We start from the raw sequence: 49,152 nt of genomic DNA on the forward strand, positions 1-49,152 counted from the left end.
CCTAAAAAACCTTCTATAAAAATACCCAATATGTTACCGAGTATTGCGATTGATTAGCTCGAACTCACGTTATTTAATCCTTTTCTTAAACTATACTACTTTTAGCTTTTTTACTTAAACATCTTCTTTATAAAAAGTAAAGTACTAAACTTCCCAAAAACACCTAGCGCATTACTTAGCATCCGAGCCGGACGCAAACTTTCTTCAAAATCATTTTTAACAATTTTAAGTTCTTCATAAGCTATTTGTCTTTCCAATGATAATTGCTTTAAATGTCTATTTATTTCTTTAAAACTTTGATATGTTTTCATAACGTATTATTTTAATTTGAATTGATTAATCAAAAAATATTTCAGACAATTTTGCAATTATTTTCCTATCAAGAATTTTTCTAAAAAAATAGAATACTAAAGAAAAAAGTAGAATCATTAATCCTACATATAAATACCCTAGTGATACATTCTGTAAGTATTTACCTAATGTAATTGCCAAAGAAATTGCAAGAAAAATAAACCCTAAAACGGCCAGGCTACCAATAATTAAAAACTTTACAATCATACTAAGCGTGATAGCAGAAACTTGAAAAACTTTTAATCTTGCATGCTCAAAACTTTTAGAAACAAACTCCTTACCGGCATCTGTTCCTTTATCTGCAGATTCTCTTAAATTATCGAATATGCTCATAAATTAGGCAGATTTTTGTAACTTTTTATTTTTCTCCTTTAGTTCTTTTAATTTTTTTTCTAAGGTTGAAATTACATCTTCTGCCTTATGACTAACATCAGAAACTACACTTTCTAATTGAGCATCTAATGTTTCTTTTTTATCAGAAACTGCAGAAGAGACTTTCTCTTTTAACTCACTTGCTGTTTCTACTACCTTATCTTTAGCAGCCAAAGCTTCATCTGAAATTCTTTGTCTTGATTTAACCCCTTTATCTGGTGCAAATAAAATTCCTAAAGTTGCTCCTATTACTGTTCCTGCTAATAATCCTACTATTGTATTGCTACTTTTACTCATCTTTTATATTTTTTTAAAATGTTAAACTAATTTTATTATTTCACTTACTCAAAGGTAATTTATTAATAACTATTAGATTAACTCTATAAATTCAAATATGAACTCAAATAAAAAACCACCTACAGTGCAGGTGGTTTTAAAATAAAATATAAATAATTTAGATTGCGCTTCTTTAAAGATAAAGCAGAAAAATAAATAAATTCTTTACGTTAAAAGGCATACCGTTGCGGACCACCTCTTCTAATTTCCTCACTGGCAAATTCTTCAAACTGCTTAAAGTTAACTCTAAACGCATTCGATAATTTAAAAGCAGTTTTATAATAGGCATCGTCATTATTCCATGTTGCTCTCGGACTTAAAACAGACGATGGCACTCCTGGACAACTTCTTGGTTGCGCTACTCCAAATACAGAATGAATATGATAATCTTCATATCTATAATCCTTCAAATCCCCTTCTAAAACAGCTGTTATCATAGCTCTTGTATATTTTAAAGCCATCCGTTTACCAACACCATATTGTCCGCCAGACCAACCTGTATTTACCAACCAAACATTTACACCAGCTTCTTTCATTTTTGCGCTTAACATTTCTGCATATTTAGTAGGATGTAAAGGCATAAAAGGAGCGCCAAAACAGGCTGAAAAACTTGGTATTGGTTCTGTAACTCCTGCTTCTGTACCTGCCACTTTTGCTGTATAACCAGAAATAAAATGATACGCCGCCTGACTTGGCGTTAATTTAGAAATTGGAGGCAAAACGCCAAATGCATCTGCAGTTAAAAAGAATATATTTTTAGGATTTTTCCCTATTGATGGTTGTTTGATATTATCTATATGATAAATAGGGTAACTAACTCTTGTATTTTGAGTGATAGAAGTATTGGCAAAGTCCACAACTCCATTTTCATCCATGATAACATTTTCTAGAATTGCTCCTTTTTTAATAGCTCCAAATATTTCTGGTTCTTGTTCTTGACATAAATTAATCACTTTTGCGTAACAACCTCCTTCAAAATTAAAAATGGTATTTTCTGCTGTCCAACCATGTTCATCATCACCAATTAAACTTCTATTTGGGTCTGTAGATAAAGTTGTTTTACCAGTACCTGATAAACCAAAAAAGATAGCAGTATCATTCTCTTTACCAACATTTGCAGAACAATGCATTGGTAAAGTATTTTTGTACACAGGAAGGATAAAGTTTAAAGCAGAAAAAATTCCTTTTTTAATTTCTCCTGTATATCCTGTTCCACCAATTAGAGCTATTTTTTTAGTGAAATTTAAGATTGCAAAATTGTGTTGTCTTGTTCCGTCAATAGCTGCATCTGCCATAAAACCTGGTGCGTTAATAACAGTCCATTCGGCAGAAAAAGTTTCTAATTCTTTTTCAGTAGGACGTAAAAACATGTTATAAGCAAACATATTACTCCAAGGATATTCCGTTACAACGCGTATATTAAGTTTGTAATTCTCATCTGCACAAGCATAACTGTCTCTTACAAAAATTTCTTTGTTAGATAAATAATCAGTTACTTTATTGTACAGTTTATCAAACTTATCTGCATCAAAAGGAATGTTAATATCGCTCCACCAAACTTTATCTTTTGTAACTTCATCTTTAACAATAAAACGATCTTGTGGCGAACGTCCGGTAAACTCTCCTGTATTTACAGAAATTGCTCCTAAAGATGATTCTGTTCCTTGTTCTTTTTGTAAAGTTTCTGCGTGCAATTCATTTGAAGTTAATTGGTAGCGAATTGTTGCATTTTTAATTCCTAACGCATCTAGCGAAATCGATTTCGTTTTTTGTTGTAGCATTTGTATAAATTTAGTTGTGTGTTATTTAATACATCGCAAAATTACACAATAATTTGATATAGCCATGTTTTTTAATAAAATATTACAGAATTTTTACCCTTTTTGCATTTTCCTTAAGAATACTACAATCATAAAAAACCACCCAAAGATTAAAAAAAGCCCTCCCAATGGTGTTACAAACCAAATAGATTTTGCGGTAATAGTGGTTAAGTGAATCAGGTAAATAGAGCCCGAAAAGAGTAAAATCCCTAAAAAAAACACATAACTAATTGCATTTTTCTGTTTTACTGAAAAACCCTCAAAACTATTCACAAAGAGCAATACAATTACATGATACATTTGATAACGAACCGCAGTTTCAAAACTTAATAATTGCGAAGTTGATAAAATTTCCTTTAAAGCATGTGTGCCAAAAGCTCCTAAAATAATAGCAAGTGCTCCTAAAAAACAAGTAATAAGTAAATTTTTAAACATTTATAGGTGTTTTTGTTAAATTTTAAACAAATAATGTATCTTCGTAAGACCACAAAAATACATCTTTCTTCTATGAAAAACATACTAATTATTGGTGCAGGTAAATCAAGTTCATCGCTTATAAAATATTTATTAGATAAATCTGGTTCAGAAAACCTACAACTTACTATTGGAGATATTTCTACTAAAAACGCGTTAAAACTTATTAATAATCATAAGAATGCTAAAGCTATTATTTTTGATGTTTTCGATAAAAATCAGCGTAAAAAACAAGTACAAAAAGCAGCGATTGTAATTTCTATGTTGCCCGCAAGTTTGCATATAGAAATTGCAAAAGATTGCATCACTTTTAATAAAAATTTAGTTACTGCTTCCTATATTTCTGATGAAATGAATGCACTTGATGAAGCCGCAAAAAAAAAGGGATTGGTTTTTATGAATGAAATTGGTGTAGATCCCGGTATAGACCACATGAGTGCCATGAAAGTCATAGATACTATTAGAGCAAAAGGTGCAAAAATGCTGCTTTTCGAATCCTTTACCGGTGGTTTGGTAGCGCCAGAAAGTGATAACAATTTATGGAATTATAAATTTACATGGAACCCTAGAAATGTGGTTTTAGCTGGTCAAGGTGGCGCAGCAATGTTTATACAAGAAGGTACTTATAAATACATTCCTTACCATAAGTTATTTAGAAGAACAGAGTTCTTAAAAATAAACGAAAATGGTATTTTTGAAGCCTACGCAAATAGAGATTCTTTAAAATATAGAAGTATTTATGGCTTAGATTCCATACCAACTATGTACCGCGGAACCATCAGAAAAATAGGCTTTTCTAGAGCTTGGAATATTTTTGTTCAATTAGGCATGACAGATGATTCTTATACCATTGAAGATTCTGAAAACTTGAGTTACAGAGATTATATAAATCTTTTTCTAGCCTATTCACCTTCAGATTCTGTAGAATTAAAACTACGTTCTTACTTAAAAATTGATCAAGATGATGTAATGTGGGCCAAATTAGAAGAATTAGACCTCTTTAATCCTAAGAAAAAAGTAGGACTCAAAAATGCAACTCCTGCCCAAATTTTACAAAAAATATTAGAAGATTCTTGGACTTTACAAGAAAATGATAAGGACATGATTGTAATGCAACATCTTTTTGGTTATGAAATTGATGCTAAAAAATACCAAATAGAAAGTAGTTTGGTTGTCTTAGGAGAAAACCAAACATACACAGCCATGGCAAAAACTGTCGGTTTACCGGTGGCTATTGCCGCTCTAAAAATTTTAAAAGGAGAAATTAAAACCCCAGGAGTTCAAAGACCTATTACAAAGGAAATATACGAACCCATTTTACAAGAATTAGAAAACTACGGAATTAAATTTACTGAAAAAGAAGTACCTTATTTAGGGTACAATCCCAATCATGTAATTGGGTAAATACCATCATGTTGAAATGAAAAACAACTTGTATTTTATCCAAAAAAAAGTTTTTTGGGCGTTTTAACGGGCTTTTCTCTATATCTTTTTACTAAAAAAGTAAAAAGGATTAAGCTTGTCTTGAGCGTAGTGGAAAAATTGCAATCCCTAACGCTAATTACAGGTCTTTAAAGACTTTGAAAAATATAAAAAATTCATCCAACAAAATTATCAAAACCTTATAAGTACTTGAGTGTAAAAACACTACAAACTAAAAAAAAGATACTTTAATTTACGCTTTAACTTTCAGTATCATCCTCCATTATTACACAAAAAGAAAATTCTTATTGCCAATAAAATTTATCAAAACGTGATAAATATCATCTTACAACTTAAAATCGTATCGTAAATTTACGATAGAGAATATGAAAAGAAACTTAGCACCCATATCATACAAAGAAAACACAGAAGCCTTAGCAAAATTTGCAAAATCGTTGGCACATCCTACTCGCATTGCCATTTTAAAACATCTAGAAAATCAATCTTGTTGTTTTACTGGCGATTTGGTTGGTGTTTTTCCCTTGGCTCAATCTACCATTTCTCAGCATTTAAAAGAATTAAAAAATGCTGGTTTAATTCAAGGCGAATTAAAACCACCAAAAATAAAGTATTGCATCAATCAAGAAAACTGGAACATGGCAAAATCATTATTTCAACAATTTTTCGATTGATATTTTTTTAATAATACAATCGTCTATTTACGATAAACAAATTAAAATAACATGAGTAAAATAATAAAAATTTTAGGAACAGGTTGCCCAAAATGTCAATCTATGACCGCTATTGTTAAAGAAGTAGTTTCTGAGAACAACATTGATGCTACCATTGAAAAAGTAGAAGATATCATGGAAATTATGAAATTTAATGTGATGACAACTCCAGTTTTGGTAATTAATAATACTATTACCATTAAAGGTAGACTTCCTTCTAAAGATGAAGTTTTGGCTCTTTTAAAATAAATAAATCTCAACTTATGAAGTATCATATTAAGGCCTCTTCCCTTTCAAATAAAGATGCAGTTATTCATATAAAAGAATCAAACATCCATTTTGGAACAACGGCACAAACTGCTGAAACCTTGCCTAATCCTGCAGAACTTTTTTTAAGTTCATTTGCAGCTTGTATGTTAAAAAATGTAGAACGTTTTTCGAAAATGATGAAATTCTCATATTCAAAAACAACGTTGGAAGTAAACGCTACACGACTCGAAAACCCGCCTAGAATGGATAACATTGTTTACAATTTAACCATTTACAGCAACGATAAAAAACTAAATACAGATTTACTAAAAAAAATATTGAAAAGTTTGGTACTATTTACAATACCGTAAAACTAGCCTGTTCCATTTCTGGTTGTATAAAAACTATAGAAAATGTTTAATTGGTTACAAAACTTTGCAGATTGGCTTATTTATTCCGTTTTTAAAATTGCTGCAGAAACGCATTTAGGAAAAGCATTAAATTTCTTTATCTATGACACCTTAAAAATTCTAATGCTACTTTTTGTCATCGTTTTTATAATGGGAATTGTAAACGCTTATTTTCCTGTAGACAAACTTAAAAACTATTTAAACAAAAAGAAACTTTACGGATTAGAGCACTTTTTTGCTGCAATTTTTGGCGCAATCACTCCTTTTTGCTCCTGCTCTTCGGTTCCATTATTTATTGGTTTTGTACAAGGTGGAATTCCGTTAGGTGTTACGTTCTCTTTCTTAATTACATCACCACTAGTAAATGAAGTTGCCATTGCCATGTTTATTGGTATGTTTGGTCTAAAAGCAACCTTAATGTATGTAGGTTCTGGCATTATTTTAGGTACCATTGGGGGTTGGTTTTTAGGCAAACTTCATCTTGAACCGTTGCTATCTGATTGGGTAAAAAAAATTATGGAGCATAAAATGCAACAAGCAAATTACCAAGAAGAAACACAAACATTTTACCAACGTTTACCAGAAATAACTCGTGGTGCTTGGTACATTGTAAAAAGTGTTCTTATCTATGTAATTATAGGAATTGCCATTGGTGCAGCAATGCATGGCTATGTTCCTGAAAACTTTTTTAGTTCCTTTTTAGGTGGCGGACAATGGTGGACAGTTCCTTTTGCTGTACTAATAGCGGTACCCATGTATGCAAATGCAGCCGGAATTGTTCCTGTAATTCAAGTTTTTGTTGCCAAAGGTGTTCCTTTAGGTACCGCTATTGCTTTTATGATGGGAACCGTAGGGTTATCTATCCCAGAAGCTACGCTCCTTAAAAAAGTAATGACCTTAAAACTAATTGCTATCTTTTTTGGCGTGGTTACACTTTGTATTATTATTTCTGGATACTTATTTAATATCATTTTATAAAAAATGGAACATACACACAACCATACGCCTAAATCTTTAGATTCTAAAGATATAAACCGTTCTTTTCTAATTGGTATCACCTTAAATGTAGCGTATGTTATTATAGAATTGAGCTATGGTTGGAAAATTGGTTCTACCGCTTTACTTTCTGATGCGGTACACAATATTGGAGATATTTCTGGATTGTTATTGGCTTTTTTAGCCTTTCGATTACTTCGTTTTAAACCCAATACAGTATTTACCTACGGATTAAAAAAAGGATCTGTTGTGGCTTCCTTTATCAACTCCATATTATTGGCTTTTGCCATTGGCGCTATTGCTTGGGAAGGAGTTAGACATATTCTTAACCCGAACAATATCAACGGAAATGTAGTAATGATTGTTGCGGCAATAGGAATTGTGATTAACTTTTCTTCTGCACTTTTATTTCGTAAAAAAAAGAAAGATGATTTAAATATAAAAGCAGCGTATTGGCATTTAATGGCAGACGCTTTGGTTTCTTTAGGTGTTGTATTATCTGGATTAATTATTAAATATACTGGTTGGAATTTTGTTGATGGAATTACCGCAATTTTAGTTGCTTTGGTTATTCTTATAAGTACTTGGCGTCTTTTTAAAGATAGTATTGTTGCCATGATGGATGGCGTACCAACAGAAATAAACACTACAGAAATTACCAAACATATAATGGAAGTTGCTGGCGTGGCAGGAGTACATCATATTCATATCTGGAGTGTGAGTACTAATGAAAATGCATTAACTTCTCATGTTATTATTGAAAATTTAAATGAAATTCCAAGAATTAAAATAGCCATAAAAAAAGAACTAAAAGCACATCATATTACACATAGTACTTTAGAATTTGAAACCTTTGAAGAAAAATGCTCCGAAAAAAATAAACTATAAATTAATAAAAAATGAAAACAATTAACTTTATTGCAATTATTACCATCAGTTTACTAGTGACAGCTTGCTCTACTAAAAGCAAAGCTAAAACAGAAAGTATACACTCATCTATTTCTAAAATTGAAGTACTAGACTTCCACTCTACTCATAGATGCATGACTTGTAAAGCCATTGAAGCCAATACTAAATATACTTTAGAGACATATTTCTCAGAAGAATTAAAAACAAACAAAATTACCTTTAAAGTAATTGATGTAGATAAAAAAGAGAACGAAAAACTTGCTGAAAAATTTGAAGCCGCTGGTACAGCTCTAATTTTAAATGTAATTAAAAATGGAAAGGAAACTAAAATAGATCTCACAGCTTTTGCTTTTATGAATGGTACAGACCAAGAAACCTTTTCTAATGAATTAAAAACTAAAATAAACACCCAATTAAAAACATTATAAATGGATTTTTTACAATCTCTTATAGAGCATTATAATTTTCCAATTTTATCAGCCTTCATACTCGGACTAATGACCGCTATTAGTCCGTGTCCTTTGGCTACAAATATTACGGCAACTGCATTTATTTCTAAAAATATTTCTAGAAAACGGACCGTTTTTTTAAGTGGCTTGTTGTATTCTTTAGGAAGAGGATTTAGCTACGCCTCTATAGGCTTAATTTTATATTTTGGCGCCAGTAAGTTTCATATTGCACGTTTTTTTAATCAAAATGGAGAAAAATATTTAGGCCCTTTATTAATTATTATTGGATTGATAATGCTAAATATTATCAAACTAAATTTTTTAGGAAAATCTAATTTTCAAGAAAAATTATCCGATAAATTTAAGAACAAAGGATTATTGGGCTCTTTTTTTATTGGTGTTATTTTTGCATTGGCATTTTGCCCTTATAGTGGCGCTTTATTTTTTGGAATGCTCATTCCCATGACCATTGCATCTGCAAACGGATTGTATTTACCCTTTGTTTTTGCATTAGGAACTGGCTTGCCAGTCATTCTTTTCACCTACTTATTAGCCTTTACAGCAGGAAAAGTAGGACTGTTTTATAATAAAATTACTAAAATTGAAAAAGGAATGCGTATGGTTACTGCTGTTGTATTTATCTTAACAGGTTTGTACTATGTGGCTATTTTTGTGGGAATAGTACAATAACTAATCCTTTTTAAAAACCTTTATACCAGCTTTTATTTCTACATCTAAATGATTTTTTCTTGGTGTTAACGGACAAGAATATTTATCATTATAAGCGCAATATGGGTTATACGTATTGTTGAAATTTAAAAGAATAGTTCCATCTTCATTTTCATCAGAAATCATAAGATCCATATAACGGCCACCTCCATAAGATTCATTTCCGCTAGTATCATCCGTAAACGGTAAAAATAAATAATCTTTGTATTTCTCACCACGCAAATCATCCTGACTTTGATATATAGTTAGCGAACAATCTTTGCCTTCTAGGGTAAAAGTTGCAATACCATATTCTTTATACAGCGGTTTTCTATCTGTGGTTGTTGGCATTTTAAAAATAGGTGCATTTTCTGTTTTTACTAAAACTGCGGTAACTATAAAAGTAGCATCAACAGGAAAAAAATCTAACCCTTTAAACGTTTTCAAATCTTTCTTTTTTAAGGGCGATTTAGACGCGTCTTTATAACTAGCGTTAAGCTGTTGTTGGTATTCTGTATCTCCCAATATGGGGCGTTTTCCTTGTGAATTACATGAAAGTATTAAAAACAAAGAAAGTATAGGTAAAATTATTTTCATAATTAATTTAAGTTAAAATTGGACGTTCTTTCAAGAATCAAAAACTTGTCATCCATTACATTTCCGGCAAAAATAAGGTTTCCAAAAGTAGCAGCCACTGAAGAAGCTGACATTTTAAAACCATCATCCATAAAAATTTTCTCAATAGTGTAATGGCCTTTTTCTTTATAGTTTATTTTAATAATCTCTGAAGGAGCCGTCTCTTTATCTCCTTTTGCATAAGAAGCAAAATGTAATAAATTAGGGTGAGAACCAACCCATAAATTACCATCTGTGTCAATTTCAATATTATCTACACCTGTTTTACAATCAATATTCTCCAAAAAAGAAAGGCTATTGTCTTTGTTTTTATAATACACTTTTATCAAGAATTTTCTTGGTGAAGCCACAAAAATTAAATTTCTTTTTTTATCAAAATTGATACCATTTGCATGGGCAATGCCATCTGTGACTTGGGCATATTTTTTTCCATCAAAAAAGACAACATTAGAAAGCGACAGTCCAAAATAATCTTCGCTTAAACGTAATATTCCAGATTTATACCCGTGATCATTTGTAAAATATAAGCTGTTTTCATCTAATAAAACAAGATCATTAGGGCTAAAAATCATTTCATTCCTTAAGGTCTTTTTATGCGTTAATTCTTGATGTATCAATTGAAAAACCTCAATAGATTCTCCTTCTATTGTATGATTTATTGCAGCTAATATATAGCCATTTTCTTTTTTAAAAATAGAAATTCCATGAGGAGCAAAAGGTTTCTTAAAATTATTAGTTAGAAGAACTGGTTTGTATGCTTTATCCTTTAAATCTATAAAATACAAACCACCAACCGCTTGTTTTGTGTTCGGAAACTTATTTCTTTGGGTAGATGAAACAATGGCAAAACTATCTATTTGACTAATGGTTATGTCTTCTGCACCAGGCAATTTTATTTCTTTTAAAATCTTTCCTTCAAAACTATTTTCTATCTTCCTAAAAAAACCCGTACTTATAAAAATGTTAGCAATATAAAGTAGCAATAGAATTACTACAGCATACAAAACTCTTTTTTTTAAATTCATTTTTATAATTATTTACACATCAAAAATACAATATTCAACTATTTTATGTAGGTTTGTAGAATTAAAAACAAAAAAATGAGAACTGTCTTTATTTATAAAACCTATTTATCGTGTAAAAAACACGCAAGTTGGTATGTTTATAAGTTTTGATATAATTTAAATAAAATTGAAAAATTCATAAAAAAGTCCGGCTGAAAAGTTGGACTTTTTGCATTTATAAAAATAACATGAAAAAATTACTACACAATTACATTAATACTTTTAAGGGTCTTTCTGAAGAAGTTTGGTGGTTATCTCTTATTACATTAATTAACAGATCTGGAACCATGGTAATTCCTTTTTTGTCTATCTATCTTTCAGAAAGTTTGCATTTTAGCTTACCAGATGTAGGATGGATAATGACTTTCTTTGGTTTGGGTTCTGTTGTTGGTACTTGGTTAGGAGGAAAATTAACCGATAAAATTGGCTATTATAAAGTTATGTTGGTTAGTCTTTTTGCTACTGGAGTATTGTTTGTTTTGCTTCAATTTGCTCAAACTTTTGAGGCATTTTGTTTTGGAATATTTTTAGTAATGTTAGTTGCAGATGCCTTTAGGCCTGCAATGTTTGTGGCTTTAAGTGCTTATAGCAAACCAGAAAACAAAACACGTTCTGTTACTTTAATACGTTTGGCAATTAATTTAGGCTTTTCTGCAGGTCCGGCAATTGGTGGTTTAATTATTACATTAGTAGGTTACCTAGGTTTATTTTGGGTAGATGGTGTTACTTGTGTCTTAGCGGCTGTTTTGTTGCTTAAAGTATTGCATCCAAAGAAAGCAAAAATACAGGACAAAGTAAAAGTAGAAAACCCTGTTTCTGCTTATAAAGACAAAGCTTTTTGGGTCTTTTTTGTAGCCATGTTTATCTTTGGATTTGTGTTTTTACAATACTTTTCTACCATGCCTTTGTATTATAAAAATGTGAGTCACTTAACTGTTTTAGAAGTAGGTTTGTTAATGGGGTTTAACGGATTTTTTATTTTTCTATTCGAAATGCCCTTGATAAAATGGTTAGAAAATCCGAAAAATTCTAAAATAAAATTAGTAGCAATAGGACTTTTTTTAGTGGCCATTAGTTTTATAATTTTAAACCTAACTTCTTGGGTAGGTATTTTAATTATTGGAATGTTATTTATGACCGTAGGAGAAATGATTGCCTTTCCTTTTTCGAATGCATTTGCTGTAGAAAGAGCGAAAAAAGGAAACCAAGGAGAGTATATGGCGTTGTATAGTATTGCTTTTTCTTTATCGCATATCTTTAGTCATAATTCTGGAATGCAAATGGTAGCAAAATTTGGTTTTGAATTTACCATAAATATGATCACAATTTTTGCTCTTTTTGGAGTTTTTGTTTTATTTATATTGATGCGTATTCTAAAGAAAGAACAACTAAAAGTAGAAAAAAAACATCTTTTTTAAGGTGATGAACTGCTAAAAGTAGAAAAAAAAAAGCAATCTATTGAATTTTAATATATTCAACAGATTGCTTTATACTTTGTAATAACGTTACTTTTTTATTTCAACATTAACAAGTTGTTCAACTCCTGGTTTGTGAGTTCTCTCCATCTTCCTCTCGGTAGATTTTTCTTTGTTAATTCTGCAAAAATAACTCTATCAAGTTTATTTACTTTATAACCAAGGTGTTCAAATATTTTACGCACAATTCTGTTTCTACCAGAATGAATTTCGATACCAACTTCAGATTTTGGTTGCCCATCTACATAAGAAACAGCATCAATAAATACTTTTCTACCTTCTATAATTACTTCTCCGCGTAGTTTTTCTAAATCTCTTAAATCTAGTTTTCTATCTAAAGAAGCATGATATAATTTAATCACATTGTGTTTTGGATGCGTTAATTTCTTTGCCAAATCTCCATCATTGGTAAACAATAGCAAACCTGTTGTGTTCCTATCCAACCTACCCACTGGGTAAATTCTTTCTTTAGAAGCGTTAGAAATTAATTCCATAACCGTTTTTCTACCACGGTCATCTTCCATTGTAGTAATATAATTTTTAGGTTTATTTAATAAAATATACCTTTTTTGTTCTGGTGAAATAGACGTTCCATCAAAACGAACAACATCTGTAGGTTGTACTTTATAACCCATTTCTGTTACCAACTTACCATTAACCTCTACACTACCATGTTCTATATAGGTATCTGCTTCTCTACGAGAACACACACCAGAATTGGCAATATATTTGTTTAAACGAATACCTGTAGATTCATCAGCTTTTGGAGTTGCTTTGATTTTAGTAAACGATTTTTGAACGCTCTTTTTAGCTACGGGTTTCCTTTTTCTACTTAGAGGAGTACTTTTTTTACCTTCTTGTCGTCCTCTCGACGAGTTTTTATTTGAATTCATTATTAAAATTTTTGCAAAGATACTTATAAAAGATGGAAAAGTAATGTATAATAAAGTAGTTGAAATAGGAAGATTATTTTCTTAACAATGTTAATTTAAACTATCTATAACTTTTTCTACAATTAAAGAAGTATCAATTAAAACCAAAGAGAAAACACCTATTAATAACAGTAATTTTAAAAGATTATGTAACCGTCTATATTCATTTATTTTTGTTGATTTCCAAAGGTAAAAACCTACAAAAATTAGTGTAACCAAAGCAAAGTAAAAATAATATCTCATATAACTTAATGCAGGATAACTAAACAAAATAATGACAGGAAACAAGGTTAAAATCAATATAAAAATTGATAATTTTTTTGTTTTTTTTTCGCCATAAGCCACCGGAAAAGTGGTGTAATTATTTGCTATTGCTCCTTTTATATTTTCTAAATCTTTAATTAATTCTCGCACCATAATTACTAAAAACAAAAATACAGCATGTACAAAAATAATTTTTGAGAAATTTTGAAAATATACAAAAACGGCAAAAAACGGTAAAATGGTAAGTATAGTTGCTGATATTAAACCTGTAAATGCATACTTTTTTAATTTATGAGAATAAAACCAAATAGCAAAAATATACACGGCAAAAAATAAAGCGGCTCTCCAAGAAATTAGCAATCCAAAAATAAAACCCAAGAAATTTAAGAAAAAATAAAGCGATAATTTTGTTTCTTGTTTCACATAATTATCTAAACCGGTTTTTACAGGTCTGTTAATGGCATCAACCTTTACATCATAAAAATTATTAATAATATAACCCGATGCAACAACACAGACAGAAGCTAAAACTATGTAAAATAAAGGCCAATCGAAAAGTACAGTTCTAACGGATTTATCTGGAGAAAAAATAAAAATAGACGCTAAATATTGCGCCGCAATTAACACCAGAATATTATAACCTCTAATTACAGATAATAAACTAAGTACTTTAAAAAGTATTCTTTTTACTCTAAATGAAATCATAAAGATTTTTTTAGAATCTATATACTAATTCTAATTTATAGTCTTTTAAACTTAGCTGTGCTTTTTGGTAATCTTCAGTAAAACCTAAAATGTAACCTCCACCACCAGAGCCACATAACTTTAAATAATAGTCGTTTGTTTTAATGCCTTTTTCCCAAACTTTATGAAAAGCAATAGGAATCATCGGTTTAAAGTTTTTTAGCACAACTTTAGACAAGCTTTTTACATTGCCAAATAAAGATTTTACATTTCCTTGTAAAAAATCATCAATACAGGCATCTGTATGAATTGCAAATTCTTCGCTTATCATTTTTCTAAAACCATCGTTTTTCATCTTATTCATAAAGATGTTTACCATAGGTTCAGTTTCACCAATTTGTTCAGAATCTAATAAGAAAACTGCTCCTTTACCTTGTTTTTGCGAAGGAATTCCGGCAGGTTCTATATTTGTTTTAGAATTGATTAAAATTGGCAAACTTAAATAAGAGTTCAAAGGATCTAAACCAGAACTTTTTCCGTGAAAAAAAGATTCCATCAAAGAAAATATTTCTTTTAGTTTTAATAACTTTTCTCTGGTTAAATTCTCTAAAACAGTAATTTTATCTGTGGCATATTTATCATAAATTGATGCCACTAAAGCGCCAGAACTACCAACACCATACCCTTGTGGTATAGAAGAATCAAAATACATTCCATTATGAATGTCTGTTTTAAATTGCGTCAAATTAAAAACAACAATACTTGTTTCTAATTGAGATAAATATTGATAAAGTCTTTCTAAATTTTCATTAGATTTTTTAGCTTCACCCGTTAATTTTTTTGCAGTTTTTAAAGCACCTCTATAGGTGTTATACGGTATTGCCAAGCCTTTAGAGTCTTTTATAATTCCGTATTCTCCAAAAAGCAGAATTTTAGCATAAAATAATGGTCCTTTCATTTTCTTTTAAATAGTACCGCAAAAATACAAAAACTTTTAATACGATGTATTATTCTTTATTATTGTAAAAAGTTTTCCAAGTTCCAACTTTTTTACCTTTGCTATATTTTCCTTTTTCTTGTATTTTACCAGACTTGTAAAAGGCTTTCCAGTTTCCTTCTCTCAATCCATTTTCATAATTACCAGACCTTTTAAGTTCACCTGAATCATGAAATTCTGAAAATTTACCTTCTGGTTTTCCTTCTAAATAGTAAACTTCTTGAAAAATTGCTCCGTTTTCATAAAAATAATTTACAAATCCTACAAACTTTTCTTTATTTGGTTCAAGCACTGTACTTAAACCTTCCATTTGTTTTTTACCTGAAATATAATAATCTACAATCCAATAACCATTGTCTTTTTTTTGTGGCGATGGTCTATAATAAGCAGCTTTTTTTTTGGTAGTGATTTTCCAATTAGAATCAAACCAAACAGTTTCTTGGGCCGTTAATGAGGAAGTTAAAAACCCAACAACTAATACGAGTAGTACGGTTGAAGTTTTCATAAGATAAGTGTTTTTGGTTGCTGAAAATTTCACAGCTTCGTTGCTCCAAAACTGACAGTATCACAAATATAGTGATTTTTTTGACAGTATTTAGCCAATTGATTCTCAATAAATTGGCACACATTTTCCTTCTCTTCTTCCGGAAATAAAACATGCACATTTGCACCAGCATCTAAAGTAAAACAAATGTTACTATTATTTTCTAAGCGATATTCCCAAATTTTATTGATGATTTCTAAGGTGTTTGGTTTCATCAAAATAAAATAAGGATTGCTAGTTAACATCATTGCATGCAAGGTTAAGGCTTCGCTTTCTACCAAATTAACAAATGCTTTTAGATTTCCATTTTGAAGAATTTTTGAAAGCTTAGTCACATTTTCATTGGCTTGTTTAAAACGGGTTTCTGCATACGGATGGTTGTGCATTAAGTTATGCCCAACAGTACTAGAAACTTGTTTTTCACCTTTATCAACCAACAAAATTACATCTTGATATTTGTTAAAAACTGAATGTATTTTATAAGGAAATGGTACGCCAAATAAATCTGAACTTCCTTCAATTTCTGAATGTTTTCCCCAAACAACCAAAGGTCCTTCTATACTTCTGCTTGCGCTTCCTGAGCCTAAACGTGCCAAAAAGGAGGCTTTTTTATTGATAAATTCTTGTGATAATTCTGAATTTAATTTGAACTCTAAACTCATTAAACACATAGCAATAGCGCTTAATCCGCTTGCAGAAGAAGCAATTCCACTAGAATGTGGAAAAGAGTTTTCTGAATGAATTGTCATTTTATAACCAAAAACAAAAGGACAATATTCTTGTATTCTTGTAAAAAATTCTGCAATTTTTGGTTTAAATTCTTCTTTTCGTTTTCCTTCAAAAAACAAATCGAAATCTACTAATTTACCAGTTTCTGAAACACGGTCAGCATTCGATTTTCTCTGAAAATCGATAGTTGTAATGGTATGACAATTATTTAACGTAAAGCTTATAGAAGCGTTTTTTGGAATTTGAGGATTGCTCTTTCCCCAATATTTAACCAACGCAATATTACTTGGAGTTTGCCATGTAAAACTTGCTTTTTCTATTGATTTAATACTTGATTTCGAAATAAATTGTGCTGTATCCAAATTCTAAAATTTGCTTCAAAGATAAAACTATTTCAAAGAATTTTCAGTTAACTTTCTAAGTACATTTTCTTTGTACGTTCTACTTATAGGAATTGCATTTTTTTCAATTTCTACAAACTCATTTGTATAAGAATCTGTTTTATTTAAATTTACAATATAAGATCTATGAATTCTTAAAAATTGTTGAAAAGGCAATTTCATTTCTAAGTTACTAATCGTTTCTCTTGTTACTAAAATCTTATCTTTTGTATGAATTTTGATATAATCAGATAAACTCTCAACATATAAAATTTCATCAAAAATTATCTTTACCATTTTACGTTCTGAGCGCACAAAAATATAATCGTTTTTTACCGTAACTTCCTCAACATCAACTTGTTTAAAAACAACAGTTTGTGTTTCAAAAAATTTATTGACTGCTTGTAAAAAACGATCAAAAGCTATTGGTTTTAGCAAATAATCTACAGCTTGTAAATTAAATCCATCAAGAGCATATTCTCTGTAAGCAGTTGTAAAAATAATTTTAGATTTCTTGTTGATTGTTTTAGCTAATGACAAACCAGAAATGTCTGGCATATTAATATCTAAAAAGAATAAATCTATATTCTGAGAATTTGTTATTTCGAAAGCTTCCATTGCATTTTTGCAACTTTTTACCAAATTTAAATTCGGAATTTTAGCCACAAAAGTTTCTAAAATATTTCTAGCAACTGGCTCATCATCAACAATAACACAATTAATTGTATTCATTTTTATACCGTATTTGATTAAATAACATGTGATTTCTCATCATTCGTACCTCATTCTATCGAAATGACAAACTGGGTGAAAAAAAAGCGAGTAATAATAAATTAAAATACCCAAAAACCAAAAGAATTGTCACTTCGAACAGCGTGAGAAGTCGCATAACAGTGATAACAAAACGTTGAGCAGCCTTATGCGATTTCTCACGAAAAGGTCGAAATGACAAAATTACACCTTCTCTTTTCACTTTTATTTTACTCTAAAACATTGAATTACGTTAATTAAATTCAATTTTTAAAGATACTTTAAATACATCCTTTTTATCAATTATTTCTAGTTGATGTTTCTCAGGATATAACATTTCTAAACGTTTTTTAATATTCTGAAGTCCGATTCCTGTACTCGCTTCTTCTTTTCTTTTTGATGAGTTTTCAATCTCAAAAAACAAACAATTATTTGCTGTTTTTAAATGAATATCAACCTTTATAGATCCGTCAATAATTACACCATGTTTAAAACTATTTTCTACAAAAGGAATTAATAACATTGGCGGAATTTGAATAGCATCATTCAAATTATCTTTACTGAAATTCACTTTTAAAGTATCATGAAAACGCATTTTCTCTAAAGAAATATAATCTTCTAAGTGATTTACTTCTTCTATTAAAAGGACTTTAGGTTTTTCTACTTGATATAAAATATAATCTAACAAATTAGATAATTTTAAAATCATTTCTGGCGTTTCATCCGCTTTAGCGATTGCAAAACCATAAATAGTATTTAAAGAATTAAATAAAAAATGTGGATGAATTTGCATCTTCAAAAACTTCAATTCTTGCTCTTTTAGCTGAAGTTGTGTTTTTAAAAATTTATTTTTTAAATCTTCATTTTTAATTTGAGACAAGTAATTATAAACCACCAAACCCATAACAATTACAAACAAAATTACCATATAAACCCCTAAGACAATAAAAGGCAAACTTTTAGTTAACGGAATAACTGATTGATTTTCTGCGTTTTCTAACAAAACAAAACCATATAATATTGATAGAATTAAAAAACAAGTAGCAATTATAAATGTATAAATACTGTACAAAATAAAGTAGGCGTATTTCTTTTTTTGAAGATAATTAGGAATTAAATAATACAAAAACAAGTAACAAACAATAATTGAAGTTGGCATTAAAAAAGCCGAAAACTCATTTACATATTCTATATTATTACTACCATAACCTAAAAAATATGTATAAAAAAAATACACACCAACCCAAAAAAAAGTATGGAATACTGTTTTTAAAATAATCTTAATAAAAGGATGTGCATTTTTCATTAGCGTACAATATCTTATTTTTTATCAAAACTGGTTTATATTTGCGGTGAAATTCTAAAAAAAGTAGTCATTCTACCAAAATAAGTCGTTTTTGCAGAAAACAGTAATTATTTTGTAGTTTAGGGTTCTATTTTCTAACAACATCGTTTTTTTTAAAATTATGAGTAACTTTAAAATACTTTTGATGTATATAAACATTAAAAAATAACTCATTATGAAATTATTACCTTTAAATCTATTCAATGATGGTGGTCCATTATTTATGTACACAACCTTAATTGCGCTTCTTATTTGTATCACCTTAATTGTAAAAGCACTTTTAAAAGGAGATGAAAATGGAAAAGTTATAAAACTGATAAAATCTGTAAGTTTATTTGCACTAGTTTGGGGTTTTTTAGGAATGATGATTGGTTTAATTAGTGCTTTTGATGCCATTTCTTTGAACGATGGAATTTCTCATGGAGTTTTAGCTGGTGGTTTAAAAATTGCTTTATTAGCTCCTACTTTTGGCATGTTCACTTTTATAATTGCTAGATTAGGAATTATCGGACTTATTTTAAAAGAAAAATAAATACTGTTTTTAACAGATTTAAAATACCCATTTCATTAATTAAGAAATGGGTATTTTTGCATCCATGAATAAAGGAAATGTATTTTTACTTTTAAATGGAGAATCTCCAGAAAAACTTCCAGATTTTTCTAACTACGAAGTTATTTGTGCTACAGATGGCGCTTATCAATTTTTAGAAAAAAATAAAGTGAAACCCAATTTTATTAGTGGTGATTTTGATTCCATAGAAAACCTTCCAAAAGGTATTGAAGTAATTCATACACCAAATCAAGATTTTACAGATTTTGATAAAATTTTACAAATTCTTTTTGAAAAAGGATTTAAAAACATTGATGTTTATGGAGCAAGTGGCAAAGAACAAGATCATTTTTTAGGAAACTTGCACACAACAATTCAATGGAAAAACAAATTAAACCTAACTTTTTTTGACAATCATAGTCGTTATTTTCTTATTGATACATCCATAAAAATAGCAAATTGTAAAAACAACATTATTTCCTTAATTCCTTTTCCTACAGCAACAAACATTAGTACAAAAGGCTTACAATATCCTTTACATAAAGAAGATTTAACTTTTGGTAAAAGAATTGGCACAAGAAATATGGCTATCGAAAATCACATAGAAATTAGTTTTGAATCGGGTGAATTATTTATTTTCATCAACCATTAAAAAAAATAAAAATGTCTAAAAAAATAAAATTATTGTGGGATTTTAGAGGTCCAGATGCTAAAGAAACAGCAAAACACCATACCATTCATTTAAAAGAATTTGCAACTTTAGAAAACTTATCTTTTCTTAAAATTGATATTGAAGAAAAAAATTCAATGCTGTGTAGTGCATTTATTGTGGTTGATGAAAAAGATATGAAAACGTATAGAGATGCATTAAAACCGCATAGAGGAACCCTTTATACTATTTAGTTAACAAATGTTGCCCTATAGAGATAATGTTGTTTTTTAATCCATTTAATTCTTTTAAAACAGCTACTTCTGTTTTAAACTTTTTGGCAATAGAATACAAGGTATCTCCCTTTTGAACTTGGTAATATTTTGCAATAGTGTACGGCGGTTTTACTATTTTCTCTGTATCTTTTTGTGGCACATTATTATCTGTACTCCATGTATCAAATTCATGTAATTCATAGTTTTCTATAATGCCAATTAGTTTATCTGGGTATTTTCTATCTGTAGCATAACCGGCTTTCCTTAAACCTTTTGCCCATTTTTTAAAGTTTCTAGATCCATAATAAAACAAAAAAGCATAGCGTTTTCTTTCGGTTAAAAAGGCCGAATGATCTTTAAAAGACGTCTCTGCGTATTGGTATTTTCTAAAACACTCTCCTTTCTCATCATCATCATGATACACCCGTTCTCCTTGCCAATCTGTATGGCATTTAATACCAAAATGATTGTTAGATTTTAAGGCCAATTCACTTCTTCCACTTCCAGATTCTAAGACACCTTGGGCCAAGGTTATGCTTGCTGGTATTTTATGAAGATGCATTTCTCTAACTGCAATTGGTGCGTATTTTTTTATGTAATTTAAAGTGTATCTATTTAATTTTTTACCACTTTTCTCTAGCCTTTTTATATGCTTATCTTCTTCTACAGAAGGTAATTTTATGGGATTTGGCTCTACCAAAACAACACCAGCATCTTTAGATCTTATGGTTTTCTTTTTAGAACCACAACTAGCTAAAATTACTAAACAAAGACAATAAAGTGCAATTTTTAATTTCATAAAACATTAATTAACTCCAGATTTTTCTTTTCTAATTTTTGGTTAATTCCATGAATCCCTTGAATTCCTCCTGTATGAATTGCCAAAATTTTTGTTCCTTCAGGAAAGCTGTCTTTTTTTATTAAATCTAGTATTCCAAACATCATTTTTCCGGTATAAACGGGGTCTAATAATACGCCCGTTTTTTCTGTAAAATCATTAATAAAACTAATTAACTCTTCATTATATTTTGCATAACCACCAAAATTATAATTTTTATCTAACCTCCAATTGCCAGATTTGGTTGTAAATTGTTTTATTTCTTGTGCTAAAAAATTTCCTTTTAAAGCAGGAAAACCAATCACTTTCTGTTTCTTCTTTTTAAGGGAATTTATCAATCCGGCAAGAGTACCTCCTGTACCTACAGACGCACAAACATAATCGAAATTAGCATCTTCTGCAGATAAAATCTCTTCACAACCTTTTATAGCGAATTCATTTGTTCCGCCTTCTGGAATTACATAAAAATCTCCCCATTTATTTTTCATTTTTTCAATAAAACCAAACGAAGTTTTTTGTCTGTATAATTCTCTTGTAACAAAATTAAATTTCATACCATTTTCATGAGCAGCTCTTAAAGTGGCATTTTGTTCTAATATTTCTTTCAGATTATTTCCCAATTCATCTCCTCTAATTACCCCAAATGTTTTAAAACCTGCTAAATTTCCTGCAACAGCCGTTGCTACTATATGATTAGAAAAAGCGCCACCAAAAGTAAGTAGTGATTTCTTTTTAAGTTTTTTAGCCTCTTCTAAGTTATACTTTAATTTTCTGAACTTATTCCCAGAAATAAAAGGATGAATTACATCTTCTCTTTTTATAAAGAGTTCTATCTTTTTTTCTTCCAAAATTGGAAGTAAAATTTGTTGATTTTTGGATTGTATTGGGGAGTTAAAGTCCATATTTTTTTATTCCTGATTGGCAGGAATTTAATTTATAAGATTATTTAAAAAGAGATACAAATTTAGTGAAATTTAACGACCTCTTATAATTGTGTGGATTTCTTCTTTAATAAGGTCAATAAGCCTTAGAGGCAGATTAAGAAAAACTAGAAACCTGAGCTTCTACTTTTTCCCATTGTTCCATTAAAGTGTCTACTTTTGCTTTTTTAGCCTTGTATTTCTCAAAGAATTTAGGTCTTGCCGAAACTTCTTCATAATTTTTAGCCAACTCTAAATCTGTTGCTGTAATTTCTTTTTCTAAATCTGAAATTTCAGTTTCAATTTTAGAAAGTTTATTACTTAGTTTCTTTAATTCTTTTTCCTGCTCCTTAGACATTTGATATGCTTCCTTTTTATCCGAAGTTTTATCAACCTTTACTACAGTTCTTTTTTCTGCTTCTCTAAGGTTTTCTATTTTATGTTGTTCTAAGAAATAATCAATATCTCCCAAATATTCTTTAATTACTTTGTCTTTAAAACCATACACTGTAGATGTTAACCCTTGTAAGAAATCCCTATCATGAGACACTAAAATTAACGTTCCATTAAAACTTTTTAAAGCTTCTTTTAGTACGTTTTTAGAGGCAATATCTAAGTGGTTTGTTGGCTCATCCATAATTAATACGTTAAATGGACTTAACAATAATTTACACAATGCCAATCTATTTCTTTCTCCACCAGAAAGTACTTTTGCCTTTTTATCTACAGCATCTCCACCAAATAAAAACGAACCTAACATGTCTCTAACGCGCATTCTATTACCATCTGTTGCAGCGTCTTCCATAATTTCTAAAACGGTTTTTTCTGGCGGTAAATGTTCTGATTGATTTTGAGCAAAATACCCAACTTCTACATTATGTCCCAGCTTTAAATGCCCTTTAAACGGAATTTCGCCTACCATCATTTTTGCCAAAGTAGATTTTCCTTGTCCGTTTTGACCTACAAATGCTATTTTACTATTTCTTTCAATTAGTAAATCTACATTTTCTAAAACATGTTTATCGCCATAACTTTTAGATAAATTTTCTGCTTCAACAATAATTTTACCAGGCTCTTTAGAAATGGCAAAACGCACATTCATTGCTTGATTATCATCTTGGTCAACCTCAATCAATTCAACTTTATCTAGTTGTTTCATTAAAGATTGCGCCATAGAAGCTTTACTTGCTTTGGCTTTAAATTTGTTTATTAAGTGTTGTTTTTGCTTTATTTCTTTTTCTTGATTTTTTTGCGCTTGTAATTGCTTTTCTTTAATTTCTCCTCTCAATAACAAGAATTCTGAATACGGTTTTTTATAATCGTAAATCTGTCCTAAAGAAATCTCAATAGTTCTATTGGTAACATTATCTAAAAACATTTTATCATGCGAAACCAACACAATTGCACCAGAATACCCTTTTAAAAAGTTTTCTAACCATATAATAGATTCTATATCTAAGTGGTTTGTTGGCTCATCTAATAGCAAAATATCATTATTCTGTAACAGTAATTTTGCCAATTCTATACGCATTCTCCAACCTCCGGAAAAAGTATCTGTAAGTTTATTAAAATCTTCTCTTTGAAAACCTAAACCTTGTAAAATTTTCTCTGTATCTCCTTGATAATTATAACCTCCTAACAGCTCATAACGTTCTGTATTGTCTGTTAAATCATGAATAAGTTGACTGTATTCTTCGCTTTCATAATCTGTTCTAGTAGCCAATTGCTCATTTACCTCATCAAGCAATAACTCAATTTCCTTAATTTCTACAAAAGCTTGGTACGCTTCTTCTAAAATAGTTCTTCCTTCAACAAAATCTATATCTTGTCTTAAAAAACCCATTCTAATATCTTTATCAAAAGCCATAGTACCGCCACTAGTCTCCATGTCTTTAGAAAGCACTTTTAAAAGGGTAGATTTTCCTGCTCCATTTTTTCCAATCAGACCAATTCTATCTCCTTTGTTTAACTTAAAAGTAATTCCTGAAAATAAATCAGACCCCATAAAAGAGACCGATAAATTGTGTACGTTTAACATAAATTTTGTGTAATTTTGATAAATGCAAAACTAACTAAAAAAATACAGTTACAGATGTTTAAAAAGGGAACAAAATTGTTCAGTGTAGTAAAAGGTAAATGTCCGAGATGTCAAGAGGGTGATTTCTTTAAATATAAGTTCACATTTAACCCTTCTAAAGTTACAAAACTACACGATAATTGCCCGTATTGTAATCTAAAATACATGATAGAACCATCGTTCTTTTATGGTGCAATGTACGTAAACTACGGAATTACAGTTGGTCTTTCTATTGTAACCTTCTTAATTTCAACATTAATCTTTAATCTGAGTATGCTACAATCTTTTGCAGCAATCATTATAGCTTTACTAGTTTTAGCTCCTATAAATTTACGATTGTCTAGAATACTTTGGATAAATATGTTTATTTCTTTTGATGAAAAACAAAATTCTGTAGTAAAGAAACATTAACAAATAAATGCACTTTTTAATCTAATTTGATTATTAGTGAAGCTTTTTTATTGCAAGTTTCAAAATTTTAGAGTTTCTACTATTTTTTTTTACGTTTTACAAAACGAATAATATCTATTTCTTTGTCTAATTCTTGTTGATGTTCTAAATGATGATAAAGGTTTTTAGCCACCGTTGGCGCAATCATTACACCACGTGTTCCCAAACCATTTAAAACTACTAACTGAGGATACTCTGGATGCACGCCTACCAAAGGTCTTCTGCCTGCAACCGTAGGTCTTATGCCTGCTGTTTGCTCTATGATAGTATACGGCACGTTAATTACTTTCTTTAATTTTTCTACCAACTCTTCTTTTCCTTCTTCAGACGGATTTGATGTTTTGTCGGTCCAATTAAAAGTTGCACCAACTTTGTAATGATGATTTCCCAAAGGCAATACAAAAAGTGTAGATTTTAATAAGAAATCAATACTTAAATCTGGCGCATGGATTATTAATAATTCGCCTTTTGCCTCATTTAAGGGTAAATAATTAAAATATGGATTTAAGGTAATTCCAAATCCTTCTGCAAAAACAATCTTTCCAGCTTCAATATCTTTGTATTGAATTGTGTTTTCGTTAAATAGTATATGTTGATGTTGAAATTGCGTAAAGTGAATTAATTTTTCATTTTCTAAGTAATCTCTATACGATTCTACCAGTTTTTTTGTGTCAATTCTACCTGTTTTATGAACGTTACCAAAGGCAAAATCTGCTAGTACACCTGGGTAGTTTTTAGTATCTAAAGTAGGATCTAAATAATCTATCAATTTTGGTTTGTCTAAAGCCTCAAACCAATTGTTTTGGTCTTCCGTAGATTTGAACGCTTTTTTAGTAACAAACTTTTCATCAAATTTTGTATTGAATTTTTTTTCTAACTTTTCATAAAAAGGTAGTGCTATAGACAATTGTTCTTTAGCATTCCAAACAGGTGTAAATCTTTTTAAAATTACAGGATTGTACACGCCACCTGCTACTAAAGAAGACGTTTGGGAATCGTCTTCAAAAACAATAAATGTTTTTTTGGCTGCAATTAATTCTTCGGCAAATGCCAAACCAGCCAATCCTAAACCAACAATAATATAATCTACTTTCATGGGTTAAAAGTACATATTTGCTTTTATTTCTGAGTTCCTATACGATGTTTTTTTTTGACCTGCAAGTTTTTTAGAACCTTGCAAGAAGAGCAAGAAATTGGCAAACTGTTTAGCCGTCATTAAAGTGAGATCCTTTTTTCTGCCAGTTCGTGTGAATTTGCTTTTTTGCAAATTTGTATCGAGAACAAACTAAAAAAAGCGAGAAGTGAAAGCAGAAAATAGCTTCAAATAAAAAAACGCTTGCTTGCGCAAACGTTTTTAATTATGTTTTATAAAGTGGCGTTAATAGTTCCACATATCCATTTCCTGATTTCTAATGGTTTCTTTAATTTTATCTGCTTCTAACAATTGAAACAAAGAGTTCCCTCTCACGTAGTCTTCTATGGCTCTATTACCATAAACGTTTTCTTCTCTAACAATAACACCGCTAAATCTTCTTGCATTTAATAAATGATCGAAAGAAATAGGTTGTGCAGAGTTTTTAGGGTTAAAAACTTTTACTTCGTGTAAAACATCTCTAGCTGCTGGATAAAAAATCCAGAAAAGTTCATATAACTTTTCATCTTCTACACCTTGAACTCCAATTGTTTGAACATCTTTTCCCATTGGGGCTAAAGCTAATAATCTGTATTTTAATTCACCTTGTCGCTTATCAAAATACCACATTCCTTTAATCATATATCCGCCAATATCTGCAGATTGTAAGGTGTAGGTATCTGTATAACCATTCTGTGTTCTAACATTAACCAAACGAGAATTAATCTCATCTTGAGTTATTTTAGAAGTAAAGAAAGAGTCTGAATATGCGTCTTTAATTTTTCCTTGGCGTATGCCTTTTACAACTGTGTCAAACAAAGATCTTCTATTTGAAGATATGTTTGTAGTATCTATTGGAAAATAAAAAGGCAAATTTATTTTCTGATTTAAATCTACAAATTCCCAAACAATTTTAGACCACAGAACATCTCTGTCATCTACATAGCCGTAAGGAAGTGGTTTATCACTACCTTCTGCTAACTGTTCTGCATTTTTTTTCCCTATTTCATCAACAGACATTGCATTTAACAGATTTGTTTGTGCATTAATTGCTCCCGTTGTTAAGAAAACGAAAAATAGTATGAAACAATGTTTAAACATATTTTATAATTTTTATTGCTAATTAGTTAACTCAATATTAACTGGTAAAACCTTTTTAAGGTTATACCCATTGGCAGTTGCTTTAATATCATAAATATTAATTATATCGCCTCTTCTAGCTTTAGACAATACTTTTTTTGCTGCTGCACTTAGCGTAGTTCCGTTTACAATAATGGTTAATTCTCCTGGAACCTTTATTTTAAAACTTTGTACACTTATTTTTAAATCGAATTCAAAATCTGGTAAACCTGCACTTATAGGCGAGTTTGCTAAACCAGATTTAGGCATTCTTACTGTTCCGTATTGATTACGAACTGAACCCATTGCTGCCGGAATGTCTTTAATTCTAAAAGTACTTTTAGAATTCACGGTTTTACCACTACTTAAAGTAGCACTTACATTAATAACAGCTGTATTTCCTGCGCCTGGTTTAATAATATATTTTCCTCTACCGCCAGATAAACTACCACCTGTTGCTGATACTCTTAAATTGTTATCGCTTACACCTGGTAAAGAAACCGAAATAGGGTTGCTTAAACCTCTATAAACAACATTCATTTTATCTGCAGAAACTACTGCAGTACTTGGTTCTGGTATTACAGAATAAGAACTTTCAAAAGGAACCTCAACAATTTCTCCGTTTTGCGTAAAAGCTATTTTCCCTTTTATATCATGGTTTCCAATATTTCCAGATGGCATGTCTATAATTACTTGCCCAGATTGAATATTTTTATAATCTTTTCCGTTTAAGGTAACATTATCTGGTACCATTGTAGCATCATAACGACCCAATACAATTTTACCTGTAACTTTTTCACCAGCAAAATATGCGTTTTTATCTAAAGCAACAATTCCTTTATAATTGGTTAAAGACAATGCTTCTTCTAATTTACCACCTAATAAATCTGCTACAATATCTGATTCCGTGTTTTTAACATCGGCTTGCATTTGTGTTAAATTGGTAATTGAAGCAATTAAAGGAAATCCTTCATATCTTGCCTTTAACCATTTATTGGTTTTATTAGTACCTTGAATTTCTACATCTTTGGTAGAAAATCTACCTTCTAAAACAGGAACAAATTTACTATTTGGTCCTAAGGTTGTAATTACGCTATTTCTATAAGTATCTACTTTATCTATAAACTCTTGTCCTTCTGGAGTAAATTTATTTCCTTTAAAGAATAATTCATCTAAAACAGCTGTTTTATCCATAGACTCATAAGCCTGTTTATCTTCGATACCTGCTGTTAATGTTCCTTTTAATTCTTCTATATATGCATATAATTCTGCTGATGTTTTTTTAATTTTATCAGCTTGTACCTTTAAAGGCGCAAATTTTGCTGCTTGTTCTGATGCTTTTGTAGCTAAATTTTCATAAGCACTGTTATTTTTTAATGTAGTTGATGCATTATTTTCTACTAGCTTTTCATTCATAAAACCAAAAGCAGACAATACTTCTTTACTCATATTTAAAGCTAACATAGCAATAAATACAAGATACATTAAGTTAATCATCTTCTGCCTTGCGGACATTTTTCCTCCTGCCATTATAATTAGTTTTTTAAGTTATTTTTCATTTTTATTGAACTAATTATTATTTAGACATTGCAGATAACATACCGCCATATACGCCATTTAAAGAAGATAAGTTTTTTGCTAAAGATTGCATTTGCTCTTTTAATATTTCTGTATTTTCTACCATAGCACCATTTAAAGCTGCTTGCTTTGTGCTATTTTCTACTTGAACTTTATACAAATTGTTTAAAGATTCCATTTGAATAGCAGCCATAGACATTTGCTCATTGTATTTGTTGGTAGAAGAAATAGATTCTGATGCTGCGGATAAACCTTCTGCAGCTCCTTGAAAATTTTTCATACTATTTCCTAAACTTGTCATTAAACGAGAATCTATATTTGCTTCTTGTAATAAAGTGTCTAATTTTTGAGAAAGTAAACCTTGTGCTCCTATTTCTTGCTTTTCAGAAACAAGACCATCTTCACCTAATTCAGGATATACTTTAGACCAATCTAATTCATCATCTACTGGCTCAAAAGCAGACCACACAAATACCAAAGCCTCTACAACTAACCCTATAGTTAACATTAAACTTCCTGTTAAAGGACCAAAAGATATATGTTCTATTTTAAAAAGTGCACCAATAATTACAATTGCTGCTCCTAGTCCGTAGACCATATTTGTTATTTTCTTTGCTGATTTTGATTGCGCCATAATTTTATTTTTTTTCTAGGGGATTATTTTTCTTTATTAATTTTTATTTATTTGTTGTACCTATAAAGTTTTGAACCGTTCTAAAACCGATATAACTTCTTGCTGTGTCTGCATATTCATAATCTCTAGAACCTACTTCTAAAAAGTATGCAACGTCTTTCCAAGAACCACCACGAACAATTTTACGTTTATTTTTTCTGTCTTCTACATTCGGATTCATAGTTGATGCCATATAATATGAAGATAAATTATAGGCAGTGTTTGTCCATTCAGAAACATTACCAGCCATATTATACAAACCATAATCATTTGCATTAAAAGATTTTGCTTCCATGGTATATAACGCGCCATCTACAGCATAATTACCTCTTACAGGTTTAAAGTTTGCTAAAAAACAACCTCTATCACTAGTTGTACTACCTGTTCCCCAAGGATAAGTTGCAAAATCTAATCCGCCACGAGCAGCGTATTCCCATTCTGCTTCCGTAGGTAATCTAAAATCTGGTACAGATGTAGAAGTTTTTTTCCCTCTTAAATAATCATTTTTCTTTTTTGTTCTCCAATTACAAAACGCATTGGCCTGCCCCCAAGTTACTCCCACAACCGGATAATCTGAGTAAGATTGATGATGAAAATAATCTTGATGCATGGGATCATTGTATGAATAATTAAAATCTCTTACCCAAACCGTAGTATCAGGATAAATATTTAACAATTCTGTTTTTACAAAATCTTTTCTATTTCCTCCTTTTCTTGCTGCTTCATCTCTATCAAACCAAGTATATCTATAATTTAAAAACTTGGTATTAAAAGTTCTAATTCCGTCTATAGCTTCATCTCTAGAAATCATAAGAGAATCCATTACTTCTACATAATCTACATCTGGATATTCATCTTTTTTCCAAACAATATCATTTTCCCAGTTTAAGGGTCTTATAGAATCTATACCGTCTCCAAGGCTGTAATAATTATCGTACATATATTTTTGATATGCACTAGCGTCTGTAGTATCCGTGGCTGCAAAAGCAAAATCTTGAATTCCACCAGAAATTGGTGTACCGTCTGGGTTTGTTTCACCAAGGGCTGCAAACTCTGCTTGATACCCTAATCTTGTTCTAACCACAGAATCTCTTACCCAAAATACAAATTCTTTATACTCGCTGTTTGTAATTTCAGTTTCATCCATATAATATGGCCTTACCGTAACAGTTTTTGTTGGTGCGTTCATAGTACCAATAATGTCTTGGTCTTGTTTTCCCATGGTAAAAGATCCTCCGGGAATTACGGCCATTCCATAAGGTTTTTCTGAAAACCATTTTTTCTTAGCTTTTACACCTACTAATTCTCCTCTATCATTAGAGCCACAACTGTAAAAAATGGCAATTAAAAGTGCATATATTGCTGCTTTTCTCATATTATAAAATATCTTTACTAAAAAGTTCGTAAACCTATTATTTTTTTTGCTAATAAACAATGTTCACATTGTAATTTAACGTATTGTTTTTTATTAATATTGTAATTAGGCTAATTTTCTCATAGCTTTATACCATTTTTCTGGTATCTTTTGCATGGTTGCATCTGTGTAATCTTTATATGTACATGGTATTAACGCATGTCTTTTGTATTTATTATCTGATAAAATATTTATCTCTATCCACCATCTTCCTGTTTTGTTACTTTTATAAAATGTTAATGGATCATCATCATCTAATAAAACGGTAAATTTTTGATAGTTTTCTTTGCTACTAAACGGGTAATCTTTTACCCTAAAATTCACACCTTCAATAAAATACCATATCATTTGTGCAATTAAATGTGCTGTTTGATGTTGGTTATCATATTTAGAATTATACTCATAAATACCAAATGATGATACTTTATCGCTAATACCCGCATATCTTGCAATTGCACAAATTTCTTCGCCATAAAAACCATTTGGAGAGGCATTATTATTAGCAGGAGCTTCACTTTGTCTTATAGATCCTAAATCTATAGAAACAATATCTGCATTTCTAAAAGCGGGTTCAATATTTTCTAATTCTTTTGCTTTTCCTAATCTATAGGTATCAAAAAATAAATTATCGAGTAATTGAATTTCTTCTTGTGAATTAAAATAAGTTTGATATCCTACATTACTATAATTAAACAAGTTATTTGGCTCTTGCATAATTATTTTACTCAAATAGGATTGCGATGTTAACGCATCATCTAAATTACCTAAATCGAAACGACTATCTACAGCTGTAATATTTACGGTTTGTTCTAAAGCATCATAAGCTCTATAATTTACGTAGGTAATATCTTGACCGCCACCAATTATAACTGGTATAATATTTTTCTTTAATAAATCTTCTATAATTTTAGAAACTGCAAAATAGGTATCAGATACTGCGTTTCCTTTTAAAACATTTCCTAAGTCTGCTATATTTGTTTGCCACTTTCCTGGAAATAATTCATATAATTTTTTGCGAATAAAATGTAAATTTTCTCCACAACCAAAATTATCTTGAGAATTTCTATCTTCTTGAACTCCTAAAATTGCAATTTGTACGTTTTCTAAGTCCGGAAAACCAGCCTGTTGCGTATGTATTCTAATGCTATTTCCTAAGCATAAAGAGGACTGCAATTCTAAATACGCTACAACAGATTCTTTTACAGGAGTTAGAAAGTCTTGATTCATCAATGTTTTTTAAAAACGTATGCAATGTAAGAAATGATTATTTCTTTTTTGCTATTTTTTTGGCTGGAGTTTTTCTTTTTGTTACTTTTTTCTTAGGAGTTTTAGCTTCAATCATTTTTACAGCTTCATCCTTAGTTAGTTTTTCTATGGCTGTAGTTTTAGGTAATTCTATTTTAATTTTTCCTTTTATCACATTAAAACGCCCCCAACGTGCTTTTTCTACACGAATGGCAACATCTTCCCAATTATGAATTACTTTGTCTATCTCTTTTTGTTTCTTAATTTCAATTAATTCTACAATATCATCATCGGTAAGGTTATCAAAATCGTATTTTTTATTTACGTTGATAAAAATTGAGTTCCATTTTAAGAACGGCCCAAAACGACCAACACCTTTTTGTACAGGTAAATCTTCATAAAAATAAATTGGCGCATCTGCTTTTTGTTTTGCAACAATTAACTCTTCTGCCCTTGGCAAATCTACTTCCATTGGGTTTTCTCCTTTGTCAAGAGAAACAAACATGGTTCCGAATTTAATATAAGGCCCAAAACGACCATTAGAAACAATTACTTCTTCACCTTCATAAGAACCTAATGTTTTAGGAAGCAAGAACAATTCTAATGCTTCTTCCATGGTTATTGTTCCTAAATTCTGATCTTTATTTAAGCTTGCAAATACTTTTTCTTCATCTTCTGGCGCGCCTATTTGTGCAATGGGACCAAATTTACCCAAACGAACTAAAACTGTTTTTCCTGTTTCTGGATGTTTTCCTAAAATACGCTCTCCACTTTCTCTTTCTGCATTTTCTTTTACATCTTCTACATTTTCATGAAACTTGGTATAGAAACCTTTAATCATCTCTATCCAATCTTCATTACCTTCAGAAATATCATCAAAAGAACTTTCTACTTTGGCTGTAAAACCGAAATCTAAAATGTTAGAAAAATTAGCAACTAAAAAGTCGTTTACAATATTTCCGATATCTGTAGGAATTAATTTATTTTTTTTTGAACCCGTTTTTTCAGTTAACGCTTCACTTTTTACAGTTCCTGCAACTAAAATCATTTGTTCATAATTTCTCTCTACTCCTTCATCTTCACCTTTTTCTACGTAACCTCTTCTTTGTACAGTAGAAATTGTTGGTGCATACGTAGACGGTCTACCAATACCTAACTCTTCTAATTGTTTTACCAAAGAAGCTTCTGTAAAACGGTAAGGTGGACTTGTAAAACGTTGTGTAGCATTTATAAAAGTATAATTTAACGCTTCTCCTACTTTTAACGTTGGTAGCATTCCTGCTTGTTCTTCCTCATCATCGTCTTTTCCTTCTAAATATACTTTTAAGAAACCATCAAATTTTATCATTTCACCATTTGCAGTGAATATTTTTGAGTTCTCAGAGTTTTCTATCTTAAAATTTGTTCTTTCTAATTGAGCATCACTCATTTGAGAAGCCAACGTTCTTTTCCAAATTAAATCATACAATCTTGTTTGATCATATTCTGTATCTATAGCATGCATTTTCATGTTTGTAGGACGAATGGCCTCATGCGCTTCTTGAGCACCTTTTGCTTTCGTTTTAAAAACACGTTGTTTGCTATATTCTTTACCGTAATAATTGGTAATTTCTTCTTCGGCAGCATTTCTTGCATCAACAGATAAATTTAAACTATCTGTTCTCATATACGTAATTAAACCGGCTTCATACAAACGTTGTGCAACTTGCATGGTTTTACCTACAGGAAAACCTAATTTTCTAGAAGCTTCTTGTTGTAAGGTTGAAGTTGTAAATGGTGCTGCGGGCGATTTCTTTGCTGGTTTTTTAGTTAAATCTGCTATTGAAAAATCTGCATTTGCACAAGATTTTAAGAAATTCTCTGCTCCTTTTTTAGATTCAAAATTCTTTGGAATTGCCGCTTTAAATGTCTTTCCTTCAATATTAGAAAATTCTGCAACTACTTTATAATGTGTTTCTGCTTGAAACTCTTGTATACTTCTTTCTTTTTCTACAATTAAACGTACTGCAACAGATTGTACTCTACCTGCAGACAAACCTCCTTTAACTTTACGCCATAATACAGGTGATAATTCATACCCAACAAGTCTGTCTAAAACTCTACGAGCTTGTTGTGCGTTTACCATATTATAGTCTATATCTCTTGGATTTTCGACCGCTTTTAAAATGGCATTTTTTGTTATTTCATGAAAAACAATACGTTTTGTATTTTCATCTTTTAAGTTTAATTGCTCTTTTAAATGCCATGCAATTGCCTCACCCTCTCGATCCTCATCACTTGCTAACCAAACAGTGTCTGCTTTTTTTACTAAAGCTTTTAACTTTTTTACAACTGGTTTTTTATCATCAGAAATAATATATTTTGGACTAAAATCTCCTTCTACGTCTATTCCTAATTCTTTGGATGGTAAGTCTGCAATATGACCATAACTAGATTCTACTTGAAAATCTTTTCCAAGAAATTTTTCGATGGTTTTTGCTTTTGCTGGTGACTCTACAATTACTAAATTCTTTGCCATTTATCTTCCTTTTTTCCCTAAAATGCATTAAAAACGCACTATTTTGAAACGCAAAAGTAGAACGTTTTTTTTAAAAAAAAATTTTAAACGCATTTTTAATTTTAATTTATCTAAAATATGATGGGGAAATAGTACTTTTATTTTAGAACAATCTTCTTAGAAATCTTTTCTTTATTTGTAGATAAATTCACCACATAAACACCTGCAGAAAGATGTGACAGGTTTATTTTTTTATCATTAGTTATAAAAGTATTTTCTTCAAAAACTTTTTTACCTAAGACATCAAACAACTGAATGTGAGTATTTTCTGAATCTATATTTTTTATATATAATTTATTATTAGAAGCATACATTTTTATTTTAGAAGAAGTTAAACCTTCTAAATCTAATGCTGTTGATGAAGTGTGAACATAAAACCTACCTGTTCCATTTACATCTTCAGACATTGTTACTTGATAACTTTTATTTTCTGAATCTAAAAGTGTAAAAACATTTTCTTTTCTATCTTCTAAATACACTTTTACATCTGCTGGTAAACTTTCTTGGCTACTATTAAATGTAATTTGTTCATTAACGGATGCTTTTAAACCAATAGGTACAATCATGGTTTCAAACTGACCTTGTGGTAATGATTGAATGGTATAATTTTTATCTTGGTTGTTTTGTATTAAATGTGAAAAAACATCGATTCCTGAAGAATCAAAGTTTTCTATATCATAACCAACATCAAAACCCAGTGTTGCATTTGCATAATATAAAATATCTGTATTTACTTTAACCCCATTGCTTTCTACAAACAGTTGAATAAAAGGAGTTGTAGTTGCTTCTTTATTAAAAAATTTACCTTCCGCGGGTAAAACATCTCTTTTATTTTCTAAAAAATTAAGTACGTTTACACCTGTTTTTACTTTTACAAAAAAACCTTGACCAGGCGTAAAAAAACGCTGGGATGAAGTTACTAAGTTTGTAGTTGCTACATATTTAAGTTGGCTATTATCCCACAGGTATACAGCTTGTTTTAAATCATCTAAATCAGCTAAACTATCATCTAAAAAACTACTTCCTCCATTTTTATTTGCAGGATAATAGGTTGTATAAGGATTTCCTATTAAATTCCATTGATTTTCTACCACCGTACTTGCCACATTTGTAGTATACAAACCTCCAGTAAATGTAAGGTCTCCATCTGTACTTCTAGACATTGAGTAACCTTTGGCAAGTATAAAATTTTCACCAGCACTTACTGTTGTATTGTAATACTCCCATTTTTTTACAGCATTGGCATCATTATAACGCGCAATTGCATAATTAGCCGGAGTTACGCTTGTATTTGTTCTTATTTCATTATTTATATTCTCTGCAAAATCCTTTATAGACTGATTTGTTACTGGCGCACTAACCGAACTCCATTTATTTGCCAACAAACCACCACGTTTATAAGTTGCGTTCCCTATAAAATTTCCTTTCACTAACAACACTCCACTTTGCGCTGCTTCTGATTCTACAATTAATTCTCCTGCATTTTCTCCATTTTCTAATAAAACTAAAGAATTTCCTGCACTAATTTTCAGCAATGCATTAGTTCTTAATTCTAAACTTCTGATAGAATCTACAGCAACATTAAACACAGGATCATTCACTTTATCAACAATAATTACATTGTCTGTTTTATTGGGCAAGATAGCTCCGTCCCAATTGTTTGCTTCATTCCAAAGCGTATTTACATTACCGTTCCAATAAATACCAGAAAGTGTAAACCCTGAATGAAAACCATTAGAAAGAATTGAATTTCCTTCGGTTTGTACACCAACAACAACTTCACCACCTGTAAAATTAAGTGTGGTTGCGCCAGTAATTTGTGTACCTCCAAAACTTCCTATTACGCTTTTCTCTATAGATTGAGCGTAACTAGTACATACTATTGTTAAAAATAAAAACTTTAAAAATCTCATATCTATAAATTTTTATTTGTTTCCTTGTTGCATCTTCATTAAACTTTCTACCGTTTTTTTAAGAGTTTCTATTTCTTTTTTTAACGTTAACAATTCTTCTTGTTGACTATCTGCAGATTTAGCAAGATTTCCTGCTAAATTTCCTGTCAATTTATCTGCTGTTTTAGCATGTAAAGCATAAGGAACACTTATTAATTGTGTAGTTCCAAAATCTTGATACGTTGTACCTCCTGTAACATCTGCTTCCACCTTTAAGAAATACTCATCTTCAGCCCAATTTACATCAGCAAATACACCACTAACAACGGTACCATTTCCTATTTTAAAATCAGTGAGTCCTTTACTTGTGGTAGTAACGTTATGAGTTTCTTCATAAGCTACGGTTCCTGCTGCTGTACCTTTTAAAACGCTAATTTTAAAATTTACACTTTGGTTCATAATAGGTTCTCCGTTTGTATCTACTAAAGAAGTTTGATAATTAAATTTTTGTGGAGTTTTGTCTAATACTGAGGCTTGAGCAGCAGTTTCTAAATTGGCAACACGTGTTTCTAAATCGCCAAGAGTAGATGAAGTAAAAACGGTACCATTCCAAACATACAAAATCATTTCATCTGTATCATATACCATTAAACCAATATCTGCGGCTACTAATACACCTTCTAACGCCGTTCTATTAGCAGTAGTTAAACGATTTAATAACAACCCTTTATCTGCAGCTGTTAATTCTAGAGCAGCATTTTCATTTGGTATACTTGATCCTGCACTTATTTCTAAACCAACGTATAAATTATCTTTAACATAAGCATTTCCTCGTACATCTAATTTTTGTAATGGGCTATCAGTTCCCAAACCAATATTTCCGTCTGCCGCTATATACAAAGCATCGCCGGGCGCACCTGCTTTAATCCTAAATGGCAATGTACTACCATTAGTTGCGTCTCTTATAAAGAAATTAGTTTCATTACCTGCCACATCCCAAGTTTGAGATGCAAAGCCAGCAGCACCATTTTGTTCTAAACGCATGGTTGGAGTATTACCATGGGCAATGTGAAATTGTGTAACCGGTGAAGCAGTTCCTAAACCTAGGTAACCATTATCTTTCATATAAAAAGAATTAGAGGGTGCTCCTGCTAAAATTTTAAAGACAGACCTATTCGCCGTAGCATCATCAATACCAAAGTAATTTGCGCCTCCATTAGCATTATCATTAATTGTAATGCGCCAATCATTGCTTGGAAACGATCCAGAAGCAGATGTATCATCAAAATGAATTCTTAAATTATTTTCTTTAAGTCTAAAGGTATCAAACCCAAAACTTTCTCCATTAACAGCATCAAAACCAACTGCAATGCTCCCTGTCACTATTAAATCATCTGCAATAACCTGGTCATTAGGACTTAGAACCTCTTTTTTTTGTACAGGAATATCTCGATCTTGTTGTGCTAAAACAGATGTACTTAAAAGCATAAAAAATGCACAAAAACAAAGTAGTTTCTTTATCATAATAATAAATATTTTAGTTAAATTTCTCATAAATATACTTAAAATTAATCTAATCATGTATATTTAAGTATCAAAAGAAAAAAACAACTATGCCCTTTAACCGATTGTTAATGAAATTATTACTAACTTTTTTACTACTACCAACAGTCACTTTCTGCCAAGATACCTCTAACATTACTACCATTGTAAATAAAATATATGAACTAGAAAAAGAAAGAGATCCTAAATGCTATGCAACCGCAAATAGACTTGAAGACTTTATGTTTGGCACGCCTTTGCATGATGATGCTAGGAATTTAAAAATTAAAATTCAGAAAGAAATTATTTATTACCTCAGAAAAAAAGGCTCGCAAAAAGCAAAAAAAAATGAAAGTCAAAAAATAAAAATTAATCATTTAAAACCCATCATTAAAAATTTATCAACGTATTCTAAAAATAATTTAGGAGGTTATATTTATCAACTAAAAAATAGCAACATTATTATATCTAAACTCGATTATGACCAATATTCATCGGTTTCCTATAGTTATCGTTCTTTACTTTCCGTAGAACAAGACCTATTTTTGTTTTCTGCTGACGCTTTATTACCGTTTGATACAAACACCATGGAATTGGTAAATGAATACGTAAATTTACTAACATTAATTACCTTAAAAATTGCAGATACTTCATCAAGAGAAAAAAACCTAGCCTTTATTTCTAAAAATCTACTTTCTGAAAGCTGGATTCATGTTTTAAAAAATTCAAAAACATTACAAAACATACCTTCTGAAAAATATCCAGTAAATTCTAAAAAAAAGTTATCAAACAACAACTTGGTGGTCAAGGAAATTATCAAACAAAAAATAAAATCATACGAGAATTATAATCAACTTAAAGCAAGCGTATTTCTTAGAAATATACAAGTCTATTTTGCCAAGCAAAAATGGCCTATAGACCATGAAACCTCAAATAAATTGAGGCAATATTATATGGAATCTTTAATACAGTGTACAATATCCTTAATAGAAGACGCTTCTAAAAGCACTAGTGATTTAATTAGAGTTGAGAATGTTCAAAAATCTTTGCAAAAATTTATGCCTTTTGACGTGAATTCTTTTGAAGACATTACTTTTTTTCCAAATAGTGAAAACGACAAAATAACAATAGAATCGTATGATTTAGACGCATTTAGAGATAGTGGTTTTCATTGGAACATTTTAGATTACTCTTTAAACGATCTAAAAGACAAACCCATTAAAAACATAGACCCGAATGCAGCGGAATTAATTGTAGAAGGTGTAGCGCAAATGGGTGTTCTTGTACTAAGATTAGCCGGAGAATACTCTCACAATCAACAAAAACCTCATTTAGATATTGCTGATATTTTAGAAGGTTTTTCAATAGTTCAAAAAGCCATTGATAGCTATGATTTTTCAAAGAAAAAATTGAATATCAACAAAATTTATTCTTCAAAAAACGACCAGAACAAGTCTTCCGTTTTTAAGATTGTAAACAACAAAACACATGTTAATTTTACGCATAAATCTGCAGATTGGTTAAATAGACATATTAGAAGTTATACCGTTTCTAATGATGAAAACACCATAAAATTAGCCATTCCGCCTGCATTTGGCGGTTCTGGTGTTGCTTGTGAAGACATTAATAATGATGGATTTATTGACATATTACTTTTAGGAGGTTATGGAAATAAACTATTTTTAAATACTACATCCGGACAATTTAAAGATATTACAGAAACAAGTAACATAAACAATTGGAATAAGGAATTAAACTCTTTTGGAGAACCAAGACAACCAATTATTGCCGACTTTAACAATGATGGTTTGCAAGACATTTTTATCACCTATATAAATATGCCGCATAAACTATATAAAAATAATGGTACCCTAAATTTTACAGATGTTACCAGTAATGCAAATCTTGGAGGAGAAAATGCTGTAGCAGGACCTGCAACCACTTTCGATTATAACAACGACGGACTTTTAGATATTTTTATAGGATATTTTGGAAATTATGTAGCTGGTAAACTACCAACTTTAAGCAGAAATAATCAAAATGGAATGCCCAATAAACTATTTAAAAATCTAGGTAATTTTAAATTTATTGAAGTAAATTTTACAGATGAACAAAGCACCAATAATGGCTGGACACAAGCTTTAGGTCATGCAGATATTAATCAAGATGGTTTGCAAGACCTTATTATTGGTAACGACTTTGGTGTAAACAAGTATTATTACAACACGCCCTCTGGTACATTTAAAGAAGTGAGTGCACAATTAAAAACCGACAAACCTTCTTATACTATGAATGTAGGAATCACAGATATTAATGGTGATTTATTCCCAGATTTTTACATCTCTAATATTGTTGTGATGCAAAAAGATGAAAAATATGTGAGTCCGAATGCAAACACCACAATGAAATTTGATAAAGATAAAATGACCAGAATTAGAACCGTTGAAGCCAATGATCTTTTTATATCTGAAGTTGAGAATGACACTTTAAAATCTTTTCAATTATCTACAAATGTTGGTCGTGGTTATTCTGCCACAGGATGGTCTTGGGATGCTGATTTTTTTGATTTTGACAATGATGGTGATGAAGATTTATACTGCTTAAACGGAATGAATGATTTTAGCGTATACTCAATAGAAAACCCTTTTTATTTTAATGACCAAAAAAAATCTAGTACAGTAACGTACGCCCAAAGTAATAGAGAAAAAAACGTGTTTTTTGTGAATAAAAATGGTGTTTTAACAAATGAAGCCGCAGCATTAGGCGTTGATTTAAATAGCAATTCTAGAAGCGCAAGTTATTTAGATTATGACAATGATGGCGATTTAGACATAATTGTAAACAACTATCATGACAACGCCGCATTTTTAGAGAATAAAACATCCACAAACAATAACTGGATAAAAATAAAACTAATAGGAAATCCGGAAGCTAAAATAAATAGAGACGCAATAGGTTCTTCATTAATTCTGAACAGCAAAAACCATAAAAATATATGGCGAGAAATTCATAGCACAACAGGCTATCTTTCTGTTCATCCTAAGATACAACACTTTGGCCTTGGCAGCGATACCAAAACAACTATTACCGTAAAATGGAGCAACGGAAAAACGTTTACTATTAAAGATATAAACACCAAACAATCTTATCAAATAACCTATCCGGATGTATTATTAAAGTTGTAAAATAACGGAAACTGGTAAAAGTATCTGAATTAAAAAATCACTTTAAATCAGCAACAGATTTTTTCAAAAACCCATGAATCTCTGTAAAATTAACATGATTTAATTTTTAATTCATTGAACACCTATACTGCTAACTTTACAGATTTTTATAGAACAGAAACAACTATTTGTTTTTTGGTTGAAATAAAAATGCAACGCTACTAAAATAATTTACTGCCTTCTCCTACTTTACAAACAATGAAAAAAATTATATGCAACCACTTTTTTGTTTTGTTTAACAATACTTTTCTGCCAATTTGTCACAACAATTCAAATTTGGTTGTATCTTTGCTCACCTTTAAATGATAAATTGAGAGATGGAATACGTAGAAAAAATCATAGATGAGAAAATACAAGGAAAAGCACTTGTAACCGAACAAAAAAAAGAAAATTCTAAAAAATTATTCATAGAAAGCTATGGCTGTCAAATGAATATGAATGATAGTGAAATTGTAGCTGCAATTTTAGATAAAGAAGGCTATAACACTACTCAAATTTTAGAAGAAGCAGATTTAGTTTTGGTAAATACTTGTTCTATTAGAGAAAAAGCAGAAACTACCGTTCGTAAAAGATTACAAAAATACAATGCTGTAAAACAAGTAAACAAAAACATGAAAGTTGGCGTTTTAGGTTGTATGGCAGAACGTTTAAAGGAAAAATTTTTAGAAGAAGAAAAAATTGTTGACTTAGTTGTAGGGCCAGATGCGTATAAAGATTTACCCAATTTATTATCCGAAGTTAACGAAGGAAGAGACGCTGTAAATGTAATTTTATCAAAAGAAGAAACCTACGGAGATATTTCACCTGTCCGTTTAAACACTAATGGAGTTACAGCATTTGTATCCATTACTAGAGGTTGCGACAACATGTGTACTTTTTGCGTAGTTCCTTTTACTCGCGGACGCGAAAGAAGTAGAGATCCTAAAAGTATTTTAGAGGAAATACAATCTATGGTAGATCAAAATTATAAAGAAATTACACTTCTTGGTCAAAATGTAGATAGCTTTTTATGGTTTGGTGGCGGATTAAAAAAAGACTTTAACAAAGCTTCTGAAATGGCACAAGCAACTGCTGTAAATTTTGCTCAATTGTTAGACATGTGTGCTACTAAATTTCCTAAAACACGTTTTCGTTTTGCAACTTCTAATCCGCAGGATATCAGTTTAGATGTAATTTACGCAATGGCAAAACACAAAAATATTTGTAAATATCTTCATTTACCTGTACAAAGTGGAAGCAATAACATGTTAAAAGCCATGAACAGACAACATACACGAGAAGAATATATAGAGTTAATAGATCATATTTTTAGAATTGTACCAGAAATGTCATTATCACAAGACATGATTGTAGGATTTTGCGGAGAAACAGAACAAGATCATCAAGACACTTTAGAATTGATGAAATACGTAAAATATGATTTCGGATTTATGTTTACCTATTCTGAAAGACCAGGAACCTTGGCTGCAAAAAAAATGGTAGATGATGTGCCTTTTGCAGTTAAAAAACGCAGGTTACAAGAAATAATAGATTTACAACAAGAACACGCTTTATACAGAACACAACAACATTTAGGTAAAACAGAAGAGTTTTTAATTGAAGGCACTTCTAAGAAAAACCCAAATGAATGGAAAGGTAGAAATACACAAAACACCGTTGCCGTTTTTGATAAAGGCAATTATAAACTGGGAGATTTTGTAATGGTAAAAGTAGAAGATTGTACGTCTGCAACTTTAAAAGGAACTGTTGTTGGCTATTCTGATAATAATTAAAAAAGCCCATCCTTAATCCTTCCCAAAGGGAAGGAAACTGTTCTGAAAAAAAATATTAAAAATGGCTAAATTTAATTTTAACAACAAAGTTTTTTACTTGCTAGAAAACTCTGAAAGTGGAAAAGTGAATTCTGAGACTGTTTTTAACTATCAGCAAAAAGGAAATATAGTAACTGCAGATTATGCTGGAGGAACTATTAAATATGGAAAAATTATTGCGACACTTCATGATGATTTTTTAAATATGATTTATCAATGTGTAACATCAGAAAACGAATTAAAAGCTGGAAAAGCAGTTGCTAAAATAAGTTTAACAAAAGAAAAGAAAATTCTTTTGAAATTGAATTGGCAATGGGTAAGTGGAAATATGGAAAAAGGTGTTTCTGAATATATTGAAAGTAAAAAAAAATAAAATACAATTATAAACACAAGAGTGTTTTCCTCTTTGGGGAAATTAAAAGTGGCTATTATGGAAAACTTACAAGCATTAAAACAACGTTTTGGCATTATCGGAAACGATATTCACTTAAATCGTGCTTTAGAAAAAGCAGTAAGAGTTGCTCCTACAGATATTTCTGTTTTAGTAACAGGAGAAAGTGGTGTTGGTAAAGAAAATATTCCGAAAATTATACATTCATTATCTCACAGAAAACACGCAAAATATATTGCTGTAAACTGTGGTGCAATTCCGGAAGGAACAATAGACAGTGAATTATTTGGTCATGAAAAAGGATCTTTTACAGGAGCAACACAAGATAGAAAAGGTTATTTTGAAGTTGCAGATGGCGGAACCATTTTTTTAGATGAAGTAGGTGAACTACCCTTAACAACACAAGTACGTTTATTACGTGTTTTAGAAAATGGCGAGTTTATAAAAGTAGGTTCATCTAAAAGCCAAAAAACAGATGTAAGAATTGTGGCTGCAACCAACGTAAACATGCAAGTAGCCATTGAAAAAGAACGTTTTCGAGAAGACCTTTATTATAGATTAAGTACTGTTGAAATTCATTTGCCAGCCTTAAGAGATAGAAATGAAGACATACATTTACTGTTTAGAAAATTTGCAGCAGATTTTGCTCAAAAATACAGAATGCCTTCTATAAGATTAGAAGAAGACGCTATAAACGTATTGCTAAACTATCGCTTTCCTGGTAATATTAGACAGTTAAAAAATTTAGCTGAACAAATTTCTGTGATTGAAGAAAGCAGGATTATTACAGGCGCAAAACTTCAACAATATTTACCCAACAATAAAGGAAACTTGCCGGCGGTAATTGGCGGTAAAAAAGAAAATGATTTTTCTACTGAACGAGATATTATGTACAAAATCTTGTTTGACATGCGTAATGACATCAATGATTTAAAGAAATTGACACTAGACTTAATGAAAAGTGGCAATATAGAAGATGTACAAGAAGAAAATCATCAATTAATTGAAAAAATTTACGGAAACAACGAGGCTCAAAAATCAAATGTTGAAGTCTTGAAAATTTCCCAGAATTCATCAACAGAAAAAGAGTACGATTTTATAGAAACTATTGAAGAAGATGAATCTTTATCTTTACAAGACAAAGAAATAGAAATGATTCAAAAATCATTAGAAAAAAACAATAATAAACGTAAGTTAGCCGCTAAAGAATTGGGCATTTCTGAACGTACTTTGTATAGAAAAATAAAACAATACGATTTATAAAAAAATGTATAATTCTTTAAAAATTGTATTTTTAATTGAAAAAAAAACTGTCCACTCGAGTGCAGTCGAGAGGTTTTAATAAGTAACTATTTTAGGTTTCGACTGCGCTCGACCAGACAACATCAATGAAAAAACTATCCTACATACTATTATTTTCAATAAGCACCGTATTTCTTGTGGCATGTGGTGCATACTCTTTTACCGGAGGAAGTACTGGTGATGCAAAAACATTACAAATAGATTTCTTTCCAAACCAAGCTTCTTTAATAGAGCCTTCTTTAAGTCAGCGTTTTACGCAAGATTTACAAGATTTATTTACCCGTCAAACTAATTTAACATTAGTAAATGGCAATGGCGATTTATATTTTGCCGGAGAAATCACAGGATACAGAGTTACACCAATGAGTGCTACTTCAGACCAAACATCAGCACAAAACAGGCTTACAATTACCGTGAATGTAAGGTTTGAAAATAAACTCATAGAAAAAGATAATTTTGAAAAACAATTTTCTTTCTATTCAGATTTTGATGCTTCTGCACAACTAACAGGAAGTGTTTTAGAAGCTGCTTTAGATGAAATTTTAGAACGCGTTACACAAGATATTTTTAATGCATCTGTTGCAAAATGGTAAAAATAATTAAGATTTAAAGTTTTAAATTAAAAGTAGAGTAAATAAAATACAAATTGAAAACAGCCACTTTTATAGACATCATAACAAATAAAACTCAAATTCAGGAAGTAGAAACTGCTGAGTTAAAAACTGTTGTAGACCAATTTCCATATTTTCAAGCCGCAAGAGCATTGTATTTAAAAGGTCTAAAAAATCAAGATAGCTTTAAATATAACAACGTATTAAAACTAACGGCTTCTTACACCACAGACAGAACTGTTTTATTTAATTACATAACTACCAACAATTTTAATAAGAAGAAAGAAGACATTCATCAACAGATTTCAGAAAAAATTTCTAATGAACATTTAACAGTAAAACCTACTAACACTTCTGAAATTTCAATAGAAAAAGTTGAAGAACTAGCCAAAAAACTTAGTGAAGCACAAGAAACTAGCGAAGTAGAAACCGAAATTGAAGACGTAAAAGAATCCTTAAACATAGGAAAGCCAATTACTTTTTCATCCACAGAAAATCATTCATTTAATGAGTGGTTGCAAATATCTACAAAAACTCCCATTAATAGAGAAATAGAAAAACCGGTTAAAACAACAAGCAAAAAAGACGACTTAATTAATAGGTTTATAAAAAATAATCCTAAAATAAAACCTTTGGTAAAAGACAAAACCATTGCTGTTTCAGTATCAAAAAACACCCAAGATGCCGCCTTAATGACAGAGACTTTGGCCAAAGTGTATCTAGAACAAAAAAAGTATGAAAATGCAATACAAGCTTATAGAATTTTAAGTTTGAAATATCCAGAAAAAAGTGGTTTCTTTGCAGACCAAATTAAAAGAGTACAAATTTTACAAAAAAATAAATCATGAGTTACACAGCATTTTTAATTCTAATTTTGATTGTAGCCATTGCATTAATCTTAATAGTGATGGTACAAAATCCTAAAGGTGGAGGTTTATCTTCTTCTTTTGGAGGTGGAGGTGCACAATCTTTAGGTGGTGTACAAAACACAAACAACTTTTTAGACAGAACAACTTGGACTTTAGCAATTGCTATGTTTGCGTTAATCTTATTAGCTAACTTTGCTATTCCAAGAGATGGAGACAACAATTTTAAGTTAGACAATACTTTAGATGGCGTAGAAACAACTACACCTGTTGAAAACACAACACCTACAACTAATGATAGTTTAAAATAATTATCTGTTAGAAATAACTTAAAATGCCAACGAAAATGACACGTTGGCATTTTTTTATGTCTAAAATTTATGATTAAATTCAATCCTAGAAAAATTGTCAGTTTTAATGCATTGGCACAATTTCTGACTATTAGACAACAAGTAAATTATAATTTAATTAATCAAAAATATATAAAAAATGGGATTAAACATTAAACCTTTAGCAGACAGAGTTCTTGTAGAACCTGCTCCAGCAGAAACAAAAACAGCATCTGGATTAATTATACCAGACAACGCTAAAGAAAAACCACAAAAAGGAACTGTTGTTGCCGTTGGTAATGGTAAAGTTGATGAGCCTTTAACCGTTAAAGTTGGTGATACCGTTTTATATGGTAAATATGGTGGTACAGACTTAAAATTAGATGGCGTAGATTATTTAATGATGCGTGAATCTGATATTTTGGCGATTATCTAATTCGCTTTAAGCCTTATGCAAAAAGCTTTAAGCTATGAGAGACTTTAAAAAATATGATATTTGGAAACTAAGTCATCTATTTACATTAAAAATATATGACGCTACAAAATCTTATCCTAAAGATGAAGTGTACGGGCTTGTTTCCCAAATAAGAAGAGCAGCATCTTCAATACCAACCAACATTAGTGAAGGTTGTGGTAGAGATAGTGATGCTGAATTCAATCGTTTTTTAACAATAGCTTTAGGTTCTGCATCTGAGGTAGAGTATCAATTAATTCTTTCAAAAGATTTAAATTATATTAATGAATCATCATTTATCAATTTAACTGAAGAAATTAATATAATAAAAAGGAAAATTTATTCCTTAAAACAAAAATTAAAATAATAAACTAGCTTTCGGTTTTTGCCAACAGCATATAGCCTAAAGCATAAAGCATATTTAAAAAATGGCAAAAGATATAAAATTTGATATTGAAGCAAGAGACGGATTAAAACGTGGAGTTGATGCTTTAGCAAATGCAGTAAAAGTAACATTAGGACCAAAAGGAAGAAACGTAATTATTTCTAAATCTTTTGGAGCACCAACAGTTACCAAAGATGGTGTTTCTGTAGCAAAAGAAATTGAGCTAGAAAATGAGCTAGAAAACATGGGAGCTCAAATGGTAAAAGAAGTTGCTTCTAAAACAAATGATTTAGCGGGTGATGGAACTACAACAGCAACAATTCTTGCACAAGCAATTGTAAAAGAAGGATTAAAGAATGTTGCCGCAGGCGCAAATCCGATGGATTTAAAACGTGGAATTGACAAAGCGGTGGCTGCAATTATTGCTGATTTAGAAAAACAAGCTAAAAAAGTAGGTAATTCTACAGACAAAATAAAACAAGTTGCTGCAATTTCTGCAAATAATGATAACACAATTGGCGAGTTAATTGCTACTGCTTTTACTAAAGTTGGTAAAGAAGGTGTTATTACTGTGGAAGAAGCTAAAGGTATGGAAACCTATGTAGATGTTGTTGAAGGAATGCAATTTGACAGAGGTTATTTATCTCCTTATTTTGTTACAGATGCAGACAAAATGATTGCAGATTTAGAAAATCCTTATGTTTTATTATTTGACAAAAAGATTTCTAACTTGCAAGAAATTCTTCCAATTTTAGAGCCTGTTTCTCAATCTGGTAGACCTTTATTAATTATTGCTGAAGATGTAGACGGACAAGCATTGGCTACTTTAGTAGTAAATAAATTACGTGGTGGATTAAAAATTGCTGCTGTAAAAGCTCCTGGTTTTGGAGACAGAAGAAAAGCTATGTTAGAAGACATCGCTATTTTAACTGGTGGAACTGTTATTTCTGAAGAAAGAGGATTTTCTTTAGAAAATGCAACTTTAGATTTATTAGGAAATGCAGAAGGAATTACAATTGATAAGGACAATACTACCATTGTAAATGGTGCTGGTGATGCTGAAGCTATCAAAGCTAGAGTAAATCAAATTAAATCTCAAATAGAAACTACAACGTCTGATTACGACAAAGAAAAACTACAAGAACGCTTGGCTAAATTAGCTGGTGGTGTTGCTGTTTTATATGTTGGTGCTGCCTCTGAAGTAGAAATGAAAGAGAAAAAAGATAGAGTTGATGATGCTTTACATGCTACAAGAGCTGCCGTAGAAGAAGGTATTGTTGCTGGTGGTGGTGTTGCTTTAGTGCGTGCAAAAAGAGTTTTAGAAAAAATTACTACAAATAATTTAGATGAAACTACAGGTGTACAAATTATTAACAAAGCTATTGAAGCTCCTTTAAGAATTATTGTTGAGAATGCGGGTGGCGAAGGTTCTGTAGTTTTAAACAAAGTTTTAGAAGGTAAAAAAGACTTTGGTTATGATGCTAAAAATGATGTTTATGTAGACATGTTAGAAGCAGGAATTATAGATCCTAAAAAAGTAACGCGTGTTGCTTTAGAAAACGCAGCTTCTGTTGCTGGTATGATTCTTACAACTGAATGTGCATTAATTGATATTAAAGAAAATGCTCCTGCAATGCCTCCAATGGGTGGTGGAATGCCAGGAATGATGTAGTAGCAAATTGCTACAGATAAGTTATTTCACGCTTATGTGAAATATTGATATTAAAAAATCCGATAGATTCATTTCTATCGGATTTTTTGTTTATAGGCACTTTCAGAAGTAAGCTATAAAAATAAATTTAGGATTAAAAAGAGGTAAAGAAAATTTAAAATTTCTTTAC

At 30.5% G+C, this 49,152-nt stretch carries 49 protein-coding genes; 23 read left to right on the forward strand and 26 right to left on the reverse strand.

The window, feature by feature from the left end; translation table 11 throughout:
* Positions 1 to 110 precede the first annotated feature (110 nt).
* The 5 genes from ACSHW5_RS13300 to ACSHW5_RS13320 all read right to left on the reverse strand — a co-directional run bounded on the left by ACSHW5_RS13300 (position 111) and on the right by ACSHW5_RS13320 (position 3,314).
* The gene (locus ACSHW5_RS13300) at positions 111 to 311 is read right to left on the reverse strand and encodes a DUF6327 family protein (RefSeq protein WP_435676631.1); all 201 of its coding nucleotides are present in this window, start codon (positions 309 to 311) and stop codon (positions 111 to 113) included.
* 25 nt (positions 312 to 336) lie between these two features.
* Complete coding sequence (locus tag ACSHW5_RS13305; protein WP_435676632.1) at positions 337 to 684, reverse strand: hypothetical protein; 348 nt, start codon at positions 682 to 684, stop codon at positions 337 to 339.
* Positions 685 to 687: 3 nt separating this feature from the next.
* Positions 688 to 1,020, reverse strand: coding sequence for a YtxH domain-containing protein (locus ACSHW5_RS13310; RefSeq protein WP_435676633.1), 333 nt, complete (start codon positions 1,018 to 1,020; stop codon positions 688 to 690).
* 209 nt (positions 1,021 to 1,229) lie between these two features.
* A complete protein-coding gene (pckA, locus tag ACSHW5_RS13315) occupies positions 1,230 to 2,840 on the reverse strand; it encodes a phosphoenolpyruvate carboxykinase (ATP) (RefSeq protein WP_435676634.1) in 1,611 nt (536 codons plus the stop codon).
* A gap of 93 nt (positions 2,841 to 2,933) precedes the next feature.
* Positions 2,934 to 3,314, reverse strand: a complete 381-nt coding sequence (locus ACSHW5_RS13320; protein WP_435676635.1) for a DUF423 domain-containing protein — start codon at positions 3,312 to 3,314, stop codon at positions 2,934 to 2,936.
* A gap of 72 nt (positions 3,315 to 3,386) precedes the next feature.
* Here ACSHW5_RS13320 and ACSHW5_RS13325 point away from each other — a divergent pair, with 72 nt between their 5' ends.
* From ACSHW5_RS13325 to ACSHW5_RS13360, 8 genes are all read left to right on the forward strand, one after another.
* The gene (locus ACSHW5_RS13325; RefSeq protein WP_435676636.1) at positions 3,387 to 4,757 is read left to right on the forward strand and encodes a saccharopine dehydrogenase family protein; all 1,371 of its coding nucleotides are present in this window, start codon (positions 3,387 to 3,389) and stop codon (positions 4,755 to 4,757) included.
* Positions 4,758 to 5,161: 404 nt separating this feature from the next.
* Complete coding sequence (locus tag ACSHW5_RS13330) at positions 5,162 to 5,467, forward strand: ArsR/SmtB family transcription factor (protein ID WP_435676637.1); 306 nt, start codon at positions 5,162 to 5,164, stop codon at positions 5,465 to 5,467.
* A gap of 51 nt (positions 5,468 to 5,518) precedes the next feature.
* On the forward strand, positions 5,519 to 5,755 hold the full coding sequence (locus ACSHW5_RS13335; protein ID WP_435676638.1) for a thioredoxin family protein: 237 nt from the start codon (positions 5,519 to 5,521) through the stop codon (positions 5,753 to 5,755).
* A 14-nt stretch (positions 5,756 to 5,769) separates the two neighbouring features.
* The gene (locus ACSHW5_RS13340) at positions 5,770 to 6,126 is read left to right on the forward strand and encodes an OsmC family protein (RefSeq protein WP_435676639.1); all 357 of its coding nucleotides are present in this window, start codon (positions 5,770 to 5,772) and stop codon (positions 6,124 to 6,126) included.
* A gap of 42 nt (positions 6,127 to 6,168) precedes the next feature.
* Entirely contained in the window at positions 6,169 to 7,143 is a 975-nt protein-coding gene (locus ACSHW5_RS13345) for a permease (RefSeq protein WP_435676640.1), read from the forward strand.
* Positions 7,144 to 7,146: 3 nt separating this feature from the next.
* Complete coding sequence (locus ACSHW5_RS13350) at positions 7,147 to 8,049, forward strand: cation diffusion facilitator family transporter (RefSeq protein ID WP_435676641.1); 903 nt, start codon at positions 7,147 to 7,149, stop codon at positions 8,047 to 8,049.
* 11 nt (positions 8,050 to 8,060) lie between these two features.
* The gene (locus tag ACSHW5_RS13355) at positions 8,061 to 8,498 is read left to right on the forward strand and encodes a nitrophenyl compound nitroreductase subunit ArsF family protein (protein ID WP_435676642.1); all 438 of its coding nucleotides are present in this window, start codon (positions 8,061 to 8,063) and stop codon (positions 8,496 to 8,498) included.
* Complete coding sequence (locus ACSHW5_RS13360) at positions 8,499 to 9,209, forward strand: aromatic aminobenezylarsenical efflux permease ArsG family transporter (protein ID WP_435676643.1); 711 nt, start codon at positions 8,499 to 8,501, stop codon at positions 9,207 to 9,209. It abuts the gene before it with no gap.
* On the opposite strand, the gene ACSHW5_RS13365 is transcribed toward ACSHW5_RS13360, so the two are convergent.
* Both ACSHW5_RS13365 and ACSHW5_RS13370 read right to left on the reverse strand, forming a co-directional pair.
* Positions 9,210 to 9,824, reverse strand: a complete 615-nt coding sequence (locus tag ACSHW5_RS13365) for a DUF1684 domain-containing protein (protein ID WP_435676644.1) — start codon at positions 9,822 to 9,824, stop codon at positions 9,210 to 9,212.
* Positions 9,825 to 9,826: 2 nt separating this feature from the next.
* Positions 9,827 to 10,888 (reverse strand): hypothetical protein, encoded by a 1,062-nt coding sequence (locus tag ACSHW5_RS13370; RefSeq protein WP_435676645.1) that lies wholly within the window; start codon positions 10,886 to 10,888, stop codon positions 9,827 to 9,829.
* Positions 10,889 to 11,115: 227 nt separating this feature from the next.
* Between ACSHW5_RS13370 and ACSHW5_RS13375 the strand changes: the two genes are divergently transcribed.
* Positions 11,116 to 12,345, forward strand: coding sequence for an MDR family MFS transporter (locus ACSHW5_RS13375; RefSeq protein ID WP_435676646.1), 1,230 nt, complete (start codon positions 11,116 to 11,118; stop codon positions 12,343 to 12,345).
* 95 nt (positions 12,346 to 12,440) lie between these two features.
* On the opposite strand, the gene ACSHW5_RS13380 is transcribed toward ACSHW5_RS13375, so the two are convergent.
* The 7 genes from ACSHW5_RS13380 to ACSHW5_RS13410 all read right to left on the reverse strand — a co-directional run bounded on the left by ACSHW5_RS13380 (position 12,441) and on the right by ACSHW5_RS13410 (position 18,988).
* Positions 12,441 to 13,295 carry a pseudouridine synthase gene (locus tag ACSHW5_RS13380; RefSeq protein WP_435676647.1) on the reverse strand — a complete coding sequence of 285 codons (855 nt, stop codon included), beginning with the start codon at positions 13,293 to 13,295 and terminating at the stop codon, positions 12,441 to 12,443.
* 90 nt (positions 13,296 to 13,385) lie between these two features.
* A complete protein-coding gene (locus ACSHW5_RS13385) occupies positions 13,386 to 14,303 on the reverse strand; it encodes a geranylgeranylglycerol-phosphate geranylgeranyltransferase (protein WP_435676648.1) in 918 nt (305 codons plus the stop codon).
* Between the two features lie 10 nt (positions 14,304 to 14,313).
* Positions 14,314 to 15,240, reverse strand: coding sequence for a mevalonate kinase family protein (locus ACSHW5_RS13390; protein ID WP_435676649.1), 927 nt, complete (start codon positions 15,238 to 15,240; stop codon positions 14,314 to 14,316).
* Positions 15,241 to 15,289: 49 nt separating this feature from the next.
* Complete coding sequence (locus ACSHW5_RS13395) at positions 15,290 to 15,784, reverse strand: toxin-antitoxin system YwqK family antitoxin (protein WP_435676650.1); 495 nt, start codon at positions 15,782 to 15,784, stop codon at positions 15,290 to 15,292.
* A gap of 29 nt (positions 15,785 to 15,813) precedes the next feature.
* Positions 15,814 to 16,914, reverse strand: coding sequence for a diphosphomevalonate/mevalonate 3,5-bisphosphate decarboxylase family protein (locus tag ACSHW5_RS13400; protein WP_435676651.1), 1,101 nt, complete (start codon positions 16,912 to 16,914; stop codon positions 15,814 to 15,816).
* Between the two features lie 27 nt (positions 16,915 to 16,941).
* A complete protein-coding gene (locus tag ACSHW5_RS13405) occupies positions 16,942 to 17,664 on the reverse strand; it encodes a LytR/AlgR family response regulator transcription factor (protein ID WP_435676652.1) in 723 nt (240 codons plus the stop codon).
* A gap of 271 nt (positions 17,665 to 17,935) precedes the next feature.
* Complete coding sequence (locus ACSHW5_RS13410) at positions 17,936 to 18,988, reverse strand: sensor histidine kinase (protein WP_435676653.1); 1,053 nt, start codon at positions 18,986 to 18,988, stop codon at positions 17,936 to 17,938.
* Positions 18,989 to 19,202: 214 nt separating this feature from the next.
* On the opposite strand from ACSHW5_RS13410, the gene ACSHW5_RS13415 reads away from it, so the two are divergent.
* The 3 genes from ACSHW5_RS13415 to ACSHW5_RS13425 are packed head-to-tail and all read left to right on the forward strand — an operon-like array spanning position 19,203 to position 20,480.
* On the forward strand, positions 19,203 to 19,559 hold the full coding sequence (locus tag ACSHW5_RS13415) for a MotA/TolQ/ExbB proton channel family protein (protein WP_435676654.1): 357 nt from the start codon (positions 19,203 to 19,205) through the stop codon (positions 19,557 to 19,559).
* Between the two features lie 46 nt (positions 19,560 to 19,605).
* Positions 19,606 to 20,229: a thiamine diphosphokinase gene (locus ACSHW5_RS13420; RefSeq protein ID WP_435676655.1), complete on the forward strand. Its 624-nt coding sequence runs from the start codon at positions 19,606 to 19,608 to the stop codon at positions 20,227 to 20,229.
* A gap of 11 nt (positions 20,230 to 20,240) precedes the next feature.
* A complete protein-coding gene (locus ACSHW5_RS13425) occupies positions 20,241 to 20,480 on the forward strand; it encodes a hypothetical protein (RefSeq protein ID WP_435676656.1) in 240 nt (79 codons plus the stop codon).
* On the opposite strand, the gene ACSHW5_RS13430 is transcribed toward ACSHW5_RS13425, so the two are convergent.
* The 3 genes from ACSHW5_RS13430 to ACSHW5_RS13440 form a co-directional block, all read right to left on the reverse strand.
* Entirely contained in the window at positions 20,473 to 21,300 is an 828-nt protein-coding gene (locus tag ACSHW5_RS13430) for a glucosaminidase domain-containing protein (RefSeq protein WP_435676657.1), read from the reverse strand. The genes ACSHW5_RS13425 and ACSHW5_RS13430 overlap by 8 nt on opposite strands.
* The gene (locus ACSHW5_RS13435; protein ID WP_435676658.1) at positions 21,297 to 22,241 is read right to left on the reverse strand and encodes a 1-aminocyclopropane-1-carboxylate deaminase/D-cysteine desulfhydrase; all 945 of its coding nucleotides are present in this window, start codon (positions 22,239 to 22,241) and stop codon (positions 21,297 to 21,299) included. Before ACSHW5_RS13435 ends, ACSHW5_RS13430 begins: the two co-directional genes overlap by 4 nt.
* A gap of 136 nt (positions 22,242 to 22,377) precedes the next feature.
* Entirely contained in the window at positions 22,378 to 24,297 is a 1,920-nt protein-coding gene (locus ACSHW5_RS13440) for an ABC-F family ATP-binding cassette domain-containing protein (protein ID WP_435676659.1), read from the reverse strand.
* Between the two features lie 54 nt (positions 24,298 to 24,351).
* Here ACSHW5_RS13440 and ACSHW5_RS13445 point away from each other — a divergent pair, with 54 nt between their 5' ends.
* Positions 24,352 to 24,747, forward strand: coding sequence for a DUF983 domain-containing protein (locus tag ACSHW5_RS13445; protein WP_435676660.1), 396 nt, complete (start codon positions 24,352 to 24,354; stop codon positions 24,745 to 24,747).
* 79 nt (positions 24,748 to 24,826) lie between these two features.
* Here ACSHW5_RS13445 and ACSHW5_RS13450 read toward each other — a convergent pair whose 3' ends face one another.
* From ACSHW5_RS13450 to ACSHW5_RS13490, 9 genes are all read right to left on the reverse strand, one after another.
* Complete coding sequence (locus tag ACSHW5_RS13450) at positions 24,827 to 25,882, reverse strand: NAD(P)/FAD-dependent oxidoreductase (protein ID WP_435676661.1); 1,056 nt, start codon at positions 25,880 to 25,882, stop codon at positions 24,827 to 24,829.
* Between the two features lie 282 nt (positions 25,883 to 26,164).
* Positions 26,165 to 27,019, reverse strand: a complete 855-nt coding sequence (gldN, locus tag ACSHW5_RS13455; protein ID WP_435676662.1) for a gliding motility protein GldN — start codon at positions 27,017 to 27,019, stop codon at positions 26,165 to 26,167.
* A gap of 18 nt (positions 27,020 to 27,037) precedes the next feature.
* Positions 27,038 to 28,567 carry a gliding motility protein GldM gene (gldM, locus tag ACSHW5_RS13460; RefSeq protein WP_435676663.1) on the reverse strand — a complete coding sequence of 510 codons (1,530 nt, stop codon included), beginning with the start codon at positions 28,565 to 28,567 and terminating at the stop codon, positions 27,038 to 27,040.
* 46 nt (positions 28,568 to 28,613) lie between these two features.
* Complete coding sequence (gene gldL, locus ACSHW5_RS13465) at positions 28,614 to 29,249, reverse strand: gliding motility protein GldL (RefSeq protein ID WP_435676664.1); 636 nt, start codon at positions 29,247 to 29,249, stop codon at positions 28,614 to 28,616.
* 43 nt (positions 29,250 to 29,292) lie between these two features.
* Complete coding sequence (gene gldK, locus ACSHW5_RS13470) at positions 29,293 to 30,663, reverse strand: gliding motility lipoprotein GldK (protein WP_435676665.1); 1,371 nt, start codon at positions 30,661 to 30,663, stop codon at positions 29,293 to 29,295.
* Positions 30,664 to 30,768: 105 nt separating this feature from the next.
* Positions 30,769 to 31,929 (reverse strand): formimidoylglutamase, encoded by a 1,161-nt coding sequence (locus ACSHW5_RS13475; protein ID WP_435676666.1) that lies wholly within the window; start codon positions 31,927 to 31,929, stop codon positions 30,769 to 30,771.
* A gap of 37 nt (positions 31,930 to 31,966) precedes the next feature.
* Complete coding sequence (topA, locus tag ACSHW5_RS13480) at positions 31,967 to 34,465, reverse strand: type I DNA topoisomerase (protein ID WP_435676667.1); 2,499 nt, start codon at positions 34,463 to 34,465, stop codon at positions 31,967 to 31,969.
* A 137-nt stretch (positions 34,466 to 34,602) separates the two neighbouring features.
* Positions 34,603 to 36,417, reverse strand: coding sequence for a T9SS type A sorting domain-containing protein (locus ACSHW5_RS13485; protein ID WP_435676668.1), 1,815 nt, complete (start codon positions 36,415 to 36,417; stop codon positions 34,603 to 34,605).
* A 12-nt stretch (positions 36,418 to 36,429) separates the two neighbouring features.
* On the reverse strand, positions 36,430 to 37,920 hold the full coding sequence (locus ACSHW5_RS13490; protein WP_435676669.1) for a hypothetical protein: 1,491 nt from the start codon (positions 37,918 to 37,920) through the stop codon (positions 36,430 to 36,432).
* Positions 37,921 to 38,030: 110 nt separating this feature from the next.
* Between ACSHW5_RS13490 and ACSHW5_RS13495 the strand changes: the two genes are divergently transcribed.
* The 10 genes from ACSHW5_RS13495 (at position 38,031) to groL (ending at position 48,983) form a co-directional block, all read left to right on the forward strand.
* A complete protein-coding gene (locus ACSHW5_RS13495; RefSeq protein WP_435676670.1) occupies positions 38,031 to 41,123 on the forward strand; it encodes a CRTAC1 family protein in 3,093 nt (1,030 codons plus the stop codon).
* Between the two features lie 356 nt (positions 41,124 to 41,479).
* A complete protein-coding gene (miaB, locus tag ACSHW5_RS13500) occupies positions 41,480 to 42,934 on the forward strand; it encodes a tRNA (N6-isopentenyl adenosine(37)-C2)-methylthiotransferase MiaB (protein ID WP_435676671.1) in 1,455 nt (484 codons plus the stop codon).
* A 61-nt stretch (positions 42,935 to 42,995) separates the two neighbouring features.
* Positions 42,996 to 43,346 carry a hypothetical protein gene (locus ACSHW5_RS13505; protein WP_435676672.1) on the forward strand — a complete coding sequence of 117 codons (351 nt, stop codon included), beginning with the start codon at positions 42,996 to 42,998 and terminating at the stop codon, positions 43,344 to 43,346.
* A 57-nt stretch (positions 43,347 to 43,403) separates the two neighbouring features.
* A complete protein-coding gene (locus ACSHW5_RS13510; protein WP_435676673.1) occupies positions 43,404 to 44,627 on the forward strand; it encodes a sigma-54 interaction domain-containing protein in 1,224 nt (407 codons plus the stop codon).
* Positions 44,628 to 44,752: 125 nt separating this feature from the next.
* Positions 44,753 to 45,259, forward strand: coding sequence for an LptE family protein (locus tag ACSHW5_RS13515; RefSeq protein ID WP_435676674.1), 507 nt, complete (start codon positions 44,753 to 44,755; stop codon positions 45,257 to 45,259).
* A 53-nt stretch (positions 45,260 to 45,312) separates the two neighbouring features.
* Positions 45,313 to 46,125, forward strand: a complete 813-nt coding sequence (locus ACSHW5_RS13520; protein WP_435676675.1) for a hypothetical protein — start codon at positions 45,313 to 45,315, stop codon at positions 46,123 to 46,125.
* A complete protein-coding gene (gene secG, locus ACSHW5_RS13525) occupies positions 46,122 to 46,454 on the forward strand; it encodes a preprotein translocase subunit SecG (protein WP_435676676.1) in 333 nt (110 codons plus the stop codon). Before ACSHW5_RS13520 ends, secG begins: the two co-directional genes overlap by 4 nt.
* Before the next feature lie 178 nt (positions 46,455 to 46,632).
* Entirely contained in the window at positions 46,633 to 46,908 is a 276-nt protein-coding gene (locus tag ACSHW5_RS13530) for a co-chaperone GroES (RefSeq protein WP_036826691.1), read from the forward strand.
* A gap of 34 nt (positions 46,909 to 46,942) precedes the next feature.
* Entirely contained in the window at positions 46,943 to 47,293 is a 351-nt protein-coding gene (locus tag ACSHW5_RS13535; RefSeq protein WP_435676677.1) for a four helix bundle protein, read from the forward strand.
* A gap of 61 nt (positions 47,294 to 47,354) precedes the next feature.
* The gene (gene groL / locus ACSHW5_RS13540) at positions 47,355 to 48,983 is read left to right on the forward strand and encodes a chaperonin GroEL (protein ID WP_435676678.1); all 1,629 of its coding nucleotides are present in this window, start codon (positions 47,355 to 47,357) and stop codon (positions 48,981 to 48,983) included.
* Positions 48,984 to 49,152 lie beyond the last annotated feature (169 nt).

Source organism: Polaribacter sp. (assembly GCF_051251875.1).
GTDB lineage: Bacteria > Bacteroidota > Bacteroidia > Flavobacteriales > Flavobacteriaceae > Polaribacter.

Excerpts from the sequence above, each read along its gene's own strand:
- ACSHW5_RS13435 (WP_435676658.1), bottom strand. The coding sequence starts at position 22,241 with ATGGACTTTAACTCCCCAATACAATCCAAAAATCAACAAATTTTACTT.
- ACSHW5_RS13410 (WP_435676653.1), bottom strand. The coding sequence starts at position 18,988 with ATGAAAAATGCACATCCTTTTATTAAGATTATTTTAAAAACAGTATTC.
- ACSHW5_RS13360 (WP_435676643.1), top strand. The coding sequence starts at position 8,499 with ATGGATTTTTTACAATCTCTTATAGAGCATTATAATTTTCCAATTTTA.
- gldK (WP_435676665.1), bottom strand. The coding sequence starts at position 30,663 with ATGAGAAAAGCAGCAATATATGCACTTTTAATTGCCATTTTTTACAGT.
- ACSHW5_RS13345 (WP_435676640.1), top strand. The coding sequence starts at position 6,169 with ATGTTTAATTGGTTACAAAACTTTGCAGATTGGCTTATTTATTCCGTT.
- ACSHW5_RS13535 (WP_435676677.1), top strand. The coding sequence starts at position 46,943 with ATGAGAGACTTTAAAAAATATGATATTTGGAAACTAAGTCATCTATTT.
- ACSHW5_RS13300 (WP_435676631.1), bottom strand. The coding sequence starts at position 311 with ATGAAAACATATCAAAGTTTTAAAGAAATAAATAGACATTTAAAGCAA.
- ACSHW5_RS13375 (WP_435676646.1), top strand. The coding sequence starts at position 11,116 with ATGAAAAAATTACTACACAATTACATTAATACTTTTAAGGGTCTTTCT.
- ACSHW5_RS13510 (WP_435676673.1), top strand. The coding sequence starts at position 43,404 with ATGGAAAACTTACAAGCATTAAAACAACGTTTTGGCATTATCGGAAAC.
- ACSHW5_RS13395 (WP_435676650.1), bottom strand. The coding sequence starts at position 15,784 with ATGAAAACTTCAACCGTACTACTCGTATTAGTTGTTGGGTTTTTAACT.
- ACSHW5_RS13485 (WP_435676668.1), bottom strand. The coding sequence starts at position 36,417 with ATGAGATTTTTAAAGTTTTTATTTTTAACAATAGTATGTACTAGTTAC.
- ACSHW5_RS13370 (WP_435676645.1), bottom strand. The coding sequence starts at position 10,888 with ATGAATTTAAAAAAAAGAGTTTTGTATGCTGTAGTAATTCTATTGCTA.
- groL (WP_435676678.1), top strand. The coding sequence starts at position 47,355 with ATGGCAAAAGATATAAAATTTGATATTGAAGCAAGAGACGGATTAAAA.
- ACSHW5_RS13380 (WP_435676647.1), bottom strand. The coding sequence starts at position 13,295 with ATGAATTCAAATAAAAACTCGTCGAGAGGACGACAAGAAGGTAAAAAA.
- secG (WP_435676676.1), top strand. The coding sequence starts at position 46,122 with ATGAGTTACACAGCATTTTTAATTCTAATTTTGATTGTAGCCATTGCA.
- ACSHW5_RS13420 (WP_435676655.1), top strand. The coding sequence starts at position 19,606 with ATGGGTATTTTTGCATCCATGAATAAAGGAAATGTATTTTTACTTTTA.
- ACSHW5_RS13445 (WP_435676660.1), top strand. The coding sequence starts at position 24,352 with ATGTTTAAAAAGGGAACAAAATTGTTCAGTGTAGTAAAAGGTAAATGT.
- topA (WP_435676667.1), bottom strand. The coding sequence starts at position 34,465 with ATGGCAAAGAATTTAGTAATTGTAGAGTCACCAGCAAAAGCAAAAACC.
- ACSHW5_RS13325 (WP_435676636.1), top strand. The coding sequence starts at position 3,387 with ATGAAAAACATACTAATTATTGGTGCAGGTAAATCAAGTTCATCGCTT.
- ACSHW5_RS13330 (WP_435676637.1), top strand. The coding sequence starts at position 5,162 with ATGAAAAGAAACTTAGCACCCATATCATACAAAGAAAACACAGAAGCC.
- pckA (WP_435676634.1), bottom strand. The coding sequence starts at position 2,840 with ATGCTACAACAAAAAACGAAATCGATTTCGCTAGATGCGTTAGGAATT.
- ACSHW5_RS13450 (WP_435676661.1), bottom strand. The coding sequence starts at position 25,882 with ATGAAAGTAGATTATATTATTGTTGGTTTAGGATTGGCTGGTTTGGCA.
- gldL (WP_435676664.1), bottom strand. The coding sequence starts at position 29,249 with ATGGCGCAATCAAAATCAGCAAAGAAAATAACAAATATGGTCTACGGA.
- gldM (WP_435676663.1), bottom strand. The coding sequence starts at position 28,567 with ATGGCAGGAGGAAAAATGTCCGCAAGGCAGAAGATGATTAACTTAATG.
- ACSHW5_RS13515 (WP_435676674.1), top strand. The coding sequence starts at position 44,753 with ATGAAAAAACTATCCTACATACTATTATTTTCAATAAGCACCGTATTT.
- ACSHW5_RS13490 (WP_435676669.1), bottom strand. The coding sequence starts at position 37,920 with ATGATAAAGAAACTACTTTGTTTTTGTGCATTTTTTATGCTTTTAAGT.
- ACSHW5_RS13390 (WP_435676649.1), bottom strand. The coding sequence starts at position 15,240 with ATGAAAGGACCATTATTTTATGCTAAAATTCTGCTTTTTGGAGAATAC.
- ACSHW5_RS13495 (WP_435676670.1), top strand. The coding sequence starts at position 38,031 with ATGAAATTATTACTAACTTTTTTACTACTACCAACAGTCACTTTCTGC.
- ACSHW5_RS13340 (WP_435676639.1), top strand. The coding sequence starts at position 5,770 with ATGAAGTATCATATTAAGGCCTCTTCCCTTTCAAATAAAGATGCAGTT.
- ACSHW5_RS13305 (WP_435676632.1), bottom strand. The coding sequence starts at position 684 with ATGAGCATATTCGATAATTTAAGAGAATCTGCAGATAAAGGAACAGAT.
- ACSHW5_RS13440 (WP_435676659.1), bottom strand. The coding sequence starts at position 24,297 with ATGTTAAACGTACACAATTTATCGGTCTCTTTTATGGGGTCTGATTTA.
- ACSHW5_RS13505 (WP_435676672.1), top strand. The coding sequence starts at position 42,996 with ATGGCTAAATTTAATTTTAACAACAAAGTTTTTTACTTGCTAGAAAAC.
- ACSHW5_RS13405 (WP_435676652.1), bottom strand. The coding sequence starts at position 17,664 with ATGAATACAATTAATTGTGTTATTGTTGATGATGAGCCAGTTGCTAGA.
- miaB (WP_435676671.1), top strand. The coding sequence starts at position 41,480 with ATGGAATACGTAGAAAAAATCATAGATGAGAAAATACAAGGAAAAGCA.
- ACSHW5_RS13430 (WP_435676657.1), bottom strand. The coding sequence starts at position 21,300 with ATGAAATTAAAAATTGCACTTTATTGTCTTTGTTTAGTAATTTTAGCT.
- ACSHW5_RS13320 (WP_435676635.1), bottom strand. The coding sequence starts at position 3,314 with ATGTTTAAAAATTTACTTATTACTTGTTTTTTAGGAGCACTTGCTATT.
- ACSHW5_RS13335 (WP_435676638.1), top strand. The coding sequence starts at position 5,519 with ATGAGTAAAATAATAAAAATTTTAGGAACAGGTTGCCCAAAATGTCAA.
- ACSHW5_RS13310 (WP_435676633.1), bottom strand. The coding sequence starts at position 1,020 with ATGAGTAAAAGTAGCAATACAATAGTAGGATTATTAGCAGGAACAGTA.
- ACSHW5_RS13530 (WP_036826691.1), top strand. The coding sequence starts at position 46,633 with ATGGGATTAAACATTAAACCTTTAGCAGACAGAGTTCTTGTAGAACCT.
- ACSHW5_RS13350 (WP_435676641.1), top strand. The coding sequence starts at position 7,147 with ATGGAACATACACACAACCATACGCCTAAATCTTTAGATTCTAAAGAT.
- ACSHW5_RS13365 (WP_435676644.1), bottom strand. The coding sequence starts at position 9,824 with ATGAAAATAATTTTACCTATACTTTCTTTGTTTTTAATACTTTCATGT.
- ACSHW5_RS13475 (WP_435676666.1), bottom strand. The coding sequence starts at position 31,929 with ATGAATCAAGACTTTCTAACTCCTGTAAAAGAATCTGTTGTAGCGTAT.
- ACSHW5_RS13355 (WP_435676642.1), top strand. The coding sequence starts at position 8,061 with ATGAAAACAATTAACTTTATTGCAATTATTACCATCAGTTTACTAGTG.
- gldN (WP_435676662.1), bottom strand. The coding sequence starts at position 27,019 with ATGTTTAAACATTGTTTCATACTATTTTTCGTTTTCTTAACAACGGGA.
- ACSHW5_RS13425 (WP_435676656.1), top strand. The coding sequence starts at position 20,241 with ATGTCTAAAAAAATAAAATTATTGTGGGATTTTAGAGGTCCAGATGCT.
- ACSHW5_RS13415 (WP_435676654.1), top strand. The coding sequence starts at position 19,203 with ATGAAATTATTACCTTTAAATCTATTCAATGATGGTGGTCCATTATTT.
- ACSHW5_RS13385 (WP_435676648.1), bottom strand. The coding sequence starts at position 14,303 with ATGATTTCATTTAGAGTAAAAAGAATACTTTTTAAAGTACTTAGTTTA.